The organism is Streptomyces sp. NPDC093984 (genome assembly GCF_044764595.1).
In the GTDB taxonomy this organism is placed as follows: domain Bacteria; phylum Actinomycetota; class Actinomycetes; order Streptomycetales; family Streptomycetaceae; genus Streptomyces; species Streptomyces cynarae.
This window is the reverse complement of record NZ_JBIWIM010000017.1, coordinates 1-53,942: the sequence shown is the minus strand read 5'-3', so window position 1 is coordinate 53,942 and position 53,942 is coordinate 1. Positions and strand designations below refer to the sequence as shown.

At 67.4% G+C, this 53,942-nt stretch carries 57 protein-coding genes and 5 pseudogenes (1 of these 62 running past the window's edge); 31 read left to right on the top strand and 31 right to left on the bottom strand.

The genetic code is table 11. The features are described 5' to 3' along the window. The 8 genes from ACIRC0_RS35270 to ACIRC0_RS35235 form a co-directional block, all read right to left on the bottom strand. Positions 1-781 carry the 5' portion of an amidohydrolase family protein gene (locus ACIRC0_RS35270; protein ID WP_403624796.1) on the bottom strand. Its footprint begins 56 nt before the window's first position, so only the first 781 of its 837 coding nucleotides appear in the window; it begins with the start codon at positions 779-781; its stop codon lies beyond the left edge, outside the window. Then, entirely contained in the window at positions 778-1,116 is a 339-nt protein-coding gene (locus tag ACIRC0_RS35265; protein ID WP_030971880.1) for an L-rhamnose mutarotase, read from the bottom strand. The genes ACIRC0_RS35270 and ACIRC0_RS35265 overlap by 4 nt, the downstream gene beginning before the upstream one ends. Then, positions 1,113-2,294 carry a mandelate racemase/muconate lactonizing enzyme family protein gene (locus tag ACIRC0_RS35260; protein WP_403624792.1) on the bottom strand — a complete coding sequence of 394 codons (1,182 nt, stop codon included), beginning with the start codon at positions 2,292-2,294 and terminating at the stop codon, positions 1,113-1,115. The genes ACIRC0_RS35265 and ACIRC0_RS35260 overlap by 4 nt, the downstream gene beginning before the upstream one ends. 31 nt (positions 2,295-2,325) lie before the next feature. After that, positions 2,326-3,228 carry a carbohydrate ABC transporter permease gene (locus ACIRC0_RS35255; RefSeq protein ID WP_403624789.1) on the bottom strand — a complete coding sequence of 301 codons (903 nt, stop codon included), beginning with the start codon at positions 3,226-3,228 and terminating at the stop codon, positions 2,326-2,328. A 2-nt stretch (positions 3,229-3,230) separates the two neighbouring features. Next, positions 3,231-4,184 (bottom strand): carbohydrate ABC transporter permease, encoded by a 954-nt coding sequence (locus ACIRC0_RS35250; RefSeq protein WP_403624786.1) that lies wholly within the window; start codon positions 4,182-4,184, stop codon positions 3,231-3,233. A gap of 1 nt (position 4,185) precedes the next feature. Beyond that, on the bottom strand, positions 4,186-5,556 hold the full coding sequence (locus ACIRC0_RS35245) for an ABC transporter substrate-binding protein (protein ID WP_403624783.1): 1,371 nt from the start codon (positions 5,554-5,556) through the stop codon (positions 4,186-4,188). Positions 5,557-6,600: 1,044 nt separating this feature from the next. Continuing rightward, the gene (locus ACIRC0_RS35240; protein WP_403624780.1) at positions 6,601-7,362 is read right to left on the bottom strand and encodes an SDR family oxidoreductase; all 762 of its coding nucleotides are present in this window, start codon (positions 7,360-7,362) and stop codon (positions 6,601-6,603) included. Beyond that, positions 7,359-8,378 carry a zinc-binding dehydrogenase gene (locus ACIRC0_RS35235; RefSeq protein ID WP_403624899.1) on the bottom strand — a complete coding sequence of 340 codons (1,020 nt, stop codon included), beginning with the start codon at positions 8,376-8,378 and terminating at the stop codon, positions 7,359-7,361. The genes ACIRC0_RS35240 and ACIRC0_RS35235 overlap by 4 nt, the downstream gene beginning before the upstream one ends. Positions 8,379-8,534: 156 nt before the next feature. On the opposite strand from ACIRC0_RS35235, the gene ACIRC0_RS35230 reads away from it, so the two are divergent. After that, positions 8,535-9,518, top strand: a complete 984-nt coding sequence (locus tag ACIRC0_RS35230; RefSeq protein WP_403624896.1) for an aldo/keto reductase — start codon at positions 8,535-8,537, stop codon at positions 9,516-9,518. Positions 9,519-9,606: 88 nt separating this feature from the next. On the opposite strand, the gene ACIRC0_RS35225 is transcribed toward ACIRC0_RS35230, so the two are convergent. Next, the gene (locus tag ACIRC0_RS35225) at positions 9,607-9,732 is read right to left on the bottom strand and encodes a hypothetical protein (RefSeq protein ID WP_329450526.1); all 126 of its coding nucleotides are present in this window, start codon (positions 9,730-9,732) and stop codon (positions 9,607-9,609) included. A gap of 142 nt (positions 9,733-9,874) precedes the next feature. On the opposite strand from ACIRC0_RS35225, the gene ACIRC0_RS35220 reads away from it, so the two are divergent. After that, positions 9,875-12,274, top strand: a complete 2,400-nt coding sequence (locus ACIRC0_RS35220) for a right-handed parallel beta-helix repeat-containing protein (RefSeq protein ID WP_403624777.1) — start codon at positions 9,875-9,877, stop codon at positions 12,272-12,274. 355 nt (positions 12,275-12,629) lie between these two features. Here the strand turns inward: ACIRC0_RS35220 and ACIRC0_RS35215 are convergent, their stop codons facing one another. The 4 genes from ACIRC0_RS35215 to ACIRC0_RS35200 all read right to left on the bottom strand — a co-directional run bounded on the left by ACIRC0_RS35215 (position 12,630) and on the right by ACIRC0_RS35200 (position 15,793). Beyond that, entirely contained in the window at positions 12,630-13,028 is a 399-nt protein-coding gene (locus ACIRC0_RS35215; RefSeq protein ID WP_403624774.1) for a hypothetical protein, read from the bottom strand. After that, complete coding sequence (locus ACIRC0_RS35210; protein WP_403624771.1) at positions 13,028-13,303, bottom strand: hypothetical protein; 276 nt, start codon at positions 13,301-13,303, stop codon at positions 13,028-13,030. The genes ACIRC0_RS35215 and ACIRC0_RS35210 overlap by 1 nt, the downstream gene beginning before the upstream one ends. Positions 13,304-14,577: 1,274 nt before the next feature. Then, on the bottom strand, positions 14,578-14,823 hold the full coding sequence (locus ACIRC0_RS35205; RefSeq protein ID WP_403624768.1) for a hypothetical protein: 246 nt from the start codon (positions 14,821-14,823) through the stop codon (positions 14,578-14,580). Between the two features lie 127 nt (positions 14,824-14,950). After that, entirely contained in the window at positions 14,951-15,793 is an 843-nt protein-coding gene (locus ACIRC0_RS35200; protein ID WP_403624765.1) for a quinone oxidoreductase family protein, read from the bottom strand. Between the two features lie 261 nt (positions 15,794-16,054). Between ACIRC0_RS35200 and ACIRC0_RS35195 the strand changes: the two genes are divergently transcribed. Further along, positions 16,055-16,624, top strand: coding sequence for a TetR/AcrR family transcriptional regulator (locus ACIRC0_RS35195; RefSeq protein WP_403624893.1), 570 nt, complete (start codon positions 16,055-16,057; stop codon positions 16,622-16,624). A 99-nt stretch (positions 16,625-16,723) separates the two neighbouring features. Continuing rightward, positions 16,724-17,233 (top strand): nuclear transport factor 2 family protein, encoded by a 510-nt coding sequence (locus ACIRC0_RS35190; protein WP_403624762.1) that lies wholly within the window; start codon positions 16,724-16,726, stop codon positions 17,231-17,233. Between the two features lies 1 nt (position 17,234). Here ACIRC0_RS35190 and ACIRC0_RS35185 read toward each other — a convergent pair whose 3' ends face one another. Beyond that, positions 17,235-17,627, bottom strand: coding sequence for a winged helix-turn-helix transcriptional regulator (locus ACIRC0_RS35185; RefSeq protein ID WP_403624760.1), 393 nt, complete (start codon positions 17,625-17,627; stop codon positions 17,235-17,237). A gap of 4 nt (positions 17,628-17,631) precedes the next feature. Then, positions 17,632-18,267: a TetR/AcrR family transcriptional regulator gene (locus tag ACIRC0_RS35180; RefSeq protein WP_403624757.1), complete on the bottom strand. Its 636-nt coding sequence runs from the start codon at positions 18,265-18,267 to the stop codon at positions 17,632-17,634. A gap of 61 nt (positions 18,268-18,328) precedes the next feature. Here ACIRC0_RS35180 and ACIRC0_RS35175 point away from each other — a divergent pair, with 61 nt between their 5' ends. After that, entirely contained in the window at positions 18,329-18,649 is a 321-nt protein-coding gene (locus ACIRC0_RS35175; protein ID WP_403624754.1) for an EthD domain-containing protein, read from the top strand. Between the two features lie 37 nt (positions 18,650-18,686). Here ACIRC0_RS35175 and ACIRC0_RS35170 read toward each other — a convergent pair whose 3' ends face one another. Further along, positions 18,687-19,616 carry an SDR family NAD(P)-dependent oxidoreductase gene (locus ACIRC0_RS35170; protein WP_403624751.1) on the bottom strand — a complete coding sequence of 310 codons (930 nt, stop codon included), beginning with the start codon at positions 19,614-19,616 and terminating at the stop codon, positions 18,687-18,689. Positions 19,617-19,666: 50 nt separating this feature from the next. Beyond that, complete coding sequence (locus ACIRC0_RS35165) at positions 19,667-20,554, bottom strand: SDR family NAD(P)-dependent oxidoreductase (protein WP_403624748.1); 888 nt, start codon at positions 20,552-20,554, stop codon at positions 19,667-19,669. A 71-nt stretch (positions 20,555-20,625) separates the two neighbouring features. Between ACIRC0_RS35165 and ACIRC0_RS35160 the strand changes: the two genes are divergently transcribed. Then, positions 20,626-21,567: a LysR family transcriptional regulator gene (locus ACIRC0_RS35160; protein WP_403624745.1), complete on the top strand. Its 942-nt coding sequence runs from the start codon at positions 20,626-20,628 to the stop codon at positions 21,565-21,567. A 548-nt stretch (positions 21,568-22,115) separates the two neighbouring features. Then, positions 22,116-22,505 carry a hypothetical protein gene (locus ACIRC0_RS35155; protein WP_403624742.1) on the top strand — a complete coding sequence of 130 codons (390 nt, stop codon included), beginning with the start codon at positions 22,116-22,118 and terminating at the stop codon, positions 22,503-22,505. Between the two features lie 389 nt (positions 22,506-22,894). Here ACIRC0_RS35155 and ACIRC0_RS35150 read toward each other — a convergent pair whose 3' ends face one another. After that, complete coding sequence (locus ACIRC0_RS35150) at positions 22,895-23,563, bottom strand: class I SAM-dependent methyltransferase (protein ID WP_403624739.1); 669 nt, start codon at positions 23,561-23,563, stop codon at positions 22,895-22,897. A 288-nt stretch (positions 23,564-23,851) separates the two neighbouring features. Between ACIRC0_RS35150 and ACIRC0_RS35145 the strand changes: the two genes are divergently transcribed. From ACIRC0_RS35145 to ACIRC0_RS35135, 3 genes are all read left to right on the top strand, one after another. Beyond that, positions 23,852-24,919 (top strand): DUF6192 family protein, encoded by a 1,068-nt coding sequence (locus ACIRC0_RS35145; RefSeq protein ID WP_403624890.1) that lies wholly within the window; start codon positions 23,852-23,854, stop codon positions 24,917-24,919. A 207-nt stretch (positions 24,920-25,126) separates the two neighbouring features. Beyond that, entirely contained in the window at positions 25,127-25,327 is a 201-nt protein-coding gene (locus ACIRC0_RS35140) for a hypothetical protein (protein ID WP_403624736.1), read from the top strand. Next, entirely contained in the window at positions 25,327-26,283 is a 957-nt protein-coding gene (locus ACIRC0_RS35135; RefSeq protein WP_403624733.1) for an IS5 family transposase, read from the top strand. The genes ACIRC0_RS35140 and ACIRC0_RS35135 overlap by 1 nt, the downstream gene beginning before the upstream one ends. Before the next feature lie 252 nt (positions 26,284-26,535). Here the strand turns inward: ACIRC0_RS35135 and ACIRC0_RS35130 are convergent, their stop codons facing one another. After that, complete coding sequence (locus ACIRC0_RS35130) at positions 26,536-27,063, bottom strand: DinB family protein (protein ID WP_403624730.1); 528 nt, start codon at positions 27,061-27,063, stop codon at positions 26,536-26,538. Between the two features lie 24 nt (positions 27,064-27,087). On the opposite strand from ACIRC0_RS35130, the gene ACIRC0_RS35125 reads away from it, so the two are divergent. Then, positions 27,088-27,735, top strand: coding sequence for an SUKH-3 domain-containing protein (locus ACIRC0_RS35125; protein ID WP_403624727.1), 648 nt, complete (start codon positions 27,088-27,090; stop codon positions 27,733-27,735). A 5-nt stretch (positions 27,736-27,740) separates the two neighbouring features. On the opposite strand, the gene ACIRC0_RS35120 is transcribed toward ACIRC0_RS35125, so the two are convergent. Then, positions 27,741-28,394, bottom strand: a complete 654-nt coding sequence (locus ACIRC0_RS35120; protein ID WP_403624724.1) for a transposase — start codon at positions 28,392-28,394, stop codon at positions 27,741-27,743. Between the two features lie 148 nt (positions 28,395-28,542). Beyond that, positions 28,543-29,340, bottom strand: a complete 798-nt coding sequence (locus ACIRC0_RS35115) for an ISL3 family transposase (protein WP_403624721.1) — start codon at positions 29,338-29,340, stop codon at positions 28,543-28,545. 214 nt (positions 29,341-29,554) lie between these two features. Between ACIRC0_RS35115 and ACIRC0_RS35110 the strand changes: the two genes are divergently transcribed. Then, complete coding sequence (locus ACIRC0_RS35110; RefSeq protein ID WP_403624718.1) at positions 29,555-30,139, top strand: GNAT family N-acetyltransferase; 585 nt, start codon at positions 29,555-29,557, stop codon at positions 30,137-30,139. Positions 30,140-30,290: 151 nt separating this feature from the next. Here ACIRC0_RS35110 and ACIRC0_RS35105 read toward each other — a convergent pair whose 3' ends face one another. Then, the gene (locus ACIRC0_RS35105) at positions 30,291-30,986 is read right to left on the bottom strand and encodes a TetR/AcrR family transcriptional regulator (RefSeq protein WP_403624715.1); all 696 of its coding nucleotides are present in this window, start codon (positions 30,984-30,986) and stop codon (positions 30,291-30,293) included. A 106-nt stretch (positions 30,987-31,092) separates the two neighbouring features. Between ACIRC0_RS35105 and ACIRC0_RS35100 the strand changes: the two genes are divergently transcribed. Next, complete coding sequence (locus ACIRC0_RS35100; RefSeq protein ID WP_403624712.1) at positions 31,093-32,469, top strand: serine hydrolase domain-containing protein; 1,377 nt, start codon at positions 31,093-31,095, stop codon at positions 32,467-32,469. 90 nt (positions 32,470-32,559) lie between these two features. Here the strand turns inward: ACIRC0_RS35100 and ACIRC0_RS35095 are convergent. After that, positions 32,560-32,901 (bottom strand): annotated as a pseudogene (locus tag ACIRC0_RS35095) (dihydrofolate reductase family protein); the annotation flags it as partial. A gap of 299 nt (positions 32,902-33,200) precedes the next feature. Continuing rightward, complete coding sequence (locus tag ACIRC0_RS35090) at positions 33,201-33,725, bottom strand: hypothetical protein (protein ID WP_403624710.1); 525 nt, start codon at positions 33,723-33,725, stop codon at positions 33,201-33,203. Between the two features lie 154 nt (positions 33,726-33,879). On the opposite strand from ACIRC0_RS35090, the pseudogene ACIRC0_RS35085 reads away from it, so the two are divergent. Continuing rightward, a pseudogene (locus ACIRC0_RS35085) lies at positions 33,880-34,384 on the top strand (hypothetical protein). Here the strand turns inward: ACIRC0_RS35085 and ACIRC0_RS35080 are convergent. After that, on the bottom strand, positions 34,326-35,132 hold the full coding sequence (locus ACIRC0_RS35080; protein ID WP_403624707.1) for an IS5 family transposase: 807 nt from the start codon (positions 35,130-35,132) through the stop codon (positions 34,326-34,328). The pseudogene ACIRC0_RS35085 and the gene ACIRC0_RS35080 overlap by 59 nt on opposite strands. Positions 35,133-35,521: 389 nt before the next feature. On the opposite strand from ACIRC0_RS35080, the gene ACIRC0_RS35075 reads away from it, so the two are divergent. Further along, a complete protein-coding gene (locus ACIRC0_RS35075) occupies positions 35,522-36,493 on the top strand; it encodes a WD40 repeat domain-containing protein (RefSeq protein WP_403624704.1) in 972 nt (323 codons plus the stop codon). A 187-nt stretch (positions 36,494-36,680) separates the two neighbouring features. Here the strand turns inward: ACIRC0_RS35075 and ACIRC0_RS35070 are convergent, their stop codons facing one another. Further along, a complete protein-coding gene (locus ACIRC0_RS35070; RefSeq protein WP_403624701.1) occupies positions 36,681-36,872 on the bottom strand; it encodes a hypothetical protein in 192 nt (63 codons plus the stop codon). A gap of 482 nt (positions 36,873-37,354) precedes the next feature. Here ACIRC0_RS35070 and ACIRC0_RS35065 point away from each other — a divergent pair, with 482 nt between their 5' ends. Both ACIRC0_RS35065 and ACIRC0_RS35060 read left to right on the top strand, forming a co-directional pair. Continuing rightward, entirely contained in the window at positions 37,355-38,203 is an 849-nt protein-coding gene (locus ACIRC0_RS35065; protein ID WP_403624698.1) for an IS5 family transposase, read from the top strand. After that, complete coding sequence (locus ACIRC0_RS35060) at positions 38,200-38,634, top strand: hypothetical protein (protein WP_403624695.1); 435 nt, start codon at positions 38,200-38,202, stop codon at positions 38,632-38,634. Before ACIRC0_RS35065 ends, ACIRC0_RS35060 begins: the two co-directional genes overlap by 4 nt. Positions 38,635-38,706: 72 nt before the next feature. On the opposite strand, the gene ACIRC0_RS35055 is transcribed toward ACIRC0_RS35060, so the two are convergent. Beyond that, positions 38,707-39,129, bottom strand: coding sequence for a hypothetical protein (locus tag ACIRC0_RS35055; RefSeq protein ID WP_403624693.1), 423 nt, complete (start codon positions 39,127-39,129; stop codon positions 38,707-38,709). Between the two features lie 287 nt (positions 39,130-39,416). On the opposite strand from ACIRC0_RS35055, the gene ACIRC0_RS35050 reads away from it, so the two are divergent. The 3 genes from ACIRC0_RS35050 to ACIRC0_RS35040 all read left to right on the top strand — a co-directional run bounded on the left by ACIRC0_RS35050 (position 39,417) and on the right by ACIRC0_RS35040 (position 42,124). Beyond that, entirely contained in the window at positions 39,417-40,337 is a 921-nt protein-coding gene (locus ACIRC0_RS35050; protein WP_403624692.1) for an NADP-dependent oxidoreductase, read from the top strand. A 24-nt stretch (positions 40,338-40,361) separates the two neighbouring features. After that, entirely contained in the window at positions 40,362-40,835 is a 474-nt protein-coding gene (locus tag ACIRC0_RS35045) for a cupin domain-containing protein (protein ID WP_403624887.1), read from the top strand. A gap of 191 nt (positions 40,836-41,026) precedes the next feature. Then, positions 41,027-42,124, top strand: a complete 1,098-nt coding sequence (locus ACIRC0_RS35040) for an SDR family oxidoreductase (protein WP_403624690.1) — start codon at positions 41,027-41,029, stop codon at positions 42,122-42,124. Between the two features lie 270 nt (positions 42,125-42,394). Here ACIRC0_RS35040 and ACIRC0_RS35035 read toward each other — a convergent pair. Beyond that, positions 42,395-42,631, bottom strand: a pseudogene (locus ACIRC0_RS35035) (hypothetical protein); the annotation flags it as partial. A gap of 252 nt (positions 42,632-42,883) precedes the next feature. Here ACIRC0_RS35035 and ACIRC0_RS35030 point away from each other — a divergent pair. The 5 genes and pseudogenes from ACIRC0_RS35030 to ACIRC0_RS35010 form a co-directional block, all read left to right on the top strand. Then, positions 42,884-43,101 (top strand): annotated as a pseudogene (locus ACIRC0_RS35030) (NADP-dependent oxidoreductase); the annotation flags it as partial. 137 nt (positions 43,102-43,238) lie between these two features. Then, positions 43,239-43,481 (top strand): hypothetical protein, encoded by a 243-nt coding sequence (locus tag ACIRC0_RS35025; RefSeq protein WP_403624687.1) that lies wholly within the window; start codon positions 43,239-43,241, stop codon positions 43,479-43,481. A gap of 9 nt (positions 43,482-43,490) precedes the next feature. After that, a pseudogene (locus tag ACIRC0_RS35020) lies at positions 43,491-44,125 on the top strand (transposase). After that, positions 44,122-44,514, top strand: a complete 393-nt coding sequence (locus ACIRC0_RS35015) for a hypothetical protein (protein WP_403624684.1) — start codon at positions 44,122-44,124, stop codon at positions 44,512-44,514. Before ACIRC0_RS35020 ends, ACIRC0_RS35015 begins: the two are co-directional and overlap by 4 nt. A gap of 460 nt (positions 44,515-44,974) precedes the next feature. Further along, entirely contained in the window at positions 44,975-45,775 is an 801-nt protein-coding gene (locus ACIRC0_RS35010) for an SDR family NAD(P)-dependent oxidoreductase (protein ID WP_403624681.1), read from the top strand. Between the two features lie 41 nt (positions 45,776-45,816). On the opposite strand, the gene ACIRC0_RS35005 is transcribed toward ACIRC0_RS35010, so the two are convergent. Next, positions 45,817-46,455 carry a TetR/AcrR family transcriptional regulator gene (locus tag ACIRC0_RS35005; RefSeq protein WP_403624678.1) on the bottom strand — a complete coding sequence of 213 codons (639 nt, stop codon included), beginning with the start codon at positions 46,453-46,455 and terminating at the stop codon, positions 45,817-45,819. Positions 46,456-46,724: 269 nt separating this feature from the next. On the opposite strand from ACIRC0_RS35005, the gene ACIRC0_RS35000 reads away from it, so the two are divergent. Next, on the top strand, positions 46,725-47,165 hold the full coding sequence (locus ACIRC0_RS35000) for a VOC family protein (RefSeq protein WP_263234338.1): 441 nt from the start codon (positions 46,725-46,727) through the stop codon (positions 47,163-47,165). On the opposite strand, the gene ACIRC0_RS34995 is transcribed toward ACIRC0_RS35000, so the two are convergent. Next, positions 47,162-48,409 carry an IS256 family transposase gene (locus ACIRC0_RS34995; protein ID WP_403624884.1) on the bottom strand — a complete coding sequence of 416 codons (1,248 nt, stop codon included), beginning with the start codon at positions 48,407-48,409 and terminating at the stop codon, positions 47,162-47,164. The genes ACIRC0_RS35000 and ACIRC0_RS34995 overlap by 4 nt on opposite strands. Before the next feature lie 124 nt (positions 48,410-48,533). On the opposite strand from ACIRC0_RS34995, the gene ACIRC0_RS34990 reads away from it, so the two are divergent. Beyond that, a complete protein-coding gene (locus ACIRC0_RS34990; protein WP_403624675.1) occupies positions 48,534-48,809 on the top strand; it encodes a hypothetical protein in 276 nt (91 codons plus the stop codon). Positions 48,810-48,823: 14 nt separating this feature from the next. After that, positions 48,824-49,177, top strand: coding sequence for a hypothetical protein (locus ACIRC0_RS34985; protein WP_403624672.1), 354 nt, complete (start codon positions 48,824-48,826; stop codon positions 49,175-49,177). 182 nt (positions 49,178-49,359) lie between these two features. Here the strand turns inward: ACIRC0_RS34985 and ACIRC0_RS34980 are convergent, their stop codons facing one another. Further along, complete coding sequence (locus ACIRC0_RS34980; RefSeq protein ID WP_403624669.1) at positions 49,360-50,010, bottom strand: hypothetical protein; 651 nt, start codon at positions 50,008-50,010, stop codon at positions 49,360-49,362. A gap of 267 nt (positions 50,011-50,277) precedes the next feature. On the opposite strand from ACIRC0_RS34980, the gene mobF reads away from it, so the two are divergent. The 3 genes from mobF to ACIRC0_RS34965 all read left to right on the top strand — a co-directional run bounded on the left by mobF (position 50,278) and on the right by ACIRC0_RS34965 (position 53,847). Then, the gene (gene mobF, locus ACIRC0_RS34975; protein ID WP_403624666.1) at positions 50,278-52,239 is read left to right on the top strand and encodes a MobF family relaxase; all 1,962 of its coding nucleotides are present in this window, start codon (positions 50,278-50,280) and stop codon (positions 52,237-52,239) included. A gap of 412 nt (positions 52,240-52,651) precedes the next feature. Further along, positions 52,652-53,200 (top strand): hypothetical protein, encoded by a 549-nt coding sequence (locus tag ACIRC0_RS34970; RefSeq protein ID WP_403624663.1) that lies wholly within the window; start codon positions 52,652-52,654, stop codon positions 53,198-53,200. A gap of 242 nt (positions 53,201-53,442) precedes the next feature. Next, entirely contained in the window at positions 53,443-53,847 is a 405-nt protein-coding gene (locus ACIRC0_RS34965; RefSeq protein ID WP_403624660.1) for a hypothetical protein, read from the top strand. Positions 53,848-53,942 lie beyond the last annotated feature (95 nt).

The window sequence follows — 53,942 nt, the reverse complement described above, 5'->3', positions numbered from 1 at the left end:
GGGTGGAAAGCTTGTCGAGCAGGGTTTCAAGAGCGGACTTCCAGGGCGCCGCTCCCCCGCCGAGTTCAGCCAGCGGCCAGTCGGAGCCGTAGAGCAGACGCTCAGGGCCGAAGGATTCCAGGGCGATCGTCACTGGGGCGGCGAGATCGGCTGCCCGCCATGATCCGGGGGCGAGGCCCGACGTGAGTCCCGAGACCTTCGCGACGACATTCGGTTGCCGCGCGAGCTCCCGCAGCCGCGACGCCCACGTGCTCCTGTCCTGCCCGGGCTCGGGCGGACCGCCCAGGTGGTCGAGCACGAAGCGGAGTCCGCCGTGGCGCGCGGCCAGGCGGGTTGCCTGAGGGAGCTGCCACTCGCGCACGACGAGGTCGAAGCAGAGATCCTCGCGCTCGAGTACGGCGAGGCCCGCGCTGATCTCCTCGCGCGTCATCCACTGCGGGTCCGGGTCGATGTGGGCCAGATGCCGCACCCCGACGACGGGGACAGCGGCGTTCTTGCGGATCTGGTCGAGCTGAGGTCCGACCTCCGCCGTAAGGTCGACCCACGCGACGAGGCCGGCGATGGCTGGTGAGTCCAGCTTGGCGAGCCGGATGCTCTCCTCGAGGCTGTTGCTCGACTGCACGACCACGGCACCGTCGAGCCCGGTCGAGGCCAGCATCTCGCTCAGGTCTGAGGCGCCGAAGTCGCGGGCGATCGGCGCCATGGTCTCCGCGTCGATCCAGTCCTGCGGGTCCACCGCCCGGTCCCACAGGTGCACATGGGCGTCGATGCCGGCAGTCATGCGAGATGCCACACTTCCTCGACAGGCTGCCACAGTGCCCCGGGATCACGTTCCTCGGCGATCCTCACCTGGCACGGGTCGGTATGCGTCCACCACTCCTGCGACACCGGGTCGTCGGCGATGCGTCGCATGTCTGCCTCGTGGTCCTCGCCGACGTACTCGTAGTAGGCGAACAGGATGTCGCCGAAGATGAAGATGCTGTAGTTGCGCACGTTGCATTCGGTGAGCTTTCGCTCGACGCTCGGCCACACAGCACGGTGCAGGGCCAGATATTCCTCGCGCTTCTCGGGCCGCACACCCACGACGAAGGCCCTGCGCTCAGGTCGACGGGTCACGAGAGTTGGCCTCCGCGGTGCGTCGGGGCATCCATCACGTCCGGCTCGGCCACCAGTCGCAGGGCGGCGCGTTCGGGCCGAATGTGCGGTCCGGTCGCCGCGGGCCGGGGCGTCGCACCGCTGGCCGGTGACATCTGGGACTCGTCGACCTCGATCCCGATGCCTGGGCGATCGCCCAGGACGATGCCTCCGTCGTCGAACTGCTGGTCGACGTCGAGACCGACGGGAAAGAGAAGATCCTGGACTTCGAAGGCCAGGTGGTTCGGCACGGCGGCGGCGGCGTGCGCCACCGGGTTCGCGTTGTACGCGACGGGACTCACCGGCAGATCGTGGGCGTGTGCGAGCGTCGCGACGCGGAGGAAGTGGGTGATCCCCCATACGTTGCCGACCTGCACGATGTCGACCGCGTTGGCGTCCAGCAGGGGGCGGTACTGCTCCAGCCCGGTCAGGTTCTCGCCGCTTGCGATCGCCGCGCGCATCTTCCCGCGCAGCGCGGCCATGCCGGCCGCATCCCACCGGCGCAGCGGTTCCTCCACCCAGGTGAGGTCCATGCGCTGCTCGATGGCCGCGACATACCGGGCCGCCTGGGCGTGGTTCCACGACTCGTTGGCGTCGAACATGAGCGCCGGCCGGCGGGAGTTGCGGCTGAGAATGTCGCGCATGATCTCCAGCCGGGGCAGGTCGCGGTCGAGGTCGCGGCCGCCTTTGAGCTTGCCGGCCTTGAACCCGCGGTCCGCGAAACGGCCATAGAGGTCGGCGAGTTCGTCCTCGGTCAGGCCGTACTCGAGACCGGACGCGTACCCGGGGACGTAGCGCTCGCGGGCCCCGAGGGTCCGCCAGAGGGGCTCGTCGGCGGCCTTGGCCTTGATGTCCCAGAGGGCCATGTCGACGGCCCCGATGGTGCCGAAGGTGGATCCTGAGTGACCGGCCTTGAACACCCAGTTGAGCATTCGGTCGTAGAGCGCCACGACCGACCGCGGGTCATCGCCCTCGATCGCGGGGAAGACACGGGCGATGTCGGCGTGGGACCCGAGGCCTACTCCCTCGATGCCGGTGTCGGTCTCGATGATGAGGACGGGGACCGGCGTGGCGTGGCCGGGCTGGACACCGTTGACGTCCCCGGTGATTCTGCCCCAGTCGTGAACGGTGTTCAGGCTGCGGTACCCGGTGATCTTCATCGGCGGTGGTTCTCCTTGCCAGTGCGAGCGGTCATTCCTTGGTTCCTCCCGCTGTCATGCCCGCGACCAGGAATCGCTGGGAGAACAGGAAGACGACCAGGACGGGCAGGATCGACACGATCGTCCCCAGCGCCAAGGTGGGCAGTTGAACGGAGTCGGATCCCGCGGAGCTGGGATTGAAAGCCGGGGTTGACGCCAGAAGCGAGGTGAGCCCGACCTGGATCGGGTATCCGTCGCTCGAGGGCAGCATCACGAACGGGAGGAAGAAGTTGTTCCAGTTCTGAACAAAGCTGAAGAACGCCACCAGGGCGACGATCGGGGCGGCCAGCGGAAGGGCGACTCGGGTGAAGACCTGGAATCCGTTGCAGCCGTCGATGCGCGCGGCGGCGAGGATGTCACGAGGGATGCTGGTCGAAAAGTAGATGTAGGTGAGATAGACGCCGAACGGGAAGAACGACATGGGCAGGATCACCGACAGCGGGCTCCCGATCAGACCGACACTGTTCAGCTCGAGGAAGATGGGCAGTACCAGTGCGGTGCTGGGGATCAGCATGACCACGAGCGTCAGCACGAGCAGCGCCTGCCGAAGCCTGAACTCCGTGAGCGCGAGCGCGTAGCCTGCGGGGATGCTCACGAGGAGCGTGATCACCAGGGCGCCGATCGCATACAGCGCGGAGTTCCCGATCCAGGTGGTCACCGCACCGTCCTGGAAATCGAACAGCTGATGCCAGTTGGCGGCGAAGTCCGACCGCGACCCGAGCGAGAACGGGTTGGCGACGACGAGCGCCTTTGAGGACTTCGTGACCGCGAGGAGCAGCCAGACGATCGGGACGGCGAAGAACAGGGCGAAGACGACGAGCAGGACGCCGGCGATGGACCGCCCGCTCCACCCGCTGAGGCTCGGCCGGCGGCGTTCGGCGGAGAGTGCTCTCATGGTCATTCCTTCTCGAAGAGGCCACCGCGGGTCACGAACACCCAGGACAGCAGGAGCGCGACGACCAGCAGGATCAGCGAGATCGCGGCGGCGCCGTTGAAGTCGTTCTGCTGGAACGCGTACTGGTAGGCCAGCTGGTTGAGCGAGTAGTCGTTGGGCACCACCGCATTGCTGGCCTGACTGAGCAGCTGTGGCTCGACGAACAGCTGGGTGCCGGCCGCGAGTGACATGACACCCATGTACGCAACCCACTTGCGCAGCATCGGGAGCTGGATCCGCAACGCGATCTGGACGGCGTTCGCACCGTCGATGCGGGCGGCCTCGATCACCTCGGTGCTGATGTTGTTGAGGGCGCCGTACATGATGATGATCCACCCGCCGGCTCCGGTCCAGAACGCGATGATCGCGAAGATCGCCGGAAGGTGGCCGGGCTGGATCGCCTGCACGAAGCTGTCGAACCCCATCACGCTGAGCAGACCGCTGACCGGGCTCGCCGTCGGATCGAGGACGAAGAGCCACAACAGGACGCTGGACGCGCCCGCGAGCGCGCCGGGCAGGTAGTAGACGAAGCGCAGGGTCGTGCTCACCCACCGCACACTGACGGCGTGGACCACCAACGCCAGGCCGACGACGAAGACGACCAGCGCGAGGAGCCAGATGAGGAGGTAGATGGTCACGTGGAACACGGCCGGCCAGAACCGGAAGTCGCCGACGACCTTGGTGAAGTTGTCGAAGCCTGCGAATCCACCATCGGCGTTCGTGAAGGCCAGGAGTACTGCGTAGAGCGAAGGGATGATCCCGAAGGCGATGGCGAACAACGCGTAGGGCGAGACGAAGAGATAGCCGATCGGACTGCGAGCCAAGGCGCGGCCGGCCGGTCGGCCGCCACCCCGGCGTGACCGCTGACGCCCCGAGGCGTCAACGGTCGGCCGGCCACTCGGAGGAGCGAGGGTCATGTCACTTCACCGCGTATCCGTTGACCTTGGCCTGGTTCTCGATCTCCTGCCGCCAGGTCGGCAGCAGGTCCACGATCGACTTGCCGCCCGTGATCCCCGGGGTCATGGTCTTCGCCCAGATCGCCTCCTGGCTGAACATGGGGTAACCCCAGCCGTCCCAGACCCGCGACGCCGCGGTCACCACCGGCTGCAGCGGGGTGGCGTAGTACTTGCTCGCCTCCTGCTTCGCGATCCACTTCTGTGCCGCGGGCGCGTACGCCGGGTAACCCGGCGCGACATCGACCTGATACGCGTCGGCCGTGGTGACGAACTGGACGAACTTCTCGGCGCCCTTCAGGTTCTTCGAATGGCTGGAGACGAACCACGTTCCGCCACCCACGTTGCCCGTCACAGCCTCGCTCTCGCCCTTCCACGGCAACGGCGCGGCGACGCCGAGCCGCCCGGCCGGCACGTTGAGCGACTGAGGGTTGTTGAAGATCGCGCCGGCATACCAGGCCGGACCCGGCATCATCAGCACTTTGCCTGAGTACTTCTTCAAGAACTCGGGAGTGAAAACGCTGACCACCGGCACGGTCCCGTTCTGGCGGAGGGCGTCGAGCATCGACGCCGCCCGCTTGCACTCGGTCGAGTCGGTCTTCACCGTGACGGACTTGGGACCGGTCAGGTCATTGGCCTGGCACTTGCTCGCCCACATGAACACCTCGGGCGTCCAGGCATCCCCGGCCGTCCCGATGATGTAACCGGGGTGCTCCTTGGCTACCTTCTCCCCGAGCGCCTGGTACTCCTCCCACGTGGTCGGGACGGCGTAGCCGAACTGCTTCAGCAGGGACTTGTCGTACCAGAGCACCGTCTGGGCGAGGTCGTTGCGCAGGCAGTACACATGGCCGTCCACCGTGCAGGGGTCGAGCGAGCCTTCGGTGAAATTGCTGAGCGTGTCCTTCGGGACCAGACCCTTGTCCAGCACGGCCGCGAACGCCTGCTTGCCACCGCTCTTCTGGCTGGCCCATGCCGCGTCGTTGTTTTGGCTGGAGAAGACGACATCGGGCCAGCCACTGCCGGCGCGGTCGAAGAGCTGCATCTTCGTCCGGAAGGAGTTGGACCCGTTCGCCGACCCGTCATAGGTGACTACCTTGATCTTGGTGTCCGGGTTCGCCTTCTGGAACGCCTTCGCGGCAGCCTGTCGGTCCGCGTCCACCCAGACGGTGATCGTCGAGGCGGTTTCCTGCTTGGCTTCGGGAAACCCGTATGCCCCGTTCGCCGAGCTGCTTTCGCCGCCGCAACCAGCGAGGGTCAGTAGCGCCGTTGCGGCGCACAGTACGGCGACGGTCGACGCCTTACGGCGCGAACGCGCCACAGAGTGGATTCCGACCATGGGATGTCCTTGTCTTGTCGACTTCGTTGACGACCTCGCGCCAGGACTATAGGACATACGTATTATGTTTGTCATCGGTATTGAGCCACAGTTGTCGTTCCGATCTTGAGCGGTCCGCCGGCGCGCACCACCGCTTCGCCCTGGTCCTCGCGATCGTCAAGCCCAGCGACGACATGCGCGGCTTCGTGGTCCTGCCCAAGCGTGGATCGTCGGGCCCCTCTTCGCCCACCTGATGCGCAGCCGCCACCCGGAACGCGACCATCGAACGCCGCACCACCAGCGCCGAGGCGATGGCCTATTGATCGATGACCCTGCTCATGACCGCCGCCCCGGCACCACGTCCGTGCAGAGCACGGCGGCCATCTCCTAGCAGCAGGCACGCCGCCATGCCGGCTGCCTGGGTGTAGCCGGCATGGAAGCCGGCGACAAAGACGTCGCCCACACCCACCCGCCAAGCCCACTGCCGGGACCGCGAGGGCGGCGTGCTCAAGCACAGCTCCGTCGTGGTCGATGCTGCCAGCCGAACCCGCCCGACCACGTCGTCGACGGACCGGGATGCGCGGGCGCGGCGAAGAGTTGTGCGGGGTCGCACTGCCGGATGCCGGGGAGCAGGGTGGCCAATCCTCGCCTACGAACACGAAACCCGCGGCGGCCGCCACCACTTGGTACACCCGGCCCTGCTTCCCTGTCCTCCATGGCGGGCAGCGATGGTTGACGTCGAAGGACACGCGCACTCCGGACCGCTGCGCCAGCCGCACCACCTCGTCGACGTCTCGCGGACCCAGGCCTCGGCGCCTGCCCTCCGATGTCGCGAACGACCCGTCGACGGAGGGCGTCGGCTACCACTGGTCCTGCCCGGACCGCTTCAATGCCGAGCCGGCTGAGGCCTACGGCAACGTTGTTGTCCGCACACCGGTCGCGATGCGGGCGTCGGACACCTCGGCGAGGTCGCCGAAGTCGGCGGCGCGGAACAGTCCCATCGTCTCCCGAAGGTCAGCACGTGCCCGTCAGCATGCCCCACCACCGACGGGCATTGGAAGAGCCTCATCGGCCGAGCCAGCCACCGTCGACCGGCAGGATCGTCCCGGAGACATACCGCGCGGCGTCCGACGCCAAGAACACGGCAGCGCCTGCGATGTCCTCCGCCGTTCCCCACCGTCCCGCCGGTATCCGCTCCAGGATCGCGCGGGAGCGGTCGGGGTCGTCCTGAAGTGCTTGGGTGTTGTCAGTCGCGATGTAGCCGGGGGCGATGCCGTTGACGGTCACACCGTATCCAGCCCACTCGTTGGAGAGCGCCCGGATCAGTCCCGCCATGCCGGACTTGGCGGCCGCATAGCCCGGCACGTTGATCCCGCCCTGGAACGAGAGCAGGGAGGCGGTGAAGACGATGCGCCCGTGTTGCGCATCCAGCATCCGCCGCCCGAGAACTTGGCTGAGCACGAATGTGCTCGTGAGATCGACTTCGAGCACCTCGTCGAACCAGTCCAGGGGGTGCTCGGCGGCGGGAGCGCGGCGGATGGTCCCGGCGTTGTTGACCAGGATGTCCACCGGGCGTTCGCCCGTAGCGAGTTCCTCGGCGAACCGGGTCACCTGCCGCCGGTCTGCGAAGTCGACGCGGTGTCCCGAGAATTCACGGCCGAGCCGGCGCACGCGGTCGCCGATTGCCGATGACGCCGGATCGAGCGTGGCGGAGAGTCCGACGATGTCGGCACCGGCAGCGGCCAGAGCCTCGGCGATGGCGAATCCGATTCCACGCTTGGCCCCCGTCACGACAGCGAGGCGGCCGGTCAGGTCGAACGGGTTCATGACACGCTCACCTCGACGAGCAGCTTCATCGCCTGCCCGGCCTCAAGGACACCGAAGGCCGATTCGAGCTCACTCAGGGGCACGATGCCCGTGATGAGTTTCTCGGCCGGGATGGCGCCCTCGGCCAAGAGCTCGATGGCGCGCTCGAAGTCGTGGCGCTGGTAGACCCGTGCACCGAGCAACCTCAGCTCCCGCCAGAACATGCGGTGCAGGTCGATGGGCCGCGGTTGCGAGTGGATGGCCACCACCACGAGCGTGCCGCGGACCTTCGCCAAGCTGGTGGCGCCGAGTACGGCGGCGGCCGAGCCGGAGACTTCGAACACGACGTCCGCTCCGGCGCCGTCCGTCCACTCCTCCACCCAGGCGACCTGATCGACCGTCGAGGGGTCCAGCGTCGTCAGCCCCATCTCCTCGGCGGCGGCCCGCCGGGTCGGGTCGATCTCGGCGATCACGACCTCGGCACCGAACGAGGCGGCGACGATCGCGATCAGAACGCCGATCGGGCCCGCCCCGATAACGACCGCCTTGTCGCCTGCGGCAAGTTCGGAGCGTCGTACGTCGTGAACTGCCACCGCGACGGGCTCCACCAGCGCGGCGTCTCGCAGCGAGATCTCCGAGGGCAGCCGCACGAGTGTCGACGCCGGTACGTTCCAGTACTCCTGAAGGGCTCCGGGGGTGTCGATGCCGATGAAGTCCAGGTTCTGGCAGATGTGCTCGGCCCCCGCACGGCAGGCCGGACAAGTGCCGTCCCAGGAGAGCGGCATGACAGTCACCGCATCACCCACCGACCAACCTTCCACGCCGGCGCCGAGGGCGGCGATCGTGCCTGACATCTCATGTCCGATCGTCGCCGGCCTGCTGACCCGGCCGTCCATGTCCCCGTGGAACACATGGAGGTCGGTGCCGCAGATTCCCACGTACGCCACGGCGACTCGGACCTCCCCCGCACGCGGCTCAGCCGGTTCCCGCTCCTCGACCGTGATCGTGCGCGCGCCTACGTAATTTGCCGCCAACATGCCGATCGGCTCCTCCTCGCTATGCCGCGGGCCGCGCCGGCCCACAGCGCTACGCAAAGCTAGCAGGAAACATAATACGTATGCTGTCACCGTTTATGATCGGGCCTCGTGACCAGCAAGCCATCGCCGCGCGACCACACATCCACGGAACAGACGCTGCCGACCCGAGGGCTGCGAACCGGGCACCAGCTCACAGAGTTGGGCCTGGGTGCAGCCCAGTTCGGCAACCTGTTCACCGAGACGACCGACGACGAGTCCCATCGCGCCGTCAGAACCGCAGCCGAGGAAGGGATCCGCTACTTCGACACCGCGCCGCATTACGGCCTCGGACTGTCCGAACGCCGCCTGGGGGACGCCCTGCACGCTGCCACTCGGCGCGGTGTGGTCATCTCCTCGAAGGTCGGGCGCCTGCTCGTGGACAGCCCGGACACGGCACACCGGCTCGACGACGACGGGTTCATCGTGCCGGCGACGAAGAGACGGGTCTGGGACTTCAGCCGCGACGGGATCCTTCGTTCCGTGGAGGAGTCACTGGCACGGCTCGGGACCGACCGGCTTGACATCGCCTATCTCCACGACCCGGACGACCACTGGGGGCCGGCATCGTCGAGCGGGATCGCCGCTCTGGCTGAGCTTCGGGACGAGGGCGTCGTCGGTGCCATCGGCGCCGGCATGAACCAGGCGGCGCTGCTGGCCGAGTTCGTGAGGCAGACCGACGTCGATGTGGTGATGGTCGCCGGCCGGTTCACCCTTCTCGATCAATCGGCACTGGACGACCTGTTGCCCGCCGCCAACGCCCGCGGCGTCGGCGTCGTCGCCGCGGCGGTCTACAACTCCGGACTGCTGAGCAGTACGGCCGTAGACAGCTCGGCGACCTACGACTACGGGGCAGCGCCGCGGACCGTCGTCGAACGTGCCGCCCGCATCGCCGCCGTCTGCAAGCGACACGGCGTGGAGCTTCCCGCGGCCGCCATCCAATACCCGTTGCGCCATCCCGCAGTCGCATCGGTGGTGACAGGGATGCGCACCCAGGAACACGTGCGAAGCAATGTAGCGCGGTATCGGGCGGTGATCCCGGAGGCGCTGTGGGAGGAACTGCACTTCACAGGGCTCGTCCCGGACCCGATCCGGACACGCTGATCCTCAAAGGTTCCGGGTCATACGTCATATGAATCTTGTCACAAACATCATACGTATGCTAACTCTGTGTCGGGCATCAACGCCCCTATCACAGGAAGCGATCGAACATGACATCGACGTCAGACTCGACACGCTCGGTGAGCAGACGATGGAGGCGCAGGGCGGGCACCCTCGCGGCGCTCGGCGCCTGCGCCGTCATCGCATCAGCGCTCATTCCTCTTCAGGCGCAAGCCGCCCCCCGGGCGGAGTACTTCGCAGCGCCGGACGGCAAGGACACCGGACACTGCAGCCAGTCGCAGCCGTGCTCGCTGGAGCGGGCGCAGCATGTTGTCGGTCCGGCCACCAAGCATGGTGACGTGACCGTCCAGCTTGCCGACGGCACCTACCGCCTTTCCGAGCCCCTGCGGTTCGGGCCCGGCGACGACGGCGGCGACCACACCGTCCACTGGACCGCCGCCCCGGGCGCCCACCCCGTCATCACAGGCGCCTCGAAGGTCACCGGCTGGTCCAAGTCCGGGGCAGGGTCGGGCATCTGGGAGGCGGACACCCCCAACGGCCTCGACACCCGCCAGCTCTACGTGAACGGCGTGATCGCCCCTCGTGCCGCCATCCGCCTGGCAAACGCGGACGTCACTCCCACCGCGACCGGTCTCACCATCAAGAACCCGGCCCTGAGCTACCTCGCCGCGCTGCCCGACCAGGGGCGCATCGAGTTCGAATCCCTCGGCGACTTCACGAACCGCTACTCGCCGGTCCAGAGCATCAGCGCCACCGAGATCACGATGGCGCAGCCTGCTTGGGACAACAACACGTGGGGCTGGGACACCGTCCAGAACTCGTTCCTGGCCGGTCCGAGCTGGTACCTCGACAACTCACTGAGCTTCCTCACCCAGGTCGGCCAGTGGTACATAGACCCGGGCGCCGGGAAGCTCTACTACAAGCCGGCGAACGGGGTCGACCCCAACCAGCTCGACATCGAGCTGCCCCGTCTGGAGACACTGGTCAGCATCGGCGGGACGTACGACAATCCGGTGACCGGCCTTGCCTTCGAGGGCATCCAGTTCTCCGGAACCTCCTGGCTCGGCCCCTCGACCGACGGGTACGCGGACCAGCAGAACGGCCTGTTCATCAAGGGCGCCTACGACTACCGCCCCGCCGACGCCTTCACCAGCTGCTCGCGCGGCTGCGAGATGTTCGAACGAGCGCGCACCAGCTGGTACCAGGAGCCCGCCGCCGTGCAGGTCTCCGCCGCCAGCCGCATCTCGTTCACCGGCAACACGTTCACCAACCTCGGCCAGTCGGCGCTGGGCATCGGAAACGACGCCAACGCCACGACGACCGGCGTCGGCCTGGGCGCCAGCGACATCGACGTGGTCGGCAACCGGTTCATTGAGAACAGTGGGCACGGCGTCGCGGTCGGCGGCGTACTGCCTGACGCGCACCACCCCAGCGACCCGAGGATGACCAACCGGAACATCCAGATTGCCAACAACACGATCAATCGCGTGGCGGTGGACTACAAGGACAACAGCGGCATCCTCAGCACCTACGTCACAGGCGCCCGCATCCTGCACAACGAGGTCTCCAACGTCCCCTATGACGGCATCGACACCGGCTACGGCTGGGGCATCAACGACGCCGGGGGCTCGAACGACTACGTCGACCGCGGCTACTACAAGTGGAACACGCTCTACACGACGCCGACAACGCTCAAGGACAACCGAGTCGAGGGCAACCTCGTGCACAACACGAAGGCACGCTTCGCCGACGGCGGATCGGTCTACAACCTCTCCGCCAGCCCGGGAACCGTGGTCGCCAAGAACTACCTGTTCAACATCTCAGGGGTCGGCCTCTACCTCGACGAGGGCTCGCGCTCGATGACGTACGAGAACAACGTGGTCCAGGGCGGTTCCTTCCTCTTCACGAACGCGTACAGCCTCCGCAACAACACCAGCGACAACATCATCCAGAACAACTGGTACAACTCGGGCGGAGCCTCGACGCCGAACGCCGCGGCACACAACAACCAGCTGATCAACAACGTGAAGGTCACCGGCGCCAACTGGCCCGCGGCCGCGCGAGACGTGATCTGCCAGGCGGGTGTCGCGCCGCAGTACCGGACGTCGCTCAACGCGAACCAGTTCGGCTTCAGCGGGTGCCCGGTCGATGCACCGGTCGCAGCCGGCCTCGCCACTGCGGGAGGCTCGGCCGTCAACTCGTACTTCGGTCAGAGCGGCGATGGCTTCGGGATCGCGGCGGCCGGCGCCGACGTGTGGGGCGCCGGCGGTCAGCACGACGACCAGTTCGGCTCGATCTACCGGGCCGGCTCATTCAACGCCGACTCGAGCGTGTCCACCAGGGTCGTGTCGGTCAACGACGCCAACCCCTGGGCCAAGTCCGGTGTCATGGTCCGCAACGACATGACGAAGGCGGGAAGTTCGGCCGGGTACGCCGTCGTAGCGGTGACCGCCCGCAACGGCGTCGTGTTCGAGTGGGACACCAACGGCGACGGGTACCTGGACACCGACGCCCGCGCCAGCGTCGACATCTACCGCCCCATCTGGGTGAAGCTCACCCGATCGGGCACCTCGTTCACCGCCTCGTACTCCTACGACGGCGCCAACTATGTCCCCATCGGTCAGCCCGTGACGCTGGCCTCGGCCGCAGCGAAGCAGGACGCGGGCATCTTCTCCACGTCCCACGACGCCGCCCAGTCAGCGATCAACCAGTTCGACTCCGGCTCCTTGCCGCAATGACGCCGTAGGTGCCCTTCACAGTGGGATCGACACACGGCGAGGTGATCTGTCGCGAGCCGGCAGACTGACGTTCAGGTTCACGGACTCTGGCGGCGGGCGTATGACAGGACCTGAGCAGCAATGGTGACCTGCCGTCGACCATCCAACCGTGCGGGGCGGGCTTACGCTCGCCCCGCGCGGCCTTCTGCCCAGTGTGGTGGGCCGCACTCAAGCGTGAGGCCCGGGCGCGTCCTGAAGGCAGCCGGGCGATCTACGCAGAACTTGCCCCCCCGGACAGTCGCCCGCCGCCGCTTGCCGGTGGCCGTGACGGTAGCTGGGGCGATCCACGCCCCAGCGGGCATCGCTTGGCAGACGACTACTGGTCTGGGTGGACGGCTTGGACACCGGTGCCCGCGTAGGCCTTCGGCGTCAGGGTGAGCAGGAAGCGTCCGGCCGGGAAGGCGGCGGAGGGCCTGGCGGCGTGGATGGCGTGGACGGCTGCCCAGGAGTGCCCGAAGCGCAGCAACTCGGTGGCGGTGACCGCAGCGTTGGTGTCGAACGCCTCGATCGTGATGAACCGTAGCCCCTTGATGTAGCCGAGCAGCCCGGGACGCTCGGTGTCGCCAGCAGTCAGCGAGAGCACCGGCGCATACAGCGTGCCCAACCCACCGGAGGCCTGCACATAGAACGCGGCGACCGCTCCGTTGAACGGATCCTTCGGGTCGTAAAGCGCCGTGGCGGTGGTGTGGTCAAGGACGACCGCGATCGCCGCCACTACGCGGCTGCCTGCGAGCCGTGCTGCGCCGCGCCCAGGCGTTCAAGCAGGGCTCGGGCCTTGGCCTCGGCTTCCGGGCTCGGCGCGCAGCCAAGGGCGGAAGCCAGCTCGGCGCGTGCCAGTTCGGCACGCTCGGCGTATTCGGCCTGGGTCGGCGTGCTCTGTGCGAGTTCCTCGACCAAACCGCGGATGGTCGTGCCGCGCTCGGCTGCCAGCACGGCCAGCCGATCACGCGCGGCGGCGCTCACCTTGATGCTCGTCTCGTCTGCTGCCATAGTCCCGACTCTACCACCTCCTCTACTCGCAGTAGAGGAGGTGTGTCATCGAGATGTACCCAGACAGCAGACGCGCGCGAGTTGACATGGCCATGCTTAGTCGCAGCGCGCGGTCGGTCAGCTCTACCGTGCGTGAACCGTTCCGGGGTCGGTAGTGGTTGATGTGCCCCGGGTCGGTCGGCACGCCCGGGGCTCCCGAGCGGCTGCCGTGGTGGACCGGCGCCGCTGAAGACGGCTGGTTGCGCCCGAGGTCCTCGCAGCCCCACGATCCGGCCCTGTTGAGACCGCCCCGTAACCCTCGAGCATCCGCAGAATGCCCACGGCATCGGCTTCGGCCAGCGGCGTGCCGTACTCGGACTCGTACTCTCGGCTGCTGCGGCCGCGCAAGGCTCCGCCGCCCGCCTTGTGGCCGGTCGGGGCATGCGCAGACTACGGGAGCTGGGGAATCACCACGGCTCGGTGCGGCGGCTGCGGTGAGTGGCGGCACAACCCCGGCCTCTATCCGCCGGGCCGGTGTCCGCGCTGCCGTCGGGACGGCCTGCCTTTGCACAAGGAGGGCCTGTGCCGCGGCTGCCTGGCCTACGTGCGGGAGTGCGGCGCGGAGCTGGCTGCAGTGTCCTTCACACAGCTCGCTTTCGCCGGGGTGTTCGCACACCAGCTCAAGCGGCGGGCCGGGGAGCTGGGGTTCGTCGTACACAAGCGGTCCGGCCGGTCCGCCGCGCACGCGACCGAGCCCGGACCACATTGACTGCCGAGGAGAAGGTGACATCGGCGTCGATGGATCCGGGGCAGCTGACCCTGTTCACCATGCCACGTACCTGGCAGCGCGAACAGCACGTCGCCGCCACGGCCTCGTCCCCGCTGCCGGCCCCGGCGCAGGAGGTGTTGGACGCGTTTACCGCCAGCTACCCGCGATCCTGGATCGCCGACAAGCGCAGCGTGGTGGGCGGTGCGGCCCTGGTCCTGCACACCCTGCTGGCCCGGATAGGCACGCACGCGCCGATTCCCGAGCGGGATCTGCGCTCCTTGGCCAGGACGGTGGCGGCCAGCTGCCGCAACCCGCTGCGTGATCTCTTTCCTCGACGACCAGGCCCTGCTGGAGGAGGACGAACTCTCCGAGAGCCCTGCCCAGTTGCTCACCGATGTCCAGCGCCAGGTCCACCCTCGCGTCCCGGACCTGGGTGCGGAGCGGCGGGACCGGCACGACGAACGGGCCCTGTACGAGCGGATCGCGCAGCTGCCCGAGCTGATGGCTGACCAGTTACGGGCCTCAGTTACGTGCGCTGCGGGCTGCCTTCGACCAGGTCGGGCTGTTGCCGCGGCAGGTGTGGGCCGACCGCATCCTGTACGAGGCACAGGAAACCGCTGACCCGGTCCACCTCGTCCGGCTCTTCGGCATCCACCCCGACATCGCCGTCAAATACGTGCATGCCGCGCACGCGGACAAGGCGCTGACAAGGATCCGCTGACCGGGCAACGCTTACCTCCGCCGACACCCGGCGGTGGAAGACATCGAGCATGCCCTCGTCCTGATTACTGCCGAGCCGACGCCCTCACGCACCCGGGACACTCCGCCGCAACGAAGTTTCGGACAGGGTCGGATGGTTCAAGGTGCGGCCTCACACGCGGGGGATTGGGCGCCTCTTGCTACGGAAAGAGCAACAGCTTGCCGCTGGTCGTCCGGGACTCAATGTCGACGTGGGCTTGGGCGGCATCCTTGAGTGGGTAGCGTCGGCCGATGCCCGGATTCAGGACGTTCTGCCGAATCAGGTCGAAGAGCTCCGCGCTGTGGCGCAGCAGCGCCTCGCCAGTGGGGATGTGGTCGCGGAAGACCGGGTAGGAGACCTTGATGCTGTGGGGCAGCTCGCGCATGTTCACCACGGGGACCGCGCCGATGACCGCGCCGTAGTACAGCAGTAGCCCGTGCCGGCGCAGGACCTTCATCGAGGCGCGGAACGTGGTCTCCCCTCCGCCGTCGAAGACGACGTCCACGCCCTCGCCGCCGGTGAGCTCCAACACCGGTTCGACAAAGGCGTCGGCGGTGGACACCACGGTGTAGTCGGCGCCGCTGCGCTGGGCGGTCTCGGACTTTGGCTCGCTGGACACGATGCCGATGACCGTGCCGCCGCGCGCCTTGATGAGCTGAGTCAGTTTCTGGCCGAGTCCGCCGGCCGCGGCGTGTACGACAGTGATCTGGCCGGGCTGGATGTCGGCGGCCTCGGTGACGAAGTGGTGGGCGGTGATGCCCTGCATCATCAGGCTCGCGGCCACCTCGTCGGAGATGTCTTGGGGTACCGGCACGGCGTCGGCGGCGGGCAGCAGGATCTGTTGGGCGTAGGAGCCGTAGGCGTATACCCAGGCGACTCGGTCGCCGACGGCGAACTCGGTCACGCCTTCTCCCAGTGCGCTCACCCGGCCGGCGCCTTCCACGCCTGGCACGAAGGGCAGGTCGCCGGTGGCGGCACCGAGCCGGCGGGCGCCAGTGTCCATGAAGTTCACTCCGGCCACGGCGATGTCTGTCCACGCGGATCTGTCCCGGTCCGGGCTCGGGGGTGGGCTGTTGTGCGATCCGCAGCTGGTCCGGGCCGCCCAGTTGTTCCACGACGATGGCTTGCATGTCGCGCACCTTCCTCTCGGTCTGCCTCTTCACCTTCCCTCGCATAAAATGGACCGGCAAGTCCAAACTCGGGGGGTGGAGGAGGTCCCGTGGCCGGCAGTGGCGCAGCCGCGCAGCGCCTGACCCGTAAGGGCATGGCGACCCGGCGCCGCATCGTGGAGGGCGCCGCACAGGAGATCCGCGAGCGGGGAGCCTCCGGTGCAACCCTCGACGACATCCGCGCCCGCACCGCGACCAGCAAGAGCCAGATCTTCCACTACTTTCCCGGCGGGAAGGAGGAGTTGCTGCTGGCGGTGGCGGCCCGTGAGGCCGAACGCGTCCTCGAGGACCAGGAACCCCACCTGAGCGACCTGGGCACATGGTCGGCATGGCAGGATTGGCGCGACGCGGTCGTGCGGCGGTACGAGCAACAGGGTGTCAACTGCCCGCTGGGCGTGCTGATCACCGAACTCGGACGCACCACCCCGGCCGCACAGGCACTGACCAGCCAGTTGATCAGCCAGTGGCAGGCGGCCCTACGTGCCGGTATCCAGCGCATGCAGGACAGCGGCACGGTCGGCCGGCAGTTGGACGCCGACCGCACGGCGGCCGCCTTTGTCGCTGCGGTGCAGGGCGGTGTGACCATCCTGATGTCCACCGGCAGCATCACGCACCTGGAAGCGGCACTGGACACGGCGCTGGCCTTTCTGCGCTCCGCTGCTTGACCGGCGCCCGTTCCGGGCCTGAAGGACCAGGCGTCCCCGCTGATACTTACTTTTTTGTCGGTACTTACGGGGCAAGAGGTACCGATCTACGGTGAGGTCATGACGCACAGCACCACGAATCATCCAGCCGGCGAGGCTCTTGAGCGGCGCCTGCAGTATGTGTCCGACCGCATCGAGATCCAGGACCTGATGGTGCGCTACGCCCTCGGCCAGGATCTCCACCAGAGCGGCGACAACGAAGTCCTCGAGCAGTGGGACACCGTCTTCGCCGCCGAGGCCACGGTCGACTACTCGGCGGCCGGCGGCTCGGCGCTGAAGGACATCCCCTACCGCAGGCTCGTGGACGTGATGCGTGGAGCCGACGGGTCCATGAGTGGACTGCTCAAATGGCAGCACTTCCAGGGCTGTTCGACGGTCGACATAGAGGGCGACACCGCTCTGGCCCGCACTCAGCACCTGCACACCCATCAGGGCAGCACTGACAGCCGGGGCTGGAACCTCATCCAGACCGGGTTCTTCGTCGACCGCCTCGAACGGCGTCCCGAGGGGTGGCGCATCGTCCGCCGCACCCTGGAGATCATCTGGATGGACACCTTCCCGACCGCCTGACTCAGCCCGGCTTCAGGCGGGCCGGAGCGTCCGCCTCGTGCGACACGCCGGCGTGGCCCGACTGGATCGTCCAGTCGTGCAGGGCCGTGAGGGCGGCGGCCAACGCGCGTCCGGCCGCGGTCAGTTCGTACTCGACGTGCGGTGGCACTTCGGGATAGGCGATGCGGCGCACCACGCCGTCGGTCTCCAGGGCGCGCAGCTGCTGGATCAGCATCTTCTGGGTCACCTGCGGGATCGCGCGTTCGAGGTCGGAGAAGCGGCGGGGCTCACGGACGAGGAGGTGGTGGATGATCAGCAGTTTCCATCGGCCCCGGATGACGCCCAGAGCGTGCTCGACCCGGCTGATGGAGCAGTCCGGATCGGGTGTGCCGTTCGAGGTTTCTGCGTGTTCCATGTCGCTAGGTTCCGGGTCGCCAGGTTCCGCTGTCGGGGGCGGGTGACGGTCCGCCGGGGTGAGCCGTGAGCGCCGTTACCAGTCGCCGGTTCGCTTCCTGCGCTGTCATGCCCCAGTCCCACTCCGTCTTGTGCAGGCGCAGGGAGACCACGCCGTGCCAGGCGGACCACAGCAGGAGGGCGGCGGCGAACGGGGCGTCCGGGTCGACTCGGCGGGCCAGGTCAACGATCCGCCGCTGCAGACGTGGGCCCTGCTCGGCGCGGGTTGCCGGGAGCTCGTCGCCGCTCTCGAACAGCAGTTGGTAGGCGCCGGGGTGGTCCAGCGCCCACGCGATGTACGCGTCGCCCGCGACCGCCAGCCGGTCGGCGCCGTCGGATGCAGCGTCCAGCGCCGTTTCGACAGTCTTGATCAGGGAGGCGTACTCGGCGTCGAGGACTGCGGATCGCAGGTCTGCCTCCGAAGGGAAGTGCCAGTAGACCGCCGACGGGGCGACCCCGCAGGCCCGCGCGATCGACCGCAGCGACGGCACGGCAATGGGCTGCGGCTGCGCGAGCATGCCCACCGCAGCAGCGACCAGCTCGGCACGCAGGTCCCGGACGCCCTTGGTCTCGTCCTTGCTCCTCACCAGGCTATTGAACACCCGTTCAGTGTACGCTGCAATGAACGGGTGTTCAGGAAAGAGGAAGAAGATGCTCACGCTCATGACGGTGATCCGGAAGCGGCCCGAGATCTCCACGGAGGACTTCCGCCGCTTCATGGAGCACGAGTACGGCCCGACGTACGCCTCCCTGCCCCAGGTGCGGGAGTATGTGCAGTACTACCTGTCGGACGCCGGCCAGGACGGCGCCGAGGAGCCCATCGATGCCATCGTCCGCATCAGCTTCGACTCGGAGGAGACGATGCGCGAAGCGCTCGCCACCGAGGCGTACCAAAAGGCGCACGACCTGCGGCAGGCATACATGCGCGACACGTCGGTCGGTATTCACTCGGCCGTGCTGGACCGGCAGGTGCAGCTGGTTTGAGGCGCGCACCGACACGCCGGCGGTGTGTCGCGCGGCTTCAGCCGGCGTCTGCGAGCAGGTCCTGTGACAGGGCCCACAGGCGTCGGGCGTTGTCCGGGTCGACGGCGTACCGGGCGACGCCGTGCAGCGTGCCGGAACGGCGGTCGACGACCTCACTCTCGTTGCAGTCGACGAAGTAGCGGCCGCCCACGCCCTCCAGCAATGGGGACGTCGCGAGGAGGACGGAGGTCGCGGCGCCCTGTTCGACAGTCTTGATGAGCTCGGCCGGGACGCGGCCGCTGCCCCGGCCGCCGGTGTGGCGCTGAAGGTTGGTGTAAATGGCGCCGGGCATGAGGGCGTTGGCGGTGATGTTGTCGGAGGCCCAGCGGCGGGTCGCCTCCACCGCGAAGAGAACGTTGGCGGTCTTGGACTGACCGTAGGCAAGCCACGGGTCGTAGGGGCGGAAGGCGAAGTTGACGTCGTCCCACACGATGGGTGACTGCTGGTGGCCGGTGGAACTCACCACGACGATGCGGGCGTTGCCGTCGGCCGCCAGAGCGTCGTGCAGGGCGGTGGCGAGGGCGAAGTGACCCAGATGGTTGGTGGCGAACTGCCACTCCCAGCCCTGCTCGGTGTACTGCTCCGGGCAGGCCATGACACCCGCGTTGTTCACCAGGACGTGCAACGGTCCCCGCCACCCGGCCGCGAACGCGGTGACGGATGCGGGATCGGCCAGGTCGAGCTGTGCGACCTGCACGTCCTCGTTGCCGGTCGATGTGGTGATGTCCTTGGCGACGCGCTCGCCCGCCGCCACGTCCCGGGCGGCCAGCGTCACGGGCGCGCCGGTCGCGGCCAGCGCCCGGGCCGTCTCGGCCCCGAGGCCAGAGGAGGCACCGGTGACCACGGCATGGCGGCCGGTGAGGTCGATCCCCTGCGCGACCTCGGCGGCCGTGCTGGAGAAACCGAACGGGGTGGTGATGGCACTCATGAGTGAACTCCTTGCTGAGTACTGAAGATCTGCGTGACGGCCCTGCGCGTTCAGGGCGTGAGCATCCGGTCCTGCTCCACCGGCGGTGTGCCGTCGTGCCAGGGCAGGGCCTTGCCGAAGCGAACCAACTCGCCGTACAGGGCGGGGTCGACGTGATCGGCGAAGACCAGGTCGAGCACGGCCGCAGCGGCCTGGGCGGGTGACTGGGCCTGGCTGTAGTCGCTGAACCAGGGGCGCGAGGTGGCGGTGTCGACCATGCCGGGGCACACGGACGCGATCAGGGTGCCGGTGGCGAGGTCGTGTTCGCGGCGTTCCGCGGCGAGCGCGCGGACGGCTGCGACCTGAGCCACCTTCGAGGGCACGTTCAGCCAGATGGGCCAGCCCGCCTCCTGCGCGGTCCGGTTGTGGATGGCGCTGCGCCACGACTCGACGGCGTACTCGACCTGCTCCAGGCTCGCCCCGTCGAACAAGTGGTGCAGCCGCGGGTCGAGGTGACCGAGGGTGCCCAGGCTGCTGGCCACGACGAGCAGCCGGCCGCCCGGGCGCAGCACCGGGCCGAAGGAGCGCAGGATCGCGTGCGTGGCGGTGTTGGAGACGTCGATGAACTCATCCGCCCGCTCGGTCTGCGACTCCTCGGGCAGCAGCCGGGCGACCGCGTTGGAGATGACCACGTCGACCCCTCCGTACCTGGCCCGGAGGTCCTCGGCGAGTCCGCCTATCGCGTCGGTGTCCGTCACGTCCAGGACCCGGCCCTCGACGCGGGCCCGCGTGCCGGGCAGCCGGCTGACCTCGCGGGCAGCGTCCGTCACGCGCTGGTCGCTGCGGCCGGTGAGCAGGACCAGGTCGTCCGGGTCCACGCGGGCCGCCAGCCCTTCGACGAGGGCGCGGCCGAGTCCTTGGTTGGCGCCCGTGACGAGGGCGATACGTGAAGCATTCATGGATGCCACGCTAGAAACACCACAGATATGAGTCCAACGAAAGTTCGGCACGGCTAGTATGCGTAAACATCATGGACTTCTCGGATGTGTCACTCACTGCGCTGCGTGTCTTCCGCGCCGTCGCCGAACAGGGGACCTTCACCGCGGCCGCCGCGTCGCTGGGCTACACCCAGTCCGCGGTGTCCCGGCAGATCGCCGCGATCGAACGGGCCGCGGGCGCCGAGCTGCTGGAGCGGCGACGCGACGGCGTGCGGCTCACCGAGGCCGGCCGCGTCGTCATGCGCCGCGCGACGACCGTGCTCGACGAGATCGACGCAACCGCGCGCGAGCTTTCCGGCCTGCCCGGGCAGGCCGGTACGGTCCGCCTGGGATGGTTCCCCAGCGCCGGCGCCGCTCTGCTGCCCCGCGCCCTGGCCGCCCTGCGCCGCACGGATCCCGGCCTGCATGTCGTCGGCCGGGAGGGCAGCACCCCGGCGCTGGTGCGCGCCCTTCGGGCCGGCAGTCTCGACCTGGCCCTACTCGCCTCGGCGCCGCCGTTCAGGCCGCCGGATGCCGAGTCACCCCCGCTCGTGCTGCAGACACTCACCGAACGTGCCCTCCGCCTGGCGGTGCCCACCACGCACCCACTGGCCCGCGGTGAATTCGTCGACGTGGCCGACCTGCGCGGGCAGCGATGGATCGCGGGTTCCTCGTCGGGAGAGGACCGGCTGATGGGCGTGTGGCCGGGCCTGGACGAGCGGCCTGAGATCGCCCACACCGCCCGCGACTGGCTCGCCAAGCTCCATCTGGTCGCTGCGGGCTGCGGACTGACCACCGTGCCGGCCGTGCTCGCTTCCGCCGTGCCGCCGGGTGTCCGCGTCCTGCCCGTCCGCGGCGGCCCCCAGGAGCAACGGCGCCTGCTCCTGGCCCGCCTTCCCCACCCGCCGACCGAACCGAGCATCCGGGTGGCAGCCGCCCTCCGCGCGGCGGCCCTCGACGCCGACATACCCGCTCCCTCCTCGCCCCCCTCTTGACGACGGAACAAGCATGCGCGCAGGCACGCGCACCGATGCGCTGGACGGGCTGGCTCCAACGCTGCCGACCCTCAGGAAGGCCAGGGACGCCCGCAGGTGGGGTGTACGCCCTCCTGCGCCGCCGGCGAGACCGAAAGTCAGCCCCGTGACGTTTCGATCAGTTCGAGGAGGTTGCCCTTCGGATCGGCGACGTACGCGTACCGCATGCCTTCGGTCACGCCCGGTGCGGGGGGTGACACCGGGCCGGCGCCGCATTCAACGGACCCCTCGCCGCTCCGGTGCGATAGCGGCGCGTCACTATCCCACCCACTCAGCTCTCGCATCTGGACCCTATGCCATGGCCAAGAGACCGAGCCGCGCCGACCTGTCGCACCGCCGGAGCTGCTGGCTGTTCGGATCAGGCACGTATCCGAGTGCTGTCCGAAGTGCTAAATGACTGCTGTCCAAACTCGTAAACAAGGCCACCCCGCGCCTTCGAGGACCGATCTTGGGCACCCTCGTTCTCGTCTCCGCAGGCACCCCTTGGACCGCACCACCAGGAGGAACCAGTGTCATACCCGCAACTGCTCACCCCCGAGGAGAAGCTCACCGACGCGAAGAAGCTGTTGAGCCTCCCGCATATCGTCGTGATCTGCGGCTCCACCCGCTTCATGACCGAGATGAACGAGGCCGATCTGAGGGAGACCAAAGCCGGAAAGATTGTCGTCAAACCGGGCATTGACATGAAGTCGCCGCACGAACTCTGGTCCGATCCTGTCGAGGCCGAGGCGCTGAAGGCTCGACTCGACGGTCTGCACCGGGCGAAGATCCGGCTCGCCGATGAGGTGCTCGTAGTCGGCGACTACATCGGAGACAGCACCCGAGCCGAAATCGCCTACGCCCGGTCGCTGGGCAAGTCCGTGCGGTTCACGCGCCCCGAAGTCGACCCTGACGCCTGACCACCCGATGCCACCTCGACAACGAGGGCCAGCAGCCCGCCGCGCTGACCGTTTCGCGGTGGCTTCGGCCACCGCCCATCCCACACTCTCCGCAGGCTTCCCTTGGAATTGATCATCTAGCTTCCGAGCCGAATAGCGCAGGGTTGGAACACCGACTCTCTTCCCCAGTTGAGTGGACTCCCCCCGGTGCGCACCGGATGACGATGGACGCCACTCTTGTGCGCACCGCGATGTCCGCCAGCGCACCCGGTGCGCACCGCCCGCCGACGTCCGGCACTCTCTCGCGCGCGGTGCGGTGCGCACCCGGATGGTGCGCACCGCACCGATGCGCACCATCCGCATCTCCCCTTGACCACGGCTGTGTCAAGACATCTCGGGGGGCTAGGAAGTCAAGCTGGCTCCTCGGTAGTCGGCTTGTAGGCCAGGAAACTGGCGAACTTCCAGTTCCGGTTCTCGTCGGGCTCCTGCACCAGCTGAGCGGTGATGGTGAATCCGGCCTGGTTTAGCAGCTCAGCGAGCTGGTGTATGGGCAGCCGATACGACGCGTAGGACACGGGGTGGCCGCCATAGCCGTGTGTCGGACGGCGGTGCTCACCGGTGCCTACGTGGCCAGCGAGGAGGAGATGTCCGCCGGGCGCCAGGGTGCGATGGAACTCGGCGAACACGACCGGCAGCAGCTCCGGAGGTGTGTGGTGGGTGGAGTAGTACGCCAGGATGCCGCCGAGCGTGTCGTCTTCGATCTCCAGCGCGGTCATGGAGCCCACGGAGAAGCGCAGGTCCGGATAGCTGCTTCGGGCCAGTTCGATCATCTTTGGGGACACATCGATGCCGAATGCAGAAACCCCGAGTCCGGCCATGTGCGCCGTCACTCTTCCGGGTCCGCAGCCCAGGTCCGCGACCGGTCCTCGGCCAGATGCCTGCACCAGCTCGGCAAAGGCGGTCAGCATCGAGCGAGATAGGGGGTCCAGCTCAGACGGGGCCTTGACGAGGGCGACGTAGTCGTCAGCCACGGTGTCGTATGACTCCCGGACCGCGGCAAGGTAGGAAAGCTCAGTCACGCGGTGAATTTAGATGGGTGCACTGACAGCGCCTGTGACCGATGGCCGGCTCACGTAGGTGGTTGAGGGAGCGGGGCGAAGGCGTGTTGTTCGTCGAAGTGCTGCCGGCGCCGACCGGAAACCACCGTGGTGGGTAGGGGCGACCATAGGCCCGACCACGCCCGGCGCGACTGTCCTTGCCACCGAAGTTTGAGAAGCTGTGTCAGATCTGCTGATCTGTGACGTTCTGTGACTGTTGGACCTGGCGGTGGATCGGGTCCGCAGGGCGGATGGAGGCCGGAATTGGCCATGTTGGCTTGGCGTCTGGTGATGTTGGTGGTGTGGGGTGGAGTCTGGGCGCATCGCCGGGCCGAGGTTCCGCAGCCGACGCAGGACGCCGACGCTTCGGCCCGCGCCGGGTGGTGCGCCATGGCCCCGATGGTGGAGATGGTCGGGAAGGTCACACGAAGCCGTTACGACGAGCTGGTGGCCGCGTCTCTGGACATGGTGGAGGAGGACGCCCGCTGCCAGTTCGCGCTCGGGGACGCGGCTCTGGAGTTGGAGCCGCTGCGCGGGCACGGCGGTCACCCGCCGCTCGATGAGGGCGACCAGGGAGTGGAGGAGTCGCTGCGGCGGTACGCTGATGAGATCGGGTTGTCCTTCTATACCGTCCGTACGCACCGGTGGGTGGCCGCGCAGTGGCCTGCCGAGCACCGGCAGGCGGGTGTCTCCTACGAGGTGCACCGGATCCTGGCCTCCGCGCCGGACCGGTTCGAGCTGATCGGGAACCCGCCGCTGAGCGAGCGCACCGGCCGACGCCGGTGGAGTGCGGAGGTGGCCAAAAAGGTAGTGGGCTGGAAGACCGAAGAGATCCAGGTCCCGGTCACCGCCCAGGAGAAGGTCGAGGTGATCCGTGAACTGGCGCGCGATGACGAAGCGGTGGCGGCGCAGGTGGCCACCGACTTCCTGCGCCGGCCGGAGGTGGCGTTTCGGGCGATGTGCGATGCCGAGGCCCGGGAGAACGTGAACGAGGCCCAGTTCGAGCAGGCCGGGCTCGACGGCGACGAGTTCGACGAGGAGTGCGAGGAAGCCTTCGCCGAAGAGGGCGAGCCCTTCGAGCATCCGGCCCGCATCGTCCACAGCTGGCGCAAGTCGATGGAGTTCACCGACCTGATCGCCGTCTGCCAGGGATTCATCGCCGGGGCCGCTCGGCTGGTCCCGAAGCTGCGCGGGCACGAGTTCACCGACACCCAGACGAAGGTGTTGGAAAACCACTTGGAGAAGATCCGCGCGACGGCCGACTGGATCGAGACCGCGGCCGCGACCGGGCAGGTCGACCTCGACGAACAGCTCGCCCAGCTGCTGCGGGGCCAGTAGCCATGGGGGCGGGTCTGCCCGCCCACGTTCACGGCCAGGCGGTACGCAAAGCTCTGCAGGAAGCACGGCCGGCGGGGCTCACGCTTCCGCAGCTGTGCCGGGCGACCAAGCGCACGCAGTCGCAGGTCTGGGCGGGCTTGAGGTTCCTGCGGAAGGTCGCGGTAAAGGAAGGACTTCCGCCGGTGACCTACAGCAGACGGTTTTCAGATGTCGGAGGAGAGCGAGGTCTGGCTCTCCTACGAACGGGCGATCTTCCAGGCGGAACTGCACCGGATCACCAACTTCATCACCGGGATCATCGCCCCGCACGCCAAGAAGGCTCCGGACGACGAATGGATCCGCCTGGTCCTGGACCAGCTCGGCGGCGTCAAGGCCACTCTAGAAGTCCTCACCCGCGTGGAACGCTGATGACCACGAACGAGACCCCGCCGACCGTGCGCAAACGGCGCTACCCTACTGACACCACGGACGCCGAATGGGCCGTCCTCGAACCGCTGTTGCCGCTCCCGGCCTGCACTCTGCCCACGGGCGGGCGCCCGGAGAAGCATCCGCGCCGCAACGTGGTCGATGCCATCCGGTATGTCAACGACAATGGGATCAAGTGGAGGGCGGTTCCCGTCGACTTCGGGATCCCCTGGCGCGCGGTCTACGGCTTCTTCCAGCGATGGCGGGCGCGCGGGGACCTGGCCCGTATCCATGCCGAGCTGCACCAGATGGTCCGTGTTCACGACGGTCTCAATCCCCGCACCGTCGCGGTGATCCTGGACTCCCAGTCCGTCAAGGGGGCGGAGACGGTGGGCCAGGACACCCGCGGCTTCGACGGCGGGAAGCTGATCAACGGGCGGAAGCGGCACCTGGCCGTCGACATGCGCGGCATGGCCCTGGCTGTCATGGTCACCCCCGCCTCGCCGCACGACAGTGTCCCCGCTCGTGACCAGCTGTTCCGCCTGCGCCTGACCCACCCCGAACTCGCCGTAGCCTGGGCGGACTCCGCCTACGGCGGAGTCCTCGTCGACTGGTCCCACACCTTCCTCGGCATCACCCTCAAGACGGTGCCCCGCCGCAAAGACCAGGACGGGTTCGCCGTCCTTGCCAAGCGGTGGCGGGTCGAGCGGGCCATCTCGTGGATCATGAGAGCCCGCAGAAACGTCCGCGACTACGAGCGGCTCGTCTCCCACAGCGAGGCCCACATCACCTGGACCTTCATCACCCTCATGGTCCGCCGCCTCACCCGCCCTCCCCGACCACCGCGCACCACACCACACCCCGTCGAACCGGTGAAGGCGGCCGGCAAGCCCAAGCCCATACGCCTCCGGCGGACACAGCCGCAGACGATCCGGCTGGCCCCCGCCGCCTTGCCCTGACCGCGCCGCCTCATGAGGCCGGTTCCCCTCGTCACCAGTGGCTCAATGCTGGCGCCGCTTCTTGGAAACCCAGTCATGCATGGCTTCAGTGGGGGCATCGGAAGGCGTGCGGTCCTCGGCCTCGCGAGCACTATCCGCAGCGCGAGGGGGCATCCGCTGGGGCGGATGCCCCTTCCGTCACCTTCGCCAGAACAAGTTGTTCTGTACCGATCCGAATGCTCCAGCAAGTCCTTCCGACCGCGCAAGCACGTCTCATGCGCCGATAGTTCCGTCGATCTGTTCGCGGATGAGGTCGGCATGACCGTTGTGACGTGCGTATTCCTCGATCATGTGCACCATGATCCAGCGCAGGGAGACTCCCTGATCACCGACGTGACCCGCTTCCTGCTCTGACAGGCGGCCGGAGTCGTCCAGCGATGCTTCAGCGATCAGCTCACGGCCTCGAGCGACCTCCGCTTGCCACGCAGCCATTGCCTCGTCGAACCCACGTTCCAGCTGAAGGGCAAAGCCGTCGACGTTGTTCTCTCCGAAGACAGGGGGCACGTCCTGACCTGCGAATATACGCTGGAACCAGTTGCGCTCCACCTCAGCCATGTGCTGAACGAGACCGAGCAGCGTCATCGACGAGGGCGACGCCGCAGCAAGCCGTGACTGATCATCTTTGAGGCCCGAACACTTCAGGGCGAGAGTCGCACGGTGAAAGTCCAGCCATGCTTCCAGCATGGCGCGCTCGTCGGCATGCGCGGGAGGGATAGGCCGTCCATCCGGTGTCGTATTCATGAGCACACCCTGGCAGCAGCAGCCATGGCCCACGACCGTCTTCGCTGGCGACGAACACGCATCGCGCCCATCTCCCAGCGAGCCAGCGACATCAAAACTCAGGCTCTGGTCCATTTCTTGTGGTGCGGTCAGACGCTGTTCTCACTCAGGTCGTCTGCTGGGATGATCGCCTTCTGCTTCAAGTTGGGGGGGAGCTGTGCCGGTCATGGTGATTGGTCGCCGGAGGTGCTTGAGGTCTTGGAGGCTTCGGGATGGACGGCGGGCAGGCGGGTCGACACGGCCGACTGGCGGTCCATGTTCGAAGCGGTCGGCATCGTCATGCACGACGCTGCGGAGGCGTTTCTCCAGGAGTTCGGGGGGCTGACGGTGAGCATCGGTGGCCCGGGGATCAACCGCGCTCGGGAACCGTTCGAACTGAACCCGGAGTTGGCTTGGGGAGAGGATGACCGCTTCTCCGAGTGGAGCGACTCCTTTTGGAGACGTCTCTTCCCGCTCGGCGAGCTGGATGGCGGCCGTTTCTTTCTAGGTGTCGATGAGGGCAGTGAGATCTGCCTTGTCGAGACCTGGGTCGCCAGCTTCGGGCCGATGCCGTGCGCCCTTGAGTATCTGATCCTCGGTGTGATGCCCCGCAGGATCGATGACGAACACAGGCAGTCGGATCAGGCCCGCTGACAACGTCACTTCGCGAGCAGGACGCGCTTGCGGAGGAGCTCGAATTCTGCGCGGCCGAACATCTGGCGCTTGAGCATCTTAATCCGGTTGACATGACCTTCCACGGCGCCGGAGTTCCACGGTAGGGAGAGCCCTGCGACGACGGCGTCAAGGTCGCGTTCGAGGTGGTGAGCGAACCGGCTGAGACTGGGCAGGTCGGCAGAGGTTCTGGCTGATTTGATCCACTCTGGCAGTTGGTCGCCTCGAAGGTCGGTGACCATGTGGGCGAAGGCCCGCTGGTGCTTGGCGAGGACATCCAGATCGGGGCAGTTGACCAGCACAGCCTTGAGCTGGATCCGGTCGCTCTCGACCAGCGCGTCCGGGTGGGTCAGGATCCAGCGGGTCACGGCGCGGGCCGAGGGCGGCCGGGGCCCGACCGGCTGGGGCTTGCGGCGCAGAGTCCTGCTCACGTAGTTACGGACGTTTCCGTAGCCGTCCGGGTAGCCCTGCTCTCTGATCTCCTCCCACAGCTTCCAGGCGTTGGTGCAGCCTTCCTGCCAGCGCTGGGCGAGGTAGGGCTTGTAGGCGTCGAGCTTGGTCGCGCGGCTTTGCCACTGCCCGGTGAACAACTCCTCCGGCGTGGTGGCGCGAGAGAAGCGCGGGATCGTGTTGAGCGTCATGCCGAGCTGCCGGGCGACGGACCGCTTGCTGTGGCCGGCGTCCAGAAGCGCGTGGATGGTCGCGTGCTTGGCACGGGTGCGTTCAGCGAACCGGTGGCCCGTCGGCCAGGGCGACGACGCGGCCGACTCCGCCTCCTCCGCTGGTTCCTCAGGCCGTTCTGGCGCGGGACGCAGGCAACCGCGGTGCCGGTAGACGCACTTCTCGGCGGCTTCGCCCAGGTTGTGCCAGAAGGTGCCACCGGTCCGCAATTTGAATGGCCTGTGGGGCGCCACGGGTCGCGCCCTCGGCGAAGAAAGGGGCACGGTCGCGGCAGACGATCTCGATGCCCGGCCGTTCGGCCAACCAGGCAGCAAGCGTGTCCGCCTCCCGGTCCGGCAGAAGATCGATCGGTCGACGTGTCTCGACGTCGACGAGCAAAGTTCCGTAGATACGGCCCTTGCGCTGGGCGTATTCGTCCACGCCGACCACGCGGGGCACCGTGACCGGAGGATCGGGCAGCGAAACGATCAGCCGCAGCAGAGTGTTCCGGCTGACCGGTGTCCCCAAGACGTCCGTCATCCGGGCGCCGGCCCGGCCGGCGAGGGCAAGGCCGACCGAGAGCAACATCGATCGAAGCCACTCGGTCCGACGACCGAACCGGCGGGTCAGCCCGGGCACTTGCTCGGCAAATGTCCTCCGCGAGCAAGACTCCTCCACACAGACGAAGCGACGCACCCGCAACGACAGCACAACCAACTTGCCGGCCGCTGGCAGATCATGAGGGAACCGCAGGTAGGAGCCGTGTATTCGGTCCGACCAGCACCCACATCGCGAGCATGCCGCCCGGCTGGCAGTCGTGCGGGCCTCGACACGGATGACCGTGTCGGACACCTCGACCGATTCCACGAACACGCCCTCCACCGAGGAGAACAGCAGCTCATCCAGCTGCGGCCGTACTTCGTTCACGGCGTAGCACTGTCGACCCCGCCGCATGCTGGCTGGGCGATTTTCGGGCGACCTCGACCCGCATCGCGCAGAGGCCAATAGTCACCCTGCGTACACGCCCACAAGAATTGGACCAGAGCCCTCACAAACTGACACAGCCAACTCGACGAGCCAGAGGCTCCAGCCAGCGCAAAGTGCCTGATCAATGGGAGGTGCGGGTGCTACCGTCCTTCGTATGGCTGACCTGATCGCTCCCACGGTACGGCTGCATTCCTCGTGGCTCGCGGCGCGTGACGAGTGGCAGCCTGGTGCTCACCAGGACGGGGCCGGCCTGCGTCTGGTTGCTGATGAGGACCTCAACAGTCCGGAAGGTTTCGCCTCCTGGGTCGAGCGACTGCGCCAGCAGTCAGACCGGTCGCTGCCTGTCGGGCCAGGGCGCGTTCACGCCACCCACTGGTGGATCGTCGACGGTGAGACCTACCTCGGAGCTATCGACCTTCGTCACTATCTGAACGCCTTTCTGCTGGAAGCCGGCGGACACATCGGCTACAGCATTCGGCCTTCCGCCAGAAGACGCGGACTGGCCACGTGGGCGCTGGGAGCGGTTTTGCCTAAGGCGCCGGCGCTCGGTCTGGACCGGGTCCTTCTCACTTGTGACGATGGCAACGTCGGTTCGGCGCGCACCATAGAGAGCAATGGCGGCGTTCTGGAAGATGTACGCAGCACCGAAATCGGGGTCAAGCGCCGCTACTGGATTGCCCTCGATGACGCTGGTCACAGCAATTCATTGATGGCAGTGACGAGGACGGTCGCCTCGTAGCGGACGGCGAGTTTGTCGTATCCCCTTGCCTCTTCGGGCGGTTGATGCCGCGCTCGACCGTGTGGCGCTCGCGATAGTCGGTCTTGTCGAGCTTCGCACACGGTTGGGTCGGCTGCGCGGCAGGACTGTCCGGGCCCATGGGCTGGTCGGGTCACTCGCGGCGACGGGTGCGGTCGGCGGCGAGGCGGGCCTCGAAGCCGTCGAGGAGGGACTGGAGCCCGAACTCGAAGGTGTTGTCGGGCGCCGCGGCGTACTCGGCCGCGGCGCTGGTGCCGAGGCGTTCGCGCAGCCGTGGGAATCGCATGGCGATCTCGGTGGCGCTCGAGAGGGCCTCGGTCATCGCCTGCTCGGCGTTCGCGCCGTTCTTGCTCAGCCGGCGGTTCAGCGAGACCTGCGCGGCGGGTCCGAGCGCGCTGCCGAGCACGTAGACGAGCACGCTGCCGGCCGCCCGGTCCGCGTCGGCAGCGGTGAAGCCCGCCTTCTCGTAGACGGCGAGGCTGAGGTCGTTGTGGCGGGCCTGCCCGGGGCCGTACAGGAGATGGCTGCCGAACGCCTGGCCGAGCCAGGGGTGCCGGGTGAGCATCGCGTGCATGCCGGTGGCTTGGGCGGTGGCGGCCGTACGCCAGTCCATGGCATCCAGATCGGGCAGCTCGACCTCGTCCCAGATCGCGTCGCCGGCGAGCCGGACCAGGTCGTCCTTGGTCTTGATGTGCCAGTAGATGGCCGTCGGGGCCGAGCCGAGCCGTTTGGCCAGGCTGCGCATGTTGAGGCCGTCCAGGCCCTCGTCGTCCAGCAGCTCGATGGCCGCCCGGACGATCCGGTCTGCGGTCAGTGTGTCTCGCGGCATGGCCGCCACCTTACCTTGAACTTAGTTCGGGACAACGCTTGCACTTTGTTCGAGTCGGCCTCTACGCTCCTTCTCGTACTTAGTTCAAGTTTCTGGAGGGGGAGCAATGTCGCAGGAGAAGCTGTCGGATTTCGTCGCTGCGCAGGCCCAGGAGCTCGGCGTTCCGGGTGTCGCCGTCGGGGTGCTGCTGGACGGCCAGGAGATCTACGCCTCGCACGGTGTGACCAGCCTCAGCAACCCGCTGGACGTCGACGAGAAGACGCTGTTCTCCCTTGGGTCGGTGTCCAAGACCTTCACCGCGACCGCTCTGATGCGCCTGGTCGCGGAGGGGAAGGTGGACCTGGACGCGCCGGTGCGGCGCTACGTCCCCGAGCTGGAGCTCGCCGACGAGCAGGCCGCGGCGCAGATCACCGTCCTGAACCTGCTCAACCACACCGCGGGCCTGGACTGGAACCTGATCGACGACGGCGAGGGCGACCGCTCCCTGGCCGGGCTCGTGGCCAAACTGCCCCAGTTGCCGCTGATCGCACCGCCCGGGACCCGCGCCTCCTACAGCCAGGCCGGATACAACCTGGCCGGGCGGATCATCGAGAAGGTCACGGGCCTGCCCTTCGAGCAGGCCATGGCCTCGCTCGTCCTGGAGCCGGTGGGCCTTTCGGACACCGTGTACGGCCTGTCCGAGGTGATGGTCCGCAAGTTCGCGGTGGGCTACAACCGCGGCGACGACGGCGGACTGCGCCCCGCCCGGCCCTGGGCAGGATTCAAGGAGGGCGCGCGGGGTGACAACCCCGGCGGGGGCCTTGCCTCCTCGGTGAGCGATCTGCTGCGCTGGGCACGGTTCCAACTCGGTGACGGGGAGGGCGTGTTGCCCGCCGCAGCGCTGCATCGCATGCGGGAGCGGACGGTCGAGCTGCGCGCCAGCACCCTCGGCGACGGCTTCGGCATCTGCTGGTTCCTGCGCGACCTGGACGGCCTCCACGGGATCGGCCACGGCGGCTCGGGCAACGGCCAGTTCGCCGAACTGCTCATCGTGCCCGAACGCAACTTCGCGGTGGTCTCCCTGGCCAACGCCGGCCCGGACGGCTACCCCTTCAACCAGTCCGCCGTGCGATGGGTGCTCGAGCACTACCTCGGCGTCGTCGAGAAGGCGGTGGAGCCGGTCCCGTATGACGAGGGACGGGCCCAAGAGGTCGTCGGCCGCTACGAGATCGACGCCATCAACCTCGACATCGCCGCCGACGGCACCCGCCTTACCCTGGCGGTCGGGATCAAGCCGGAGATCCGTGAGGCGTCGGACGAGGAGATGCCCCCGGACCACCCGGCCGCGGCCATCGGCTTCCTTCCCGGCGACGGCGACGAGTACGTCGTCACCGAAGGCGGCCTCAAGGGGCAGCGCGGCTACTTCTCCCGCGACGCCGACGGCGCGGTCATCGGCGTCGATCTTGCCGGCCGGCTCTTCAACCGGGCCATGGAAGCATCCTGAGCCAGGGGATGCAGGGGCGGTCCCGAGCGGCCGCTCCTCCGGCACCCCGAACCGACGACAGCAGGCTCACTGACAGGACTCGTCACCGCATCAACTTTGGCGCATCCGTCCGAGGTGGCGCACATCCACACTTGTACGCCGACACAATTGGTGTGTCACGCCGCTCGGGCTGGGCACGACCTCCAAGGGGAACCGGTCGAGCAGCTCATCGGGAGACTCCCAGAGCCGTAGTCCGGACCCGAGTTTTACCGGCGAGACCACCACATGCATGGTGTCGACGAGGCCGGCATCGAGGAACTGCCGGATGGTGGTGACACCGCCGCCGAGTCGGACGTCCTTGCCCTGCGCTGCTTCGCGCGCCTGTTCGAGGGCCGTGGCCGGGTCGCCTTCGACGAAGTGGAAGGTGGTGTCGGAGAGCGTGAACGACGGACGCATCACTGCCCATCCCACCGTTCCGACCGCCAACCCGGCGAGCCTTCGCCGGATCGTCCCGTCGTCTCGTGGCTCGAAGACGACGTCCAGCACCACCCTCCGGCCTAAACGTCGACGTCGTAACCGTCAACAACCGCCGAGCACCAGAAGCACGCGGTACCGAGCGTCACAGATCAGCAGATCTGACACAGCTTCTGAGCTTGTGCCATCGAACTTGAGCGGCCTTGGACCGGTAACTGAGCCGTGAACCGGCCAACGGGACAGTCGGACGCCGGCACCCGACCATGACTCGAGGCTCCCTACCCACGCGGCGGGAACTGCGCCTGCGCGATCGGGCTGACCAACAACATCGCGATGGCGCCAAGCATTTCGGACCCGACGTTGTTGAAGTGATCGTCCAGGTTCTGCTCGCGGTACAAGCCCACGAAGGGGCCGACTGCTTGCGCGGCAAGACCTGGGCGCAGATCCTCATACCAGTGCTTGGTCTGTAGGTAGAGAGCTCGAGAGCGGACCAGCAGTTCTTCGTCCACCTTGTTGTCGCGGACGGCCTGCATGGCGGTGGTGATGGAGTCGATCCGGTAGAGCAGCATCTCCAGGGTCCATGGCATGCTCGCGGGGCCCACGGCACGAGCCAGGCCGCTGGTCGCGAAGACGCACGGTGGCTCGAACACCGCGCGCGCCGCGTCCTCCAGCTCGTTCCGGAGCTCCCGGGAGGTGCCGCCCTGGTAGCTGACTTCCGCGAAGAGACGGACGAACCGGTTGCGGGCGGTGTCGGTGGCGGCGGGGTGGTCGATCTGCTCGAGCGTGGCCCGCGCCGCATGCAAGCACACCTCTTTGCGGCGCAGCCCATCGCCTTAGAGGTCGTTCTCTTTCCGAACCCCGTGTGCGGATTCCGCTGGTCAGACATGGCATTGGGGCGGTCACGGAAGCATCGACTCGTTGCTGATCGAGTCGCCGTGGGGGTGTCGGATGCCGTCAATGCGGGCGGTTTTGGAAGCTCGGCGGAAGGCCGCGATGGTGCGGGTGGAGGAACTCGAAGCCGAACTGGATCGGGCGGGCGGACTTGACGGACGCCGAAGAGATCCTCAGACGCCGGGTGATTGGGCTCGAGCAGTATCTGGAGGCACTGGCCGAGGAGGAAGCACCTGCCGTGGCGGTCGGCGGTCCGTCGCAGAGGAAGCCGGTAGGCCCGCGCCGTGCGGTGCCGCATCGGGAGAACGCGGCCGGGGTCGAAGACCTGTCGGTGGACTACCAGGCGGTGATGGCCGCTGCGGCGGAGGCCGGAGACGATGGGCTGGGCGCCCGGCGGGCGGCCGTGGTGCTCGGCTGGGACAGCGCCTCCGCCTCGCGGGTCGAGGGTGCGAGAGCACGGTTGAAGAGGCTGGTGGAACGGGGCTGGCTGGTGGAGACGAAGCCCGGAAGGTTCACCCTGCCGACAGGGCAGCAGGCCGGTGAGGTCGTGCGGCCAGGCGGCGGTTCATGAGTGCGATCATCGACCATCGAATGACGGCTTCGCTCGTGTCGGTGCGTCGCTCGTAGTCCCGGACCAAGCGCCGGCTGCGCAGGAGCCAGGCGAAGGATCTTTCGACGACCCAGCGGCGGGGCAGGACCTGAAAGCCGCCGTCTTCGTCGCTGCGGCGGACGATGTCGAGGACGACTCCGAGGTGCTGGGCAGTCCAGTCGGTGAGGTGCCCGGTGTATCCGCCGTCGGCCCAGATGCGGGCAAGTCGCCGGAAGTGATTCTTTGCTGCGGGCAAAAGGGTGCGGGCGGCGTCCCGGTCGGTCGTGCAGGCCGGTGTGACCAGCACGGCCAGAAGCAGTCCGAGGGTGTCGGTGAGCAGGTGGCGCTTGCGGCCGTTGATCTTCTTTCCGGCGTCGTATCCCCGTGAAGCGAGGGGGACGGTGGCGTCCGCCTTCACCGACTGCGAGTCCACGACCGCCGCACTCGGCTCGTCATTGCGGCCCTCAGCCAGGCGGACGGCCTCGCGCAACCGCTCGTGCAGCTCGGTCACCAGCCCCGCGTCCCGCCAGCGGGCGAAGAAGGCATACACCCGCGGCCAGGGCGGGAAGTCGGACGGCATCGCCCGCCATTTGATGCCGTTGTCGACGAGGTAGCGAACGGCGTCGATCATCTGCCGGTGGCAGTAGCCCTCCGGCCGCCCGCCCCGGCCCGCCAGCCATCCGGGAACCGGCAGCAGATCCCGCACCAGTGCCCACTCGGCATCGCTCATGTCCGAGCCGTACCGAGGCCGGCGATCCGGCCGGTCTGCGGCGTTCCCGAACCGATGGGCGAGACAGTCACACCCAGGAGTGGACACACTGGACCCGGTAACCGCGATCACGCGACATTTCGACAACAGGGCCTCTTGCTTCTCGCTGGACTCGACAACCGCGAGCTACCAAGAGGCCCTTCCTCTATGCCCCGCCAGCAGCCAAGTCACCCGATCCAGCACCCCGTTCGAAGCCGATCGACCACGCAAGCGGATAGAGAACGGCCAATTAGGGCGACTGCAGTCGTGGGCGGTCTACATTGCAGACCGCCCACGATTGTCTCGTATCCTCAATCCTGATGTGGGCGATCGCATCGCTACCAGAGTTACCATGAAGGGCGGAACACGATATGTCGCATATCGTGCGCAACGAATCTGAAATGCGCATCATGGGAGCGCACGAGGGGATTGTCTGGCCAGTATTGCTTACTCAGCTTCCGGGGGATGCGAGTGAAACTCTGCTGATTTCTGGGGCCGCTGATCCAGAGTATCGACTGCGCGCGTGGAATATTGTCACCGGCCAACTGCGGTGGGAACTTCCGAGGGGATCTCTGGCTGACGGATGCTTCGGCCTCGTGGCAGCTCAGTCCACCGCCGGCGTGGGCATTCTGGCCGCTGGAACGGAAGCGGGTGTCGCGAGATGGGATGTACGCACCGGGTTGCCTCTTCAAGCGCCATCGAACGAAATTCCCAGGTCGATCTGGGGCGTCGATGCCTACGTTTCAGGTAACGGGCGAGCTCTGCTGGTTGGGGCTGGAAACGATCATCTGGTGTATCGGTGGGATGCCGCAACTGGGGCAGAAGTGGGAAGACCGCTCGAAGGCCACTACGGCAGCGTGAAGTGTGTTGCTGTGCACGCTGCTCACGGTCACAGTCCAGTGGTTTTCTCCGGAGGCGATGACGGATACATCCGGCGATGGGACGGTACGACCGGGGACTATCTCGGCGGCTGGGAGGTCTCGGCTGCGGAGGTGGCAGATATAAAGGTTACTGCAACCGATGGTGGGGGCGTGATCGTTTCGTGCGCAGACATCGAGGGGGTGATTTATCGATTTGATGCAGTATCAGGAAAAACCATCGGGGATCCTCTTGAAGTGGAAGGGGAGAGAGTCTCCTCCTTGTGTGCCGCCAAATTCGAAGGACGACCGCATTTTATTGTTGCCTACGATAGTGGTGTCGTGCGCCAATGGGACGTTGCTGCAGGGGCTCTTGTTGACGAATCACCTATCGGAATTTCGGTGGCCACTCTCCAGGACTCCTCCGGACGGACACTCGTCGGATACGGGACAATGGACGGAGATATTGCAATTCGACTCCTTTAACCTCGATCCTTAATACTCCAGCAGCACTTTGACGTTTTCCCTGTTCAGGGGCGGTTTGGGTGAGTGTAGTGGGCTGCTGGACGGCCCGTGTTCTCTTTCCCGGGCCGCCCCTCGATCGTGTGCAGCCGCCGCTGGTAGTGACAGCGGCGGGCGACGGCTTGGCGTCGTCTGCGCCAGTGTGACCATCTCAGCGCGCGTGCGCTGATGAGGGGCTGGTGGGCACGTGCGAGTGAGTGGCCAGTTGCCAGGAGCAGCCGAACTTCTGCCACGGTGAGGGCCGCGAGGCAGGAACCGTTTCTGTTGCCCCTTTTGCCGCGGCGTCGGCGGCAATGACGGCCAGGAAGGCGTGCGCCAGTATGGCCAGGGTGATGTGCCGCATCCAGCCGGTATAGCGGCGACTTCGTACTGGTCGAGGCCGCACTCGTTCTTCGCGGCCTGGAAGGCTTCCTCGATGGCCCAGCGCATCCCGGCGACGCATACCAGGTGCCCGACCGTGCTGCCGAGCGGCGCGTAGGCGAGGTAGTAGGCGATCTGGTCGGGCTTGTTGATGCTGCGGCGTGCCAGTGCCCACCGCTGGTGGGTGGGCATTTCGCCGTCGAAGTCCTCGATAGGCGTGATCTGCAGGGTGGCCCAGTGGTAGAGGCGTGGGCCCTTTGCGCCGTCACCACACGAACGTTGCTCCCAGGCTTCGTTGGGTGCCTGGGAGAAGAGGTGATCGATGCGTCCGAAGCACGGCACCTGCTGGGACTTGGGGACTGAGAGGGCGGTTCGTGAGTCTTTGAGCGGTTCTGCCGTCACCTGATGGTGTGGGTGGGGGTGGAGTCTGCTGGTCCAGGGCCGATGGTCTGTTGGGGTGGCGGGGTGAGCGAACGTAAGCCGTACCCGAGCGACTTATCGGATGAGCAGTGGGCTTTGATCGAGCCGGTGATCACCATGTGGAAGGACCGGCACCGCTCGGTGAGCGGCCACCAGGGAGCCTACGAGATGCGGGAGATCGTGAACTCGATCCTCTACCAGGGCCGGACCGGCTGCCAGTGGGCCTACCTGCCGCACGACCTGCCACCGAAGAGCGCGACGTACTACTACTTTGCCGCCTGGCGCGACGACGGGACCGACCAGGTCATCCACGAGCTCCTGCGCTGCCAGGTCCGTGAGAAGGCCCGCCGATTAGAGGACCCGTCCCTGGTGATGCTGGACACGCAGAGTGTCCACGTGGCCGCCGGGGTCCCCGCCTCCACGACCGGCCGGGATCCGGCGAAACGGGTGCCGGGCCGCAAGCGGAGATTGGCCGTCGACGTGCTCGGCCTGGTCATCGCCGTCGCCGTCCTCGCCGCGAGCACCCACGACAACGCCGCGGGCATCATGCTGCTGGACCAGGTCGGCGAGAGCGCCGGCGGAACCGTCCGCAAGGCCCTGGTCGACCAGGGCTTCAAGAATCAGGTCGTCGCCCACGGCACCCGCCTGGACATCGACGTCGAAATCGTCGAACGCAACCCGCAGGGCAAAGGGTTCGTCCCGCAGCCGAAGCGGTGGAGGGTCGAGCGGACCTACGGGATCTTGATACTGCACCGGCGCCTTGTCCGTGATTACGAGCACCGCCCATCCTCCTCCGCCTCTCGCGTCTACTGGGCGATGACCCACGTCATGGTCCGCCGCCTCACCGGTGCGAATACCCTCACCTGGCGCGACCCGCAGGCGGTGACCGGGTGAACGTCCAGCCCCTGCTCGACGCGCTCGGCCTCCAGGAGGATGCCGCCCGGGCCTTGGCCGACGACCTCCGCGCCCAGGTCGATGGACTGCAGGGCCGGCTGGGGGAAGCCGAGATCCACCTCGAACACCTGGCGATCACCCGGAAGACCGTCACGGCCCTCGCCGACCGGATCTCCGTCCAGGCCGACTCACCGGACCTGCCCGAGCACCCCGACTACCCCCGCATCCTCGCCGTCTTCAACGAGGCCACCGGCCCCCTCCGGGCCCGTGACGTCTGCGAAGCCCTCGACCACGCACTGCTGCCGAAGAACATCGAAGGCACCCGCGCCAAGCTGAAACGCCTGGTCAAGCTCGACATCATCACCAAGGACGAGGCTGGCAGCTTCGCCAGGAAGCAGAATCCGAACGAGCGCCGTGGCCAGCGGTCCTGACGTCGTCTCACCCGTGAACGAGACGCGCCACGAACGACCTCCTGATAGGTCAGATAAGGCAGCTGTCGAGCGTTATTGCGCACCGCTTGATGGCGATCGAAAGCGGGCCACGATCTGGTGGGCGTACTGATCCTCAGGGCCGAGGTCCTGGACCGCTCGATGGGCATCCTGGACCTGATTTGTCTCGCACAGCAGCCGAACAAGAACGTATAGAGCGTCGCGGTCACCATCCTTCGCGCGGCCGCGCAGCGCCGCCTCCATCCCCTGCTCGCGAAGCGATCTGTTGAGCCTCCGACGTGCATGGACATCCGTGAGAGCGAGTTCCGTAAGTTCCGAGAACCGCCCCGCACGGGCGAGCAAATTCATGTGCCACAGATGGTTGTCGTGCATGTAGTAATCGGTGGAGTAGCACTCGGCGTGGGCGCTTACAAGGGCGATGGCCGCAGCCCAATCCCGGAGCTGTTCCGCTGCCCGGGCCCGCTCGAACCACTCCACAGGACGAGTATCGCGTAACGCTGTCTCCTACAACATGGCGGGAGTGGTCGCGGTCGGCCCAAGCGCCTACCACCCCGCCGCCAAATGCTGTCAAAACGCCCTCTGAGCTGTCACACCCGCAGGGGCCACCTCGTCTCCCTGATGAGAACGCACAACGGGCGACGAAGGAAGACGCGCGAGCAGGTGAGATCGATCATGCGGCACGGCATACATCCACCTGCAGCCGCTATGAGCCCTGCGCGCGAGTGCGCTGTGCGCTCGGGTCGCCCCTCCCTGTAAGGATCTGTATGCAAGCCATCACTGTCCGAGACCGTGACGCTGGTCTTGCCGGAATGTCCCTGACGGACATGCCCTACCCCCACGTGGCCGAGAACGACGTCATCGTGCGGGTGCACGCAGCCGGCTTCACCCCTGGCGAGCTGGACTGGCCCGCCACGTGGACCGATCGCGCCGGTCGCGACCGGACGCCGAGCGTGCCCGGGCACGAGCTGTCCGGTGTCGTCGTGGAGCTGGGGTACGGCACCACCGGCCTGAGTGTCGGACAGCGGGTGTTCGGCCTGGCCGACTGGGCCCGTGACGGCACTCTCGCCGAGTACGTCGCGGTGGAGGCCCGCAACCTCGCCCCGCTGCCGGCGGACATCGACCACACCGTGGCCGCCGCGCTGCCCATCTCCGGGCTGACCGCCTGGCAGGGCCTGTTCGACCACGGCCGCCTCACCACGGGCCAGACCGTCCTGATCCATGGTGCTGCGGGCGGCGTCGGCTCGATCGCGGTGCAGCTCGCCCGCGAGGTCGGCGCCCGCGTCATCGGCACGGGCCGGGCCTCCGACCGGGACAGGGCACTCGCCCTCGGTGTGGACACCTTCGTCGACCTGCAGACCGAGAAGCTGGAGGACGCCGGCGAGGCCGACGTCGTGTTCGACGTGATCGGCGGTGACATCCTCGACCGCTCGGCCGCCCTGGTCCGGGCCGGCGGCACGCTGGTCAGCATCGTCATGCCGCCCAAGGTCCAGCCCAAGGACGGGCGGGCGGTCTTCTTCGTCGTCGAACCCGACCGCGCCCGGCTCGCCGATCTCGCCACGCGGCTGGGGGACGGCCGGCTCAAGCCGTTCGTCGGTGCTGTGCGGCCCCTCGCCGAGGCAGCCGTCGCGTTCGCCCCCGGCCAGCGCACCCCGGGCAAGACGATCATCCGTGTCACGGAAGACTGAATCAGGAGACTCATTGTGATCGGAATGCGAATCGCCACCGGCTTCCTGGCCGTCGCCACGCTGACGGCGGCCACGGCCTGCTCGACCTCGGACCAGCCCACCCACGCCACGGGCACGACCGCGGCCATGGCATCGCCTGCGGCCATGGCATCGACACGCCCCACCGAAACCCTCAGGCCGCTGCTCCAGCAGGCCCTTCCGAATGTGAAGGGCAAGACGTTCACCTCGGCGATCGTGGACTTCCCGCCCAACGCAAGCGCGCTGCCGCACCGGCACGGCCAGGCGTTCGTCTACGCCTACGTCCTCGAAGGCACCGTGCGCAGCCAGCTCGCCGGCCAGCCCGCGACTACCTACCACCAGGGCGAGAACTGGGGCGAGCAGCCGGGCGCCCACCATGTCCTCACCGAGAACACCAGCCGGACCAAACCCGCCAAGCTCCTGGTCGTCTTCGTCTCCAACACCGGAGCCAAGCTCAAGATCGACGATCCGAAGTCGTAGCCCCCGGGGCATGCGCGGGGCGGCATCACCCTGTACCACCCCGCCATAGCACGCCCACTCTCCACCAACGTGCCCAAAGCGCGGCTCATACCACACGAAGGAATCATAGGAACCATGACCGACCCCCAGCGCGTCAACATCGGCGAGCAGCCCGGGCCGCCTACAAGACCCTCATCGCCCTGTCCTCGGAGGTGGGAGAGACCACCACCGCCGCGGGCCTCGACCCGCTCCTGGTCAAGCTGCTGAGGATCCGCACCTCCCAGATCAACGGCTGCGTCTTCTGCCTGCGCAAGCACACCGGGGACGCCCTCAAGAAGGGCGAAAACCCCGACCGGATCGCCGGGCAAGCGGCGGTCGGTCCGAGAGGCGCTGCTGCGGTCTCGGCATCCGCTCCGGCGGCCTGCCGCAGTACCTGCAGTGGTTCTGAAGTGATCAACCACTGTAGACGCCTTGGCAGAGATCTACGTCCTCGTACCCGGCAGCGGCCACAGACGCCAGTCAAACAGCAAGTGAAAGACTCCCTGATGGAATACCAGTACACTCGCCCCCTTCATAACCGCGTCGTCATCGTCACCGGAGCCGGTACCGGGATCGGCCGGGCAACGGCGGTCGCGATGGCCGAGGCGGGGGCGCACGTCCTCGGTGTCGGCCGACGCCAGGTGGCCCTGGACGAGACTGCCGCCATGCACCCAGGCATCGCGACTCTCGCTACTGACATTCGCTTGGAGCATGCTCCTGAGCTGATCATCAGTACGGCGATCGACCGATGGAAGCAGCTTGACGTGGTGGTGAACAACGCTGGCGCGACTGCACGTGTCTCGTTCGACGAGGTGACACGCTCGCGCATCACCGACCTGTTCGACCTCAACGTCATTGCCCCTACCATGCTCGCCCAGGCAGCGTTGCCTCACCTGCGCCGCAGCAAGGGCTCGATCATCAACGTCTCCAGCACCTACGGCCATCGCCCCCACCCGGGCGGTGCCCACTACGGGGCGACCAAGGCCGCCCTGGAACAGCTGACGCGTACCTGGGCGGTCGAGTTGGCCAAGGACGGGATCAGAGTGAATGCCATTGCTCCCGGTCCGACCGAGAGCGAGGCTCTGTCCGTCAGCGGGCTCACGGAGGAGGAAGTGATGGCGGTCAAGAAAGAGCAGGCATCCCGGATTCCTCTGGGAAGGAGGGGACAACCGAAGGAAGTAGCGACCTGGCTCGTCCGCTTCGCAGATCCCACCGCGACGTGGCTGACGGGCCAGATTCTCACGATCGACGGAGGCCTCGAACTCATATGAATACGCTCTTTCGGTGGTCCACCGGGCATCAGGCCTCAACAGATATGGGATAGCTGCGGCGATCTCGTCCGCCTCGCCCGTGAGTGACAGCGTGTGTGCTGGTACGGCCCAGACGGTCGTGTGGCTGACCAGGTTGCCCTCACCGTCCCAGGACCACTCCGCACAGGTGCCGTCGGGCAGTTCCCACCAGGCGGGCTCGCCCTCGACCGTCCAGCCCTGCCGAAGAGTCCCGCCCAGGGCATCGGTGGCCTCGGTGATGCGGCCGAAGGCGTCCCGTACGAAGATCACACGGACACCGTCCGGTGCCGTGATGGAAACCGGCAGACCGACGGATTTCGCCCCGGTCCCCGTGGCTCCTCCTGCAGCGTCGCGCATAGCCGACACATGACCGTATTCGTCAGTTTCGTACTCGGTGCGGAAGCCGTCGGGTTCGGTGACAGCGGTCAGATTGCCACGCGCGTCGTACTCGTAGCGACGCGTACGACCGCCGCGCTCGGTGACGGCCACGGGCAGGCCGAATTCATTGAACGTCGCAGTGGTCCGGACACCGTCGGCGGCTATGAGCCCGACGCGGTTGCCGTCGTCGTCGCGCTCGAGACGGGTGATGTTGCCCAGCGCGTCGGTGTGCTCCAGAAGCGGTCGCGGGCGTCGAACACGAAGCGTGCGGTGTGCCCCAGGGGGTCGGTCTCGGCGGCAACCTGCAGACGGGAGTTGATGTGGAAGACCCCCTGAGCACCGGTGGAGTCGGTGTAGCGGGTGATCCTGATGCCGCCCAAGGTCCAGCCCAAGGACGGGCGTGCAATCTTCTTCGTCGTCGAACCCGACCGCGCCCGGCTCGCCGATCTCGCCACGCGGCTGAGGGACGGCCGGCTCAAGGCGCTCGTCGGCGCTGTGCGTCCGCTCGCCGAAGCACCCTCCGCCTTCGCCCCCGGCAAGCGCACCCCGGGCAAGACGATCACCGCGTCACGGAAGACTGACCCAGGAGACCCATCGTGATCGGAATGCGAATCGCCGCCGGCCTCCTGGTTGTCGCCACGCTGACTGCGGCCACGGCCTGCTCGACCCACGCACGCCAAGTGCGCGGCGCAGGCCACCTGAACGAATCGAAGGAATCATGACCGACCCCCAGCGCGTCAACATCGGCAAGCAGCACCCGGCCGCCTACAAGACCCTCATCGCTCTGTCGTCACAGGTGGAAGAGGCCACCACCGCAGCGGGCCTCGACCCGCTCCTGGTCGAACTGCTGAGGATCCGCACCTCTCAGTGGGCGGTTCGTGAGTCTTTGAGTTGGTCTGTTGTCGCCTGTTGGTGTGGTGGCGGGGCGGAATCTGCCGGTCCGCGGTTGGTGCTCTGGTGATGTGACCGGGTGAGTGAACGCAAGGCGTATCCGAGCGACTTAACGGACGAGCAGTGGTCGTTGATCGAGCCGGTGATCACCGCATGGAAGGACCGGCACCGCTCGGTCAGCGGCCACCAGGGCGCCTACGACATGCGGGAGATCGTGAACGCGATCCTCTACCAGGGGCGGACCGGCTGCCAGTGGGCGGCCAAGCGGGTGCCCGGCCACAAGCGCGGTCTGGCCGTGGACGTGCTCGGCCTGGTCATCGCGGTCGTCGTCCTCGCCGGGAACACCCACGACAACGCCGCCGGCATCATCCTGCTGGACCAGGTCGCCGAGCACGCGGCGGAAGCGTCCGCAAAGCCCTGGTCGACCAGGGTTTCAGGAACAAGGTCGTCTCGCATGGCGCCGGCCTCGGCATCGACGTCGAGATCGTCCAACGCAACCCGCAGGACAAGGGCTTCGTACCGCAGCCGAAGTGGTGGAGGGTCGAGCAGACCTACGGGGTTCTGATAGTGCACCGGCGCCTGGCCCGCGACTACGAGCACCGCCCCTCCTCCTCCGCCTCCCGTGTCTACTGGGCGATGACCCACGTCATGACCCGACGCCTCACCGGCGCGAGCGCCCCCACCTGGCGCGACACGCAGGCGGTGACAGCATGAACATCCAGCCCCTGATCGACGCCCTGGACCTCCAGGAAGACGCCGCCCGGGCCCTGGCCGACGACCTCCGCGCACAGATCGACGACCTGCAGACCCGGCTGCGGGAGGCCGAGACGCACCTGGAGCACCTCGCGATCACCCGCAAGACCGTCACCAGTCTCGCCGACCGGCTACCCGCCACCACGCCGGACCTGCCAGAACACCCGGACTACCCCCGCATCCTCGCAGCCTTCAACCACGCGACCGGGCCGCTACGGGCCAAGGACGTCTGCGAAGCCCTCGGCCACGAACTGCTGCCGAAGAACGTCGAAGGCACCCGCGCCAAGCTGAAACGCCTGGTCAAGATCCTCACCGAGGCCGACACCGGCAACTTCACCCGGAAGCAATAGTCACCGCCACGGGCAGCACCCCTGACACAACCCTCACCCGGAAACGGACATCACCTCACGGACCGTCCTCTCAGATGCCGTCCGGCAGGACGACCTGCCCACCATCCACACCCTCGCCGCAGGGCATCGACCGCGTCCTGGAGGCCGTCATCGCCGGTCTGACCTTGCCCTGGAACTCGTGTGTGGTCGCGGGCCACGTCAACCGGATCAAGATGCTGAAGTGCCAGATGTTAGGCCGGGCCGGCTTCCGACTCCTCCGGAAAAGCGCGTCCTGCTGTCGTGACGCAGAGTCGTCGCCCCCACAGTTGTCGAGTCAGAACTCGGGTCTGGAGGCGATCACAGCGGTGCCCGGGCTTTCCCCCTCCACAAGAAGTCTACAGCTGTATACTTACGTGAGAGTTACTTCGTATGACCGCAGAGTGCGGGTGTGCGAAGCGGGCCCATGAGAGGGAAATACGAGATGAACCTCAACCTGACCGGTAAGCGCGCGCTCGTCACAGGTTCGAGTGCGGGGCTCGGCGAGGCCACCGCGAAGCTGCTGGCGGCAGAGGGTGCCGCGATCGTGGTCCACGGACGGGACAAGGACCGCACGGAGAAGGTCGCGCGGGAGATCCGCGAGGCCGGCGGGACGGCCGACACGGTCGTCGGTGACCTTGCCGACGACCGTGCCGCCGCCGACGTCGCCCGCGTCGCCACGGCGGACGGCCCCGTCGACATCCTGGTCAACAATGCCGGCTTCTACCGGCACCTGTCCTGGGCCGAGGCCACCCCCGAGGAGTGGCGCGACACCTACAACGTCAACGTGGTCTCAGGCGTCCGCATGATCCAGCACCTGGTCCCCGCCATGCGCGAACGCGGCTGGGGCCGTGTCGTCACCATCGGCGGCGGACTCGCCTCCCAGCCGATGAATACCCACCCCCAGTACAACGCCACCCTGGCCGCCCGGCACAACCTCGCCGTCTCCCTCGCCCGCGAACTCAAGGGCACCGGCGTCACATCCAACATCGTCTCCCCCGGAGCGATCCTCGTCCAAGCCACCAAGGACCTGGTCACCGACATCGGGCCCGCCCGCGGTTGGGGCCGGACCTGGGGTGAGATCCAGCCAAACGCCGTCCAGGCCCTCATCCCCAACGACCAGGAACGCTTCGGCGAACCCGAGGAGATCGCCGCAGCCGTCGCCTACCTCTGCAGCAACCACGCCCAGTACATCAGCGGAGCCACCATCCGCGTCGACGGCGGACTCATCCGCTCCGCCTTCTGAGGCACACCCACCCCGCCGTCCCGCGTGCCGTCGACGGACGGCTACCCGTCGGTGACGGGCAGACCGGTTCCAGGCACCGACCCGCCACCCGCCCCGCGGATGACCGGTTCGAGCATGTCGGCGACGAGCGCGGCGAGGCGGCCGTCGTCGGCCGAGACGAGCGCGGTGGTACCGACGACACTGCGCAGCAGCCACGTTCCGGCGACCAGCGCGAGGGCGAGTTGCGCACGGACGTCGGCGTCCTCTGCGTCCTCGGCGTCCGGTCCTTCGAGCAACCTCGCCAGACGGGCGCCCACATGGGTTTCCACGCCCTGCCGGACGATGTCCACCGCCTCCGGATCCGGTGCCGAACGCAGCAGCAGGAGAAACGGGTCGAGCCGCTCGGCGCCGGGGGCGGTGCGTTCGGCGAGCGTGTGGGCGATGGTGCCCGCCAAACCGGCGCGTTCACCACCGACGACGGTCGGCGGTGCGAAGGCGCGATCGACGGCCTGCGCGAACAGGCCTTCCTTCGAGCCGAAGTAGCGGTTGATCATCATCGCCGTCACACCCGCCCGCTCGGCGATCTGACGCACCCCGGCCCCGGTGTATCCGTGCTCGGTGAACTCCACGACCGCTGCAGCCAGAATCGCCTCGCGTGTCGCGGCGCCATCGCGCCTGCGCGCAGGACGTTCAGTGCTCATGGGCAGGAGCATACGCGGCGCCGACGCACGGATTCCGGGACGGCGGAGCCGCGATGGGCCCGCCGGACGAGGAAGATCGCTCGCAAGGCGAGGCGCCCCGCCGACGTAACTCACAGTGGCCGCACCACAGAAGTTGAGACAGAACCCGAACTCACGAACAAAGCCATCCAGAACTCAGCCCGTTTACGGGTGTCGAGAACGGGTCACCGGCTCCGTCCTCGGTATACCGGTGGCCTCAAAGTGCCGCGCAACGCAGAGGGAGAACCGTCATGACGCTTCAGCGGATGGACAACGTCGGCATCGTTGTCGACGACCTGGACGCCGCCGTCGCCTTCTTCACCGAACTGGGCATGGAGGTCGAAGGCAAGGCGCAGATCGAGGGCCTCTTCGCGGATCAGGCCGTCGGACTCGACGGAGTCCGCAGCGACATCGCGATGATGCGGACCCCGGACGGCCACGGCAAACTGGAGCTCGCGCAGTACCACACCCCCGCGGCGATCGGCGACGGATCGCACAACCCGCCGCCGAACACGCTGGGCCTGCACCGGGTCATGTTCGCCGTCGACGACATCGACGACACCATCGCCCGCCTACGCCCCCATGGCGCCGAACTGATCGGCGAGGTAGCGCAGTACAAGGACATCTACCGCCTCTGCTACCTCCGCGGCCCCTCAGGCATCATCCTCGCTCTGGCCGAACAGATCGGCTAAGGGTCTGTCCAATCAACGGCTGATCTTGGTTGTTGAGGGTCAGTGGCTGTGGGGGTGAGTCGGCCTTCGAAGGCGATCTGGAACGCGTTCAGCGGTGCCTTCCAGCGCATCGTCCAGCGGCGTCGTCCCTTGCCGGTCGGGTCCAGGCTCATCAGCGCCATATAGACGCACTTCAACGCGGCGGCTTCCGAGGGGAAGTGACCGCGGGCCCGGACGGCCTTGCGGATGCGGGCGTTCACGCTCTCGATCGCATTCATCGAGCAGATGACCTTGCGGATCTCGACGTCGAAGGAGAGGAAGGGCACCATCTCGGCCCAGGCGTCGGACCACAGCTTGATCACGGCCGGATACTTGGTGCCCCACTTCTCGGAGAACTCCAGGAACCGCTCGGTCGCGGCGGCCTCGCTCGGTGCGGTGTAGACGGGCTTGAGATCCTTGGCGACCTTGTCCCAGTCCTGACGTGCGCAGTAGCGGATGCTGTTGCGAATCAAGTGAACGATGCACGTCTGGACGACAGTTCGGGGCCAGACCGTCTCGACCGCGTCGGGCAGTCCCTTCAGCCCGTCACAGACGAGCATGAGGACATCCTCGACGCCGCGGTTCTTCAGCTCGGTGAGGACCTGGAGCCAGTGCTTGGCGCCCTCGCCGCCGTCACCGGCCCAGATCCCGAGGATGTCGCGGGTGCCCTCGACGGTGACGGCCATGGCCACGTAGATAGGGCGGTTGGCGACCTTGCCATCGCGAATCTTCACGTTGATGGCGTCCACGAAGACGACGGGGTAGACGCGATCGAGCGGGCGGGCCTGCCATTCGGCCATGCCCTCCATCACCTTGTCCGTGATCGTGGTGATGGTCTGCTTGGACACCTCCGCTCCGTACACCTCGGCGAGATGAGCCGATATCTCACCGTGGGTGAGGCCCTTCGCGGACAGCGAGAGCACCATCTCATCCACACCGGTCAGACGGCGCTGCCGCTTGCGGACGATCTGCGGCTCGAAGGTGCCGGCGGTGTCGCGGGGCACCTTCACCTCGACCGGGCCGACGTCGGTCAGCACGGTCTTCGACCGGGTGCCGTTCCGGCTGTTACCACTGTTCCGGCCGGCCGCGTCGTGCTTGTCATAGCCGACGTGATCGGTGATCTCGCCCTCCAGGGCGGACTCCAGCACCCGCTTCGTCAGCTGCTGCAGCAGCCCGCCCTCCCCAGTCAGCTGCAGCCCGTCGGAGCGGGCACGGTCGACCAGCATCGCGATCAACTGCTCGTCCGACACCGCCTCCGCGGCCGACTCGACGACCGCCGCCTCCGCGGCCTCGTGCTCGATGATGGTCTCGCTCATCAGGCGTCTCCTTGATCATCGGATCCGCCGTCTATTGGACACTCCCAGTCCGGAGATCATCATCAAACTCACCCCGGATGAGGCGCTGGTCCTGTCGGACTGGCTGGAGCAGGTGCAGATGACAGACCTCAGTTGTTTCGTCGACGATGCGGCGGTCTGGGCACCCCTCCACCGCATTGCCGGAACGCTCGACAAGTCGCTGCCGGAGATCTTTGCGGCGGACTACGCCGAACGTCTGGAGGCGGCCCGCAGCAGGCTTCGTCCAGACCTGGACGACAGCGCCAGTGACGAGGAGGGTGCGGACGCATGAAGCCCCTCTCGGGGATGACTGAACGCGAGTACTTCGCCAGCGTCGGCCGACGTCCCGGCATGTTCGTCGGCAAGACCTCCTTCCACATGCTGACCGCGTTCCTGACCGGTTATGACCAGCATGCTCTCCGGCACGGTGGGCCCGGGCTCACCGGCTGGCACGACTGGCTCGTCGCCCGTCGCGGACGCGACTGCAACCACGCCTGGCCCGGCCAGGTCCTCCACATAGCCCTCCCGAACGGCTGGGACGACTTCTGGGATCTTCCGCCTGAGGACGAACAGCACGCGATCAAGGTCCTTTTCGAGCTCCTCGACGAGTTCGCTGCCGAGCGCGAAGCAGCGCAGGACTGCAGACCTCAGATTGAGTGAGACGCCGCGCCGCACCGCGTCTCACTCAACACGATTCATCGCTGGTCACAGCCCCGACGTGGTTCACCTTCACTGAGACGGGACAGGAAGGTTCCCGCCGCGATCTGCACCGCACTCGGCAATCTGCCTGCCGATGAAGTGCCATGTGGGTTCGGTCTGGCCCTCTGCAACCGGCCTGCCCATCAGCCTGCCAGCAGATCAAGTGCTTCCTGGCTCACGTAGCGATCGGGATCGGGAGACTGCAGGTGTCGGCACAGCAGTTCAGGATCCAGTCCCTGCTCTTGGAGGTACCCAGCAAGTGCGCCAACCAGCAAAAAGTTGTAGGCGAGAGCGTCGGTGAGGGCGTAGAGCACCAGACGGTGCCAATCCTTCGGCTGTTCAACGTGTTGATGTGCCGCGTGGACGGCATCGTCCAGATGACGCCGACCCCAGTGAACGAAGTCCTGGACGACGGCGATCAGCTCCGCGGGAACAAGCGTCGTGCTTGCTCCGCTACATGGCTGCCTTGCCGCGCTGCGAGCTCGAGGAGTGGGCGGCAGGGCGTTACGGATGTCCTGCAGTGCTGCCCGACGGTTCGTGCCCGTGAGGTCTTCTTGACGACGAGCTGCGTTTTTGCGCGCGTGAGAGGCATCGCTGATCCTTATGCGCGATCCCATGACTTCGCGTGGACTGTGGTTGGCCACAGTCCCTCTGCTGCGATTACAGCGGAGGCGCCTGGTGCGCAGGTCGGGGACGAACGAGTCCAGGACGACGCGGCGGAAGCGCCGGCGCTGGGCGGCGGTGAGGTGCTGGAGCTCGGCGGTGAAGCGGGGGAGCGTCTCGTACGCGGGCACGGTGTTCTCCCGGGCAGCACGACGAAGCCCCCGGCGAGTGCCGGGGGCTGATGGGTGGTCGTCCGTATAGGCCGGTGTGTGGTGCTCGTTAGGTTCGGTCGGGTGGTTGTCCGGGAGTTGCCGGAGAGCGATGACACTGGCTCGCCGGCTGAAGTCGCTTCCCGCCTGGCGGGCACCTGAGAAAAAGTGCCGGCGCTGCTCCCGCCTGGCGGGACGTAAGCTTGATCGGCCTTTCATCGCAGGTCAGGGCCGTGTGGCGTGGTCTCCATGATGGATATCGCGCTGATCACCGCCGGGCAGATGTACCGCTACTACCTGCGCCAGGTCGTCGTCGGCGACGGCCGGCGTCCGGCCCGCACGCCACTCGCTCAGGCCCAGGAGGAGGCCGGTGTCCCGGCCGGGCGATGGATGGGCCGGGGCCTTGCGGTCCTCGGTCTGGCGGCGGGCGACGTCGTCACCGAGGCGCAGCTGCGGAACCTCTTCGGCGAGGGCCGGCACCCGCACGCCGACCGGATCGAGGCCGACCAGCTCGCCGCTGGGAAGAAGCCCGCGGCCGCACGCCGGGCCGGGGCGCTCGGGCGCCGGGTGAAGGTCACCGGGTTCGATCTGGTCTTCCGCCCGCAGCCGACCCTCACCCTGCTGTGGGCCCTCGGGGATGAGGAGACGCGGCGGGCGATCGAGGCCGCGCACGAGCGTGCCATCGCCGCCGTGCTCTCCTGGATCGAGGATGAGGCCGCAATCATCCGCGTCGGCGCGCAGGGCGTCTACAAAGTCCGTCCGGTGCACGGTCTGGTCGCCGCGCGATTCCGCCACTACGAGGCGCGCTCCGGGATGCCCCTCCTGCATGACCATCTCCTTCTGTCCGTCAAAGCCCAGCGGCCCGACGGCAAGTGGGGCTCGGTGCACTCCCAGGTCCTGTACGAGCACGCCGTGGCCGCCTCCGCGCTTTACAACGAAGTCGTGATGGCGGAGGCATGCGAGGCGCTGGGGCTGGCCTCCGAACCGCGCATCGTCACCGTCGGCCGCCGGCCGGTCATGGACGTCGCCGGGGTGCCGCACGAACTGATCCGCTGGACATCCCGGCGCAGCGACCAGATCGCCGCCTGCCTTGAGGACCTGGAGCATGAGTACGTCACCGCCGTCGACGACGACGGTGAGCCGCGGTTCCTGCCCGTGGTCTCCGAGCGGGCCCGAGTCAAGCTGAACCGGATCGCCGCGAAGATGACGCGCCCGCCGAAGCAGAAGGCCCGGCCCCTCGCCAAGCTGCGCGAGGAGTGGAAGGAGAGCGCGATCCGCACCTCCGAGGTGGCCGCCGACGTCATCAACTCCCTCCTCGAGTACGCCCGTGCCGCAGCGGCGGCGATCCGGGCCCGGGTCGCCGCCGTGGTCGACGTCGCCCTGGCTGCCGTCGACGTCGTCGCGACGGTGTTCGTGATGAACGGCGGCGGCCGGTTCCACCGCCGGCACCTGCTCGCCGAAGCCCGCCGTCACCTCGCTCTCGTCCTGCGCGGCCGCCGCCGCGACCCGGGCCTGGACGAGACAATCGTGGACACCGCCATCGCCACGCACTGCCTGGACATCAGCGAACCGAAGACGCTGCGCGGCCACATGCCGGCCTACCGCCTTTACACCGCCCGCTGGGCCCTGGCCGAAGCGCCGCCCACCCGCCGCCGACCGGACGCCGAACCCGATCCGGACCACCAGCTCCCGGCCGGCCCCAGTGCCCCGGACGCGCCCCGCCTGCCCCTGGATCCGGGGGAGTGGGACATCCCGCGCGTCCCGCTGCTCTACGACCGCGCGGTCATCGCCTCGACCGTTCTCCGCGCCCGGCTGCACGCGGCGCGCCGCACCGGTCGCGCGCTGTACGACGACGTCGTGGAGCACCAGCAGGCCGCGATGCCCGAGCAGCTCCTCATCCCATTCCCGGACACCGACTCCAAGTCCAGCCGCCCGGAGCCGGGTACCGAGCCCCGGGCGACGCTCGACATGACGGCGCTGCGGGCCCTGAAGAAGTCCCGCACCGACGGGGAAGCCCTCGACCTCACTGCCGAGCGGCTGCGCCACCTCCAGGAAGCCTTCACCGCAGCCGCCGACCGAGCCCGCGCCACCATGGACCGCTACGCCGACCGGGAAGACTCCGACGGAGCGCGCCCGGTGCGCGAGGACGACCAGCAGGCGCACCGCCCGCAGCAGCCGAGACCGCACCGCGGCCGAGAAGCCAGCCACTGAGTGCACCCGATGCCGCGCACTCGATGCCGTGGTGAGCACCGGCGATGCACCGCGCCGTGATCGCAGCATTGCGGCTTATCCAGGGTGCAAGCGGTGGTGCAGATTTCTGCCATGGTTCGCACGTGCCCTGCGGGCTCCGTTTCCATCGTCCAACACATGGGGCACATGGTGTTCCCCGATTCCGCTTGCCTTTCTGCAGGCGTCGTCTCTTCGCCATGTCGGGGCTCAGGCGCTTGCGTCTGCTGCTGCCTGTGGGCATAGAGTGACGGGCCACTCTCGGTCAGTTGGGGAACTGCCAGCCCGTGTCATCCGGGCGGGACGGGAGTGGACGACCAACACACTCAGCACAACGGGGACCACAATTACGCGCGTGCCGCCACGGATTTGTGCCTTCAACATGGGGGAATGACGCATGCGCAAGTGGCTGCCTGCTCTTGCTGTGTCCACAGCTTTCGTCGCTTCGGTTCTGACAGCTCCACAAGCCCTGGCCCAGGACTCGAAGCCCGTTCCCGAGAAGGTGCCCGGCACCAACGTGGAGTTTTCACCGAGCGCGGCGCGTGATCCGCAGACGCGTGCCCTGGCGGGGGCCAACGCCGCAGCGGTACAGGCCGGCGGCTTGTTGTGCGGAAGCGGATACAAGCTGTCATATGTGGATCCTCTTCCGGACTCGCGCCGGTTCGGAACCCTCTTCACGTACTACAAGGAAGTCACGCGGCCAGCAAAGTCGGGAGCATGTGCCGTGTTCGACAACAACCTCGGGGTCAAGAAGCACATGAAGCTGAAGCTGTGCTGGACCACGTGCAAGGTCGATGAAGGCACGTTCCTCGACTACGCGGGCCCGGTCAAGTACGAGAGCAACGATTCGACCTTCCAACCCCGCTGTGCCGTGGTGAACGCCCTGATGTGGGAGGGCGATGTCGCGATCATCGACCGGCAAACCCACGTCGCTGCCTGCGACTGACCATCCCCCGTCCCTTTCCATCTCCGAGGTAGATGTTCATGCCTGTGCGTACGCCGGTGTCCCGTCGGCTCCTCGTCCTGCTCGTCGCTGCTGGAGCAATGACCGCTGCGTGCGGGCATGAACAGGAAAGCCATCGGCCGGGCACCACAACCGCCCAGTCCTCATCGTCGGCTTCCGCCGCGTCGTCCGCTACTGCCAACCCGTCAGATGGCACTCCAGGGGTTGACAGCACAGAGGCGGCTATGCAGAAGGCGGAAAGCGCCCGCCGGCAGGCCGCACCGCCTGGAGTCACTATCACTCCGTCGCCGGCTGGGACCGGCATCGCCAAAGGCAGCGAGCACTTCGGAACGCCGGTCATTCGGCAAGGAGACGTGACTGTTTACGCGGCGCGCCGGGACAAGGGTGGGCTGACGGTCCCTGTAGAGGTGGTCAACAGCGGGCGGAAGCGAGCGTTCTACCGATTCCGCATTCGGATCACGGGGCCGGGCGGTTTCGACGCAACGGCCAGCGCCTCGATGGATGTCGTCGGCCTGTATCCCGGAACTTCGTGGCCCACCGAGCTGACGGTAAGCGACCCCGGTCATACGCCTCCTGCGCATCCGCACATCACCATCGAGAGCGTCGAGCGGAACGAATACAAGGCCTAGTAGGGCTTGGTCAGGTTTGTCTGTGGGTGGCGTGTCTGCTTGCCGGCTGGCGTCGTTGTGGTGGTGTGACACCTGATGAGATGGCCACGGTCCGG

Bases quoted from the DNA above. Each gene is read 5' to 3' on its own strand.
- ACIRC0_RS35170 (WP_403624751.1), bottom strand. From the start codon at position 19,616: ATGAGTGCCATCACCACCCCGTTCGGTTTCTCCAGCACGGCCGCCGAG.
- ACIRC0_RS35005 (WP_403624678.1), bottom strand. From the start codon at position 46,455: ATGAGCACTGAACGTCCTGCGCGCAGGCGCGATGGCGCCGCGACACGC.
- ACIRC0_RS35165 (WP_403624748.1), bottom strand. From the start codon at position 20,554: ATGAATGCTTCACGTATCGCCCTCGTCACGGGCGCCAACCAAGGACTC.
- ACIRC0_RS35160 (WP_403624745.1), top strand. From the start codon at position 20,626: ATGGACTTCTCGGATGTGTCACTCACTGCGCTGCGTGTCTTCCGCGCC.
- ACIRC0_RS35130 (WP_403624730.1), bottom strand. From the start codon at position 27,063: ATGAATACGACACCGGATGGACGGCCTATCCCTCCCGCGCATGCCGAC.
- ACIRC0_RS35110 (WP_403624718.1), top strand. From the start codon at position 29,555: ATGGCTGACCTGATCGCTCCCACGGTACGGCTGCATTCCTCGTGGCTC.
- ACIRC0_RS35075 (WP_403624704.1), top strand. From the start codon at position 35,522: ATGTCGCATATCGTGCGCAACGAATCTGAAATGCGCATCATGGGAGCG.
- ACIRC0_RS35135 (WP_403624733.1), top strand. From the start codon at position 25,327: ATGACCACGAACGAGACCCCGCCGACCGTGCGCAAACGGCGCTACCCT.
- ACIRC0_RS35140 (WP_403624736.1), top strand. From the start codon at position 25,127: ATGTCGGAGGAGAGCGAGGTCTGGCTCTCCTACGAACGGGCGATCTTC.
- ACIRC0_RS35050 (WP_403624692.1), top strand. From the start codon at position 39,417: ATGCAAGCCATCACTGTCCGAGACCGTGACGCTGGTCTTGCCGGAATG.
- ACIRC0_RS35210 (WP_403624771.1), bottom strand. From the start codon at position 13,303: ATGGCAGCAGACGAGACGAGCATCAAGGTGAGCGCCGCCGCGCGTGAT.
- ACIRC0_RS35175 (WP_403624754.1), top strand. From the start codon at position 18,329: ATGACGGTGATCCGGAAGCGGCCCGAGATCTCCACGGAGGACTTCCGC.
- ACIRC0_RS35225 (WP_329450526.1), bottom strand. From the start codon at position 9,732: ATGAGCGCTGATGCGATGACGGCGCAGGCGCCGAGCGCCGCGAGGGTG.
- ACIRC0_RS35205 (WP_403624768.1), bottom strand. From the start codon at position 14,823: ATGCTCGATGTCTTCCACCGCCGGGTGTCGGCGGAGGTAAGCGTTGCC.
- ACIRC0_RS35010 (WP_403624681.1), top strand. From the start codon at position 44,975: ATGAACCTCAACCTGACCGGTAAGCGCGCGCTCGTCACAGGTTCGAGT.
- ACIRC0_RS35045 (WP_403624887.1), top strand. From the start codon at position 40,362: ATGCGAATCGCCACCGGCTTCCTGGCCGTCGCCACGCTGACGGCGGCC.
- ACIRC0_RS34970 (WP_403624663.1), top strand. From the start codon at position 52,652: ATGCGCAAGTGGCTGCCTGCTCTTGCTGTGTCCACAGCTTTCGTCGCT.
- ACIRC0_RS35000 (WP_263234338.1), top strand. From the start codon at position 46,725: ATGACGCTTCAGCGGATGGACAACGTCGGCATCGTTGTCGACGACCTG.
- ACIRC0_RS35245 (WP_403624783.1), bottom strand. From the start codon at position 5,556: ATGGTCGGAATCCACTCTGTGGCGCGTTCGCGCCGTAAGGCGTCGACC.
- ACIRC0_RS35260 (WP_403624792.1), bottom strand. From the start codon at position 2,294: ATGAAGATCACCGGGTACCGCAGCCTGAACACCGTTCACGACTGGGGC.
- ACIRC0_RS35080 (WP_403624707.1), bottom strand. From the start codon at position 35,132: ATGAGCGATGCCGAGTGGGCACTGGTGCGGGATCTGCTGCCGGTTCCC.
- ACIRC0_RS35105 (WP_403624715.1), bottom strand. From the start codon at position 30,986: ATGCCGCGAGACACACTGACCGCAGACCGGATCGTCCGGGCGGCCATC.
- ACIRC0_RS35235 (WP_403624899.1), bottom strand. From the start codon at position 8,378: ATGTTGGCGGCAAATTACGTAGGCGCGCGCACGATCACGGTCGAGGAG.
- ACIRC0_RS35025 (WP_403624687.1), top strand. From the start codon at position 43,239: ATGACCGACCCCCAGCGCGTCAACATCGGCAAGCAGCACCCGGCCGCC.
- ACIRC0_RS35120 (WP_403624724.1), bottom strand. From the start codon at position 28,394: ATGACGCTCAACACGATCCCGCGCTTCTCTCGCGCCACCACGCCGGAG.
- ACIRC0_RS35070 (WP_403624701.1), bottom strand. From the start codon at position 36,872: ATGCGGCACATCACCCTGGCCATACTGGCGCACGCCTTCCTGGCCGTC.
- ACIRC0_RS34985 (WP_403624672.1), top strand. From the start codon at position 48,824: ATGACTGAACGCGAGTACTTCGCCAGCGTCGGCCGACGTCCCGGCATG.
- ACIRC0_RS35015 (WP_403624684.1), top strand. From the start codon at position 44,122: ATGAACATCCAGCCCCTGATCGACGCCCTGGACCTCCAGGAAGACGCC.
- ACIRC0_RS35250 (WP_403624786.1), bottom strand. From the start codon at position 4,184: ATGACCCTCGCTCCTCCGAGTGGCCGGCCGACCGTTGACGCCTCGGGG.
- ACIRC0_RS35145 (WP_403624890.1), top strand. From the start codon at position 23,852: ATGTTGGCTTGGCGTCTGGTGATGTTGGTGGTGTGGGGTGGAGTCTGG.
- ACIRC0_RS35255 (WP_403624789.1), bottom strand. From the start codon at position 3,228: ATGAGAGCACTCTCCGCCGAACGCCGCCGGCCGAGCCTCAGCGGGTGG.
- ACIRC0_RS35100 (WP_403624712.1), top strand. From the start codon at position 31,093: ATGTCGCAGGAGAAGCTGTCGGATTTCGTCGCTGCGCAGGCCCAGGAG.
- ACIRC0_RS35190 (WP_403624762.1), top strand. From the start codon at position 16,724: ATGACGCACAGCACCACGAATCATCCAGCCGGCGAGGCTCTTGAGCGG.
- ACIRC0_RS35200 (WP_403624765.1), bottom strand. From the start codon at position 15,793: ATGGACACTGGCGCCCGCCGGCTCGGTGCCGCCACCGGCGACCTGCCC.
- ACIRC0_RS35125 (WP_403624727.1), top strand. From the start codon at position 27,088: ATGGCCCACGACCGTCTTCGCTGGCGACGAACACGCATCGCGCCCATC.
- ACIRC0_RS35195 (WP_403624893.1), top strand. From the start codon at position 16,055: ATGGCGACCCGGCGCCGCATCGTGGAGGGCGCCGCACAGGAGATCCGC.
- ACIRC0_RS35240 (WP_403624780.1), bottom strand. From the start codon at position 7,362: ATGAACCCGTTCGACCTGACCGGCCGCCTCGCTGTCGTGACGGGGGCC.
- ACIRC0_RS34995 (WP_403624884.1), bottom strand. From the start codon at position 48,409: ATGCTGGTCGACCGTGCCCGCTCCGACGGGCTGCAGCTGACTGGGGAG.
- ACIRC0_RS34965 (WP_403624660.1), top strand. From the start codon at position 53,443: ATGCAGAAGGCGGAAAGCGCCCGCCGGCAGGCCGCACCGCCTGGAGTC.
- mobF (WP_403624666.1), top strand. From the start codon at position 50,278: ATGATGGATATCGCGCTGATCACCGCCGGGCAGATGTACCGCTACTAC.
- ACIRC0_RS35185 (WP_403624760.1), bottom strand. From the start codon at position 17,627: ATGGAACACGCAGAAACCTCGAACGGCACACCCGATCCGGACTGCTCC.